This is a genomic window from Vibrio xiamenensis, from assembly GCF_900100015.1.
GTDB lineage: Bacteria > Pseudomonadota > Gammaproteobacteria > Enterobacterales > Vibrionaceae > Vibrio > Vibrio xiamenensis.
This window is the reverse complement of the sequence record NZ_FNDD01000034.1, coordinates 1-57,671: the sequence shown is the minus strand read 5'-3', so window position 1 is coordinate 57,671 and position 57,671 is coordinate 1. Positions and strand designations below refer to the sequence as shown.

The 57,671-nt window shown below is 45.8% G+C and carries 58 protein-coding genes and 1 tRNA gene (1 of these 59 running past the window's edge); 16 read left to right on the top strand and 43 right to left on the bottom strand.

The annotated features are described in order from the left end of the window. A protein-coding gene (gene trmA, locus BLS03_RS21335) for a tRNA (uridine(54)-C5)-methyltransferase TrmA (protein ID WP_093278717.1) crosses the window boundary here: on the top strand, window positions 1-721 show its 3' portion. 389 nt of this gene lie to the left of the window's left edge; the window shows 721 of its 1,110 coding nt (coding positions 390-1,110); its start codon lies beyond the left edge, outside the window; its stop codon occupies window positions 719-721. Window positions 722-891: 170 nt separating this feature from the next. Here the strand turns inward: trmA and BLS03_RS21330 are convergent, their stop codons facing one another. From BLS03_RS21330 to fabR, 12 genes are all read right to left on the bottom strand, one after another. Continuing rightward, the gene (locus BLS03_RS21330; RefSeq protein WP_093278712.1) at window positions 892-1,638 is read right to left on the bottom strand and encodes a hypothetical protein; all 747 of its coding nucleotides are present in this window, start codon (window positions 1,636-1,638) and stop codon (window positions 892-894) included. Beyond that, entirely contained in the window at window positions 1,626-3,263 is a 1,638-nt protein-coding gene (locus tag BLS03_RS21325) for an RNA-directed DNA polymerase (RefSeq protein WP_093278709.1), read from the bottom strand. Before BLS03_RS21325 ends, BLS03_RS21330 begins: the two co-directional genes overlap by 13 nt. Window positions 3,264-3,357: 94 nt before the next feature. Further along, window positions 3,358-5,898 (bottom strand): S8 family peptidase, encoded by a 2,541-nt coding sequence (locus tag BLS03_RS21320; protein WP_093278703.1) that lies wholly within the window; start codon window positions 5,896-5,898, stop codon window positions 3,358-3,360. 12 nt (window positions 5,899-5,910) lie between these two features. Beyond that, a complete protein-coding gene (locus BLS03_RS21315) occupies window positions 5,911-6,891 on the bottom strand; it encodes an AAA family ATPase (RefSeq protein ID WP_093278701.1) in 981 nt (326 codons plus the stop codon). 187 nt (window positions 6,892-7,078) lie between these two features. Then, on the bottom strand, window positions 7,079-7,645 hold the full coding sequence (locus BLS03_RS21310; protein ID WP_093278698.1) for a recombinase family protein: 567 nt from the start codon (window positions 7,643-7,645) through the stop codon (window positions 7,079-7,081). A gap of 156 nt (window positions 7,646-7,801) precedes the next feature. Continuing rightward, window positions 7,802-8,902, bottom strand: a complete 1,101-nt coding sequence (locus BLS03_RS21305) for a tyrosine-type recombinase/integrase (RefSeq protein ID WP_245696750.1) — start codon at window positions 8,900-8,902, stop codon at window positions 7,802-7,804. Then, window positions 8,889-9,380 (bottom strand): helix-turn-helix domain-containing protein, encoded by a 492-nt coding sequence (locus BLS03_RS21300; protein ID WP_245696748.1) that lies wholly within the window; start codon window positions 9,378-9,380, stop codon window positions 8,889-8,891. The genes BLS03_RS21305 and BLS03_RS21300 overlap by 14 nt, the downstream gene beginning before the upstream one ends. After that, window positions 9,370-9,555: a helix-turn-helix transcriptional regulator gene (locus BLS03_RS21295; protein ID WP_425445125.1), complete on the bottom strand. Its 186-nt coding sequence runs from the start codon at window positions 9,553-9,555 to the stop codon at window positions 9,370-9,372. Before BLS03_RS21295 ends, BLS03_RS21300 begins: the two co-directional genes overlap by 11 nt. A gap of 112 nt (window positions 9,556-9,667) precedes the next feature. Continuing rightward, on the bottom strand, window positions 9,668-10,537 hold the full coding sequence (locus BLS03_RS21290) for a hypothetical protein (protein ID WP_143015671.1): 870 nt from the start codon (window positions 10,535-10,537) through the stop codon (window positions 9,668-9,670). A 50-nt stretch (window positions 10,538-10,587) separates the two neighbouring features. After that, on the bottom strand, window positions 10,588-11,853 hold the full coding sequence (locus tag BLS03_RS21285; RefSeq protein WP_093278687.1) for a tyrosine-type recombinase/integrase: 1,266 nt from the start codon (window positions 11,851-11,853) through the stop codon (window positions 10,588-10,590). A 287-nt stretch (window positions 11,854-12,140) separates the two neighbouring features. Continuing rightward, complete coding sequence (locus tag BLS03_RS21280) at window positions 12,141-12,512, bottom strand: YijD family membrane protein (protein WP_093278684.1); 372 nt, start codon at window positions 12,510-12,512, stop codon at window positions 12,141-12,143. Then, window positions 12,512-13,150: an HTH-type transcriptional repressor FabR gene (gene fabR, locus BLS03_RS21275; protein WP_176765661.1), complete on the bottom strand. Its 639-nt coding sequence runs from the start codon at window positions 13,148-13,150 to the stop codon at window positions 12,512-12,514. Before fabR ends, BLS03_RS21280 begins: the two co-directional genes overlap by 1 nt. 286 nt (window positions 13,151-13,436) lie before the next feature. Between fabR and sthA the strand changes: the two genes are divergently transcribed. Continuing rightward, a complete protein-coding gene (gene sthA, locus BLS03_RS21270; protein ID WP_093278679.1) occupies window positions 13,437-14,837 on the top strand; it encodes a Si-specific NAD(P)(+) transhydrogenase in 1,401 nt (466 codons plus the stop codon). Between the two features lie 76 nt (window positions 14,838-14,913). Here the strand turns inward: sthA and dinF are convergent, their stop codons facing one another. From dinF to lexA, 3 genes are all read right to left on the bottom strand, one after another. After that, window positions 14,914-16,215 carry an MATE family efflux transporter DinF gene (gene dinF / locus BLS03_RS21265; protein WP_176765660.1) on the bottom strand — a complete coding sequence of 434 codons (1,302 nt, stop codon included), beginning with the start codon at window positions 16,213-16,215 and terminating at the stop codon, window positions 14,914-14,916. 75 nt (window positions 16,216-16,290) lie between these two features. Continuing rightward, window positions 16,291-17,118: a class I SAM-dependent methyltransferase gene (locus BLS03_RS21260; RefSeq protein WP_093278672.1), complete on the bottom strand. Its 828-nt coding sequence runs from the start codon at window positions 17,116-17,118 to the stop codon at window positions 16,291-16,293. A gap of 91 nt (window positions 17,119-17,209) precedes the next feature. Then, window positions 17,210-17,830, bottom strand: a complete 621-nt coding sequence (gene lexA, locus BLS03_RS21255; RefSeq protein WP_093278670.1) for a transcriptional repressor LexA — start codon at window positions 17,828-17,830, stop codon at window positions 17,210-17,212. Window positions 17,831-18,214: 384 nt separating this feature from the next. Between lexA and plsB the strand changes: the two genes are divergently transcribed. Next, window positions 18,215-20,662 (top strand): glycerol-3-phosphate 1-O-acyltransferase PlsB, encoded by a 2,448-nt coding sequence (plsB, locus tag BLS03_RS21250; RefSeq protein ID WP_093278668.1) that lies wholly within the window; start codon window positions 18,215-18,217, stop codon window positions 20,660-20,662. A gap of 90 nt (window positions 20,663-20,752) precedes the next feature. On the opposite strand, the gene ubiA is transcribed toward plsB, so the two are convergent. Both ubiA and BLS03_RS21240 read right to left on the bottom strand, forming a co-directional pair. Beyond that, entirely contained in the window at window positions 20,753-21,607 is an 855-nt protein-coding gene (ubiA, locus tag BLS03_RS21245) for a 4-hydroxybenzoate octaprenyltransferase (protein ID WP_093278666.1), read from the bottom strand. Then, entirely contained in the window at window positions 21,604-22,161 is a 558-nt protein-coding gene (locus tag BLS03_RS21240) for a chorismate lyase (protein WP_176765659.1), read from the bottom strand. Before BLS03_RS21240 ends, ubiA begins: the two co-directional genes overlap by 4 nt. Before the next feature lie 150 nt (window positions 22,162-22,311). On the opposite strand from BLS03_RS21240, the gene BLS03_RS21235 reads away from it, so the two are divergent. Next, window positions 22,312-22,719 carry a flagellar basal body-associated protein FliL gene (locus BLS03_RS21235; protein ID WP_093278731.1) on the top strand — a complete coding sequence of 136 codons (408 nt, stop codon included), beginning with the start codon at window positions 22,312-22,314 and terminating at the stop codon, window positions 22,717-22,719. A 45-nt stretch (window positions 22,720-22,764) separates the two neighbouring features. On the opposite strand, the gene glpG is transcribed toward BLS03_RS21235, so the two are convergent. The 6 genes from glpG to ftsY form a co-directional block, all read right to left on the bottom strand. Further along, window positions 22,765-23,598 carry a rhomboid family intramembrane serine protease GlpG gene (glpG, locus tag BLS03_RS21230; RefSeq protein ID WP_093278662.1) on the bottom strand — a complete coding sequence of 278 codons (834 nt, stop codon included), beginning with the start codon at window positions 23,596-23,598 and terminating at the stop codon, window positions 22,765-22,767. Window positions 23,599-23,606: 8 nt separating this feature from the next. After that, window positions 23,607-23,930 carry a thiosulfate sulfurtransferase GlpE gene (gene glpE / locus BLS03_RS21225; RefSeq protein WP_093278729.1) on the bottom strand — a complete coding sequence of 108 codons (324 nt, stop codon included), beginning with the start codon at window positions 23,928-23,930 and terminating at the stop codon, window positions 23,607-23,609. A 397-nt stretch (window positions 23,931-24,327) separates the two neighbouring features. Then, complete coding sequence (gene rpoH, locus BLS03_RS21220) at window positions 24,328-25,188, bottom strand: RNA polymerase sigma factor RpoH (RefSeq protein WP_093278660.1); 861 nt, start codon at window positions 25,186-25,188, stop codon at window positions 24,328-24,330. Window positions 25,189-25,357: 169 nt separating this feature from the next. Continuing rightward, complete coding sequence (gene ftsX, locus BLS03_RS21215; RefSeq protein ID WP_093278658.1) at window positions 25,358-26,350, bottom strand: permease-like cell division protein FtsX; 993 nt, start codon at window positions 26,348-26,350, stop codon at window positions 25,358-25,360. Further along, complete coding sequence (gene ftsE / locus BLS03_RS21210; protein WP_093278656.1) at window positions 26,340-27,014, bottom strand: cell division ATP-binding protein FtsE; 675 nt, start codon at window positions 27,012-27,014, stop codon at window positions 26,340-26,342. Before ftsE ends, ftsX begins: the two co-directional genes overlap by 11 nt. A 51-nt stretch (window positions 27,015-27,065) precedes the next feature. Continuing rightward, complete coding sequence (gene ftsY / locus BLS03_RS21205; protein WP_093278654.1) at window positions 27,066-28,274, bottom strand: signal recognition particle-docking protein FtsY; 1,209 nt, start codon at window positions 28,272-28,274, stop codon at window positions 27,066-27,068. A 293-nt stretch (window positions 28,275-28,567) separates the two neighbouring features. On the opposite strand from ftsY, the gene rsmD reads away from it, so the two are divergent. Both rsmD and BLS03_RS21195 read left to right on the top strand, forming a co-directional pair. Beyond that, window positions 28,568-29,167 (top strand): 16S rRNA (guanine(966)-N(2))-methyltransferase RsmD, encoded by a 600-nt coding sequence (rsmD, locus tag BLS03_RS21200; RefSeq protein ID WP_093278652.1) that lies wholly within the window; start codon window positions 28,568-28,570, stop codon window positions 29,165-29,167. Beyond that, window positions 29,164-29,430 carry a DUF1145 domain-containing protein gene (locus BLS03_RS21195; RefSeq protein ID WP_093278650.1) on the top strand — a complete coding sequence of 89 codons (267 nt, stop codon included), beginning with the start codon at window positions 29,164-29,166 and terminating at the stop codon, window positions 29,428-29,430. Before rsmD ends, BLS03_RS21195 begins: the two co-directional genes overlap by 4 nt. Window positions 29,431-29,479: 49 nt before the next feature. Here BLS03_RS21195 and BLS03_RS21190 read toward each other — a convergent pair whose 3' ends face one another. The 5 genes from BLS03_RS21190 to BLS03_RS21165 form a co-directional block, all read right to left on the bottom strand. Continuing rightward, window positions 29,480-30,595, bottom strand: a complete 1,116-nt coding sequence (locus tag BLS03_RS21190) for a mechanosensitive ion channel family protein (RefSeq protein WP_093278648.1) — start codon at window positions 30,593-30,595, stop codon at window positions 29,480-29,482. Window positions 30,596-30,627: 32 nt separating this feature from the next. Next, window positions 30,628-31,215 carry a YhgN family NAAT transporter gene (locus BLS03_RS21185; RefSeq protein ID WP_093278646.1) on the bottom strand — a complete coding sequence of 196 codons (588 nt, stop codon included), beginning with the start codon at window positions 31,213-31,215 and terminating at the stop codon, window positions 30,628-30,630. Between the two features lie 350 nt (window positions 31,216-31,565). After that, a complete protein-coding gene (locus tag BLS03_RS21180; protein ID WP_093278644.1) occupies window positions 31,566-31,820 on the bottom strand; it encodes a YecH family metal-binding protein in 255 nt (84 codons plus the stop codon). Between the two features lie 78 nt (window positions 31,821-31,898). Beyond that, window positions 31,899-32,522: a lysoplasmalogenase gene (locus BLS03_RS21175; protein ID WP_093278642.1), complete on the bottom strand. Its 624-nt coding sequence runs from the start codon at window positions 32,520-32,522 to the stop codon at window positions 31,899-31,901. Between the two features lie 977 nt (window positions 32,523-33,499). After that, complete coding sequence (locus BLS03_RS21165; RefSeq protein WP_093278639.1) at window positions 33,500-33,865, bottom strand: DUF4145 domain-containing protein; 366 nt, start codon at window positions 33,863-33,865, stop codon at window positions 33,500-33,502. Between the two features lie 275 nt (window positions 33,866-34,140). Here BLS03_RS21165 and BLS03_RS21160 point away from each other — a divergent pair, with 275 nt between their 5' ends. After that, on the top strand, window positions 34,141-34,461 hold the full coding sequence (locus BLS03_RS21160) for a DUF2500 domain-containing protein (RefSeq protein WP_093278728.1): 321 nt from the start codon (window positions 34,141-34,143) through the stop codon (window positions 34,459-34,461). On the opposite strand, the gene BLS03_RS21155 is transcribed toward BLS03_RS21160, so the two are convergent. From BLS03_RS21155 to BLS03_RS21125, 6 genes are all read right to left on the bottom strand, one after another. Next, entirely contained in the window at window positions 34,458-35,471 is a 1,014-nt protein-coding gene (locus tag BLS03_RS21155) for an acyltransferase (protein ID WP_093278637.1), read from the bottom strand. The two genes, BLS03_RS21160 and BLS03_RS21155, sit on opposite strands and share 4 nt — an antisense overlap. 396 nt (window positions 35,472-35,867) lie before the next feature. After that, entirely contained in the window at window positions 35,868-37,085 is a 1,218-nt protein-coding gene (arsJ, locus tag BLS03_RS21145; protein WP_093278633.1) for an organoarsenical effux MFS transporter ArsJ, read from the bottom strand. Between the two features lie 56 nt (window positions 37,086-37,141). After that, on the bottom strand, window positions 37,142-37,642 hold the full coding sequence (locus BLS03_RS21140; RefSeq protein WP_093278631.1) for a cyclin-dependent kinase inhibitor 3 family protein: 501 nt from the start codon (window positions 37,640-37,642) through the stop codon (window positions 37,142-37,144). Beyond that, complete coding sequence (locus BLS03_RS21135; protein WP_093278629.1) at window positions 37,639-38,640, bottom strand: ArsJ-associated glyceraldehyde-3-phosphate dehydrogenase; 1,002 nt, start codon at window positions 38,638-38,640, stop codon at window positions 37,639-37,641. Before BLS03_RS21135 ends, BLS03_RS21140 begins: the two co-directional genes overlap by 4 nt. A gap of 32 nt (window positions 38,641-38,672) precedes the next feature. After that, complete coding sequence (locus tag BLS03_RS21130; protein WP_093278627.1) at window positions 38,673-39,014, bottom strand: metalloregulator ArsR/SmtB family transcription factor; 342 nt, start codon at window positions 39,012-39,014, stop codon at window positions 38,673-38,675. 119 nt (window positions 39,015-39,133) lie between these two features. After that, the gene (locus tag BLS03_RS21125) at window positions 39,134-40,354 is read right to left on the bottom strand and encodes an EAL and HDOD domain-containing protein (protein ID WP_093278625.1); all 1,221 of its coding nucleotides are present in this window, start codon (window positions 40,352-40,354) and stop codon (window positions 39,134-39,136) included. 409 nt (window positions 40,355-40,763) lie between these two features. On the opposite strand from BLS03_RS21125, the gene BLS03_RS21120 reads away from it, so the two are divergent. Together BLS03_RS21120 and BLS03_RS21115 are read left to right on the top strand one after the other, a co-directional pair. After that, window positions 40,764-41,759, top strand: a complete 996-nt coding sequence (locus BLS03_RS21120; RefSeq protein WP_093278623.1) for an alpha/beta fold hydrolase — start codon at window positions 40,764-40,766, stop codon at window positions 41,757-41,759. 134 nt (window positions 41,760-41,893) lie between these two features. Continuing rightward, window positions 41,894-42,724: a Cof-type HAD-IIB family hydrolase gene (locus BLS03_RS21115; protein WP_093278621.1), complete on the top strand. Its 831-nt coding sequence runs from the start codon at window positions 41,894-41,896 to the stop codon at window positions 42,722-42,724. A gap of 44 nt (window positions 42,725-42,768) precedes the next feature. On the opposite strand, the gene BLS03_RS21110 is transcribed toward BLS03_RS21115, so the two are convergent. Continuing rightward, window positions 42,769-43,227 (bottom strand): EVE domain-containing protein, encoded by a 459-nt coding sequence (locus BLS03_RS21110; protein WP_093278619.1) that lies wholly within the window; start codon window positions 43,225-43,227, stop codon window positions 42,769-42,771. 38 nt (window positions 43,228-43,265) lie between these two features. On the opposite strand from BLS03_RS21110, the gene BLS03_RS21105 reads away from it, so the two are divergent. Both BLS03_RS21105 and BLS03_RS21100 read left to right on the top strand, forming a co-directional pair. After that, window positions 43,266-44,282, top strand: coding sequence for a COG3650 family protein (locus BLS03_RS21105; protein WP_093278617.1), 1,017 nt, complete (start codon window positions 43,266-43,268; stop codon window positions 44,280-44,282). 9 nt (window positions 44,283-44,291) lie between these two features. Then, window positions 44,292-44,885, top strand: coding sequence for a tRNA-uridine aminocarboxypropyltransferase (locus BLS03_RS21100; RefSeq protein ID WP_093278615.1), 594 nt, complete (start codon window positions 44,292-44,294; stop codon window positions 44,883-44,885). 22 nt (window positions 44,886-44,907) lie between these two features. Here the strand turns inward: BLS03_RS21100 and yigB are convergent, their stop codons facing one another. The 6 genes from yigB to lptM are packed head-to-tail and all read right to left on the bottom strand — an operon-like array spanning window position 44,908 to window position 49,500. Further along, entirely contained in the window at window positions 44,908-45,624 is a 717-nt protein-coding gene (gene yigB / locus BLS03_RS21095) for a 5-amino-6-(5-phospho-D-ribitylamino)uracil phosphatase YigB (protein ID WP_093278613.1), read from the bottom strand. Next, window positions 45,624-46,553 (bottom strand): tyrosine recombinase XerC, encoded by a 930-nt coding sequence (gene xerC, locus BLS03_RS21090; protein WP_093278611.1) that lies wholly within the window; start codon window positions 46,551-46,553, stop codon window positions 45,624-45,626. The genes yigB and xerC overlap by 1 nt, the downstream gene beginning before the upstream one ends. After that, window positions 46,525-47,226 carry a DUF484 family protein gene (locus BLS03_RS21085; protein WP_093278609.1) on the bottom strand — a complete coding sequence of 234 codons (702 nt, stop codon included), beginning with the start codon at window positions 47,224-47,226 and terminating at the stop codon, window positions 46,525-46,527. The genes xerC and BLS03_RS21085 overlap by 29 nt, the downstream gene beginning before the upstream one ends. A 29-nt stretch (window positions 47,227-47,255) precedes the next feature. Then, complete coding sequence (dapF, locus tag BLS03_RS21080; RefSeq protein ID WP_093278607.1) at window positions 47,256-48,086, bottom strand: diaminopimelate epimerase; 831 nt, start codon at window positions 48,084-48,086, stop codon at window positions 47,256-47,258. 10 nt (window positions 48,087-48,096) lie between these two features. Continuing rightward, window positions 48,097-49,350 (bottom strand): diaminopimelate decarboxylase, encoded by a 1,254-nt coding sequence (lysA, locus tag BLS03_RS21075; RefSeq protein ID WP_093278605.1) that lies wholly within the window; start codon window positions 49,348-49,350, stop codon window positions 48,097-48,099. An 18-nt stretch (window positions 49,351-49,368) separates the two neighbouring features. Next, a complete protein-coding gene (gene lptM / locus BLS03_RS26240; RefSeq protein WP_425445124.1) occupies window positions 49,369-49,500 on the bottom strand; it encodes an LPS translocon maturation chaperone LptM in 132 nt (43 codons plus the stop codon). 75 nt (window positions 49,501-49,575) lie between these two features. Here lptM and cyaY point away from each other — a divergent pair, with 75 nt between their 5' ends. Then, complete coding sequence (gene cyaY, locus BLS03_RS21065; protein WP_093278601.1) at window positions 49,576-49,890, top strand: iron donor protein CyaY; 315 nt, start codon at window positions 49,576-49,578, stop codon at window positions 49,888-49,890. A 43-nt stretch (window positions 49,891-49,933) separates the two neighbouring features. Here cyaY and BLS03_RS21060 read toward each other — a convergent pair whose 3' ends face one another. Beyond that, window positions 49,934-52,462, bottom strand: a complete 2,529-nt coding sequence (locus BLS03_RS21060) for a class I adenylate cyclase (protein WP_093278600.1) — start codon at window positions 52,460-52,462, stop codon at window positions 49,934-49,936. 348 nt (window positions 52,463-52,810) lie between these two features. Here BLS03_RS21060 and hemC point away from each other — a divergent pair, with 348 nt between their 5' ends. From hemC to BLS03_RS21040, 4 genes are read left to right on the top strand one after another with little or no spacing between them, the layout of a single operon-like run. Next, window positions 52,811-53,749, top strand: a complete 939-nt coding sequence (hemC, locus tag BLS03_RS21055; RefSeq protein WP_093278727.1) for a hydroxymethylbilane synthase — start codon at window positions 52,811-52,813, stop codon at window positions 53,747-53,749. A 6-nt stretch (window positions 53,750-53,755) separates the two neighbouring features. Continuing rightward, window positions 53,756-54,496 carry a uroporphyrinogen-III synthase gene (locus BLS03_RS21050; protein ID WP_093278598.1) on the top strand — a complete coding sequence of 247 codons (741 nt, stop codon included), beginning with the start codon at window positions 53,756-53,758 and terminating at the stop codon, window positions 54,494-54,496. A 3-nt stretch (window positions 54,497-54,499) separates the two neighbouring features. Further along, window positions 54,500-55,729 (top strand): uroporphyrinogen-III C-methyltransferase, encoded by a 1,230-nt coding sequence (locus BLS03_RS21045; protein WP_093278596.1) that lies wholly within the window; start codon window positions 54,500-54,502, stop codon window positions 55,727-55,729. Further along, complete coding sequence (locus BLS03_RS21040) at window positions 55,729-56,907, top strand: heme biosynthesis protein HemY (RefSeq protein ID WP_093278594.1); 1,179 nt, start codon at window positions 55,729-55,731, stop codon at window positions 56,905-56,907. Before BLS03_RS21045 ends, BLS03_RS21040 begins: the two co-directional genes overlap by 1 nt. Before the next feature lie 658 nt (window positions 56,908-57,565). Here BLS03_RS21040 and BLS03_RS21035 read toward each other — a convergent pair. Next, window positions 57,566-57,642: transfer RNA gene (locus BLS03_RS21035), tRNA-Asp, on the bottom strand. Window positions 57,643-57,671 lie beyond the last annotated feature (29 nt).

The window sequence follows — 57,671 nt, the reverse complement described above, 5'->3', positions numbered from 1 at the left end:
TGCCTGGATTGAACAAGCGAAAGCCCTTAAACAGCGTTTAAACGACGAAGGCTTTAATCTCAATTTGATTGGTCGCGCTCGAAAAATGAAAATTGTCCTCGACCGTGATTATGTAATTGAAAAACTCGATGTGCACGGCAGCAGTTACATTTACCAGCAAGTAGAAAACAGCTTTACGCAACCAAACGGTAAAGTGGCAGAGAAGATGTTGGAATGGGCAGTGGATTGCACTCAAGATAGTCAAGGTGACTTGTTGGAACTCTACTGCGGTAACGGCAACTTTTCTTTGGCGTTGTCGCAAAACTTTGAGCGCGTACTTGCCACTGAGTTAGCCAAACCATCGGTGGAATCGGCGCAATACAATATCGCGGCGAATAAAATTGAGAACGTGCAAATTCTGCGTTTATCTGCTGAAGAGTTTACCCAAGCAATTGAAGGCAAACGCGAGTTTCGCCGCCTAAAAGACGCTGGCGTTGACTTAAACAGTTACAACTGCAACACCATTTTTGTCGATCCGCCACGTTCTGGCATGGATATCGACACCTGTAAAATGGTGCAAGGCTACGAGCGCATTTTGTACATCTCGTGCAACCCAGAAACGCTGCTGGAAAACTTAGAAGTGCTTGCAACCACTCACCGTATTACGCGCTTTGCGCTGTTTGACCAATTCCCATATACCCACCACATGGAAGCGGGTGTATTGCTAGAGCGCACCAAATAAGGGCCAAATTAACTTTAGAGAATTAAATATTAAGGACTGGGTACGGCCTGGGGTACGGGGAAAGTTAAAACACTCTAAACTTCGGGCTAACCACAGTAAGACATAACATCTTGATGTCAAAACAGCTACTGCTTACAACTAACAGTGGAATAGGCTTCTTTTCTGGTGGTCTAACTCAATTTAGCTCTAGCTGATAGTATGGTATTTTGAAGTAGCTCAACTGTTTCAATTACGTTTCGTCCACCTGCGACTAATCGGTGTAAATCCTCGAAATTAACTTTCACATAATTGTTTTTCCGAGGATTAAAAATAACACCTGACTTCCAAGGCAAAGCCTCTGGATTAGCCAATGAATATGTGAAGTCAAGAAGCCAATAGAGCAGGATTTGACGATAATCGCCTGCTGAAAAATTCTTGCTCGTACATTTCACTTCAACCAAGCAATCATCAACACAAAAGTCGCCTTGACTAGAAGAAATCCATTCCAACCCTGCAATAGGCGGAGCAATAATGACTTCCTTCCCTTTAGCCAGTTCACGTAATCCCAATGCTAAATTATCAGCCACCAATTGAATTAGTACTTTATCTTCATTTGTAATTTGGCTAGGTATTTGTGCATCAAAAAAACGAGACTGTCTTTTTAAGGCGATATCAACATAATCCTCTTCCAGTGGCTCTTGATTTTTAAGTAAGAACTCTGCTCTAGCACAAGCTATCTCATAAAGCATTGAAGGGGTTAAACTCATTTTGCTCAGTGCGATTTCTGAAACTGCATCAATGCCTTCTAGCTCCATTCTCGTTTGATTTAGCCCTGCGACCATACCAGGGACCAAGCCAGGAAAAAGAATTTCTGAAATACCAGGAATATCTCTCGCAACTGTGCGTGGATCAGTAAATGGAAGTCTTAAAAACCGCATGAGGTTGACCACCCCTTATAAAGCTCAGAAAATGTTTTCGATTCTTCACTCTCAAAGCCTAGCGCCCAAGCATGTTCGATTTTCTTCTTCACTCGTCCCCTAAAATGATTCCCTTCATCCCCAAATTGATATGACGCCAGCCAGAACATTCGCTGCAATTCTTCATGACTAGTATCATAGCTGTTACTCGCCGATAAAAATCGAGAGCGGCTTTTCCAGTGTCGCCAACAATCCACACTAGCTCGTTTAATAGTGACGAACTCTGAACTGTTAAATCGGTCTTGAACAAAAATGGATCGTTTTGGTGTTTCTTTAAACCTGATAGCCCTCATGAAATGTAGGCAATTAGCCTCTGGTAACAATAGGTGCTCACATTTCTGTATGACATCATCCAAGCTAAAATCAATCGTTGAATGAATTGTGGTGAATCTCTCGTCAGCTCTTATCTTGGCAATTCCTCGCATAATCTTTGACCAAGAAGCTCTAAAAGCATTTAAATTGCTAGGTTTTAGCAAAGTTTGACATAACTGGGCAGCTGCGTGAGGGCTTTGGAACTCCAGTGTTCGGCTGATTTGCGCAACCAAATATGAATCGGGCTGGCTTTTAAAAGTCTCAGCTTGCAAGAGGCTAACAACATCTATTTCATTGACCGCCTTCTGAAGCTCTTCATATTCTGCGTGAGGGTCATCTGTGTATGGATCAAAATACAGATCTATTTCTTTAAGCTTACCCGCCTGCTCGTCATCAGAGCTAAGCTGGGCTGTCACGAAATTTTTATAGTGTAGAGAGCTTAAAAAAGTCGTTTTGGTACGGTTTAGAGACAATCCATAGTCCGCAAGGTACCTGGACAATGAAGATAAAGCTTTATAAGCATCTGATTGGCTACTTGCAATAAGAGTATAGTCATCAACATATCTATGCCAAACCATACCAGATGCAGTGAGTAACTCATCAATCGCATGCATCAATACTTCAGCTAAGACACGAGAACACTGTCCTCCGACAGGAAGCCCAAATGATCTTCCCGAGCTCATTTGATTTAGTATCCTGTCTAATTGGGCAGAAACTGTAGAGTGCGCTGAAAACAAATCCCCTATTAGGTTTTCCAAGCGATGGTGATAAATATGCTCATAGAAGCCCGACACATCAGTTTGAACTACCACTGATTTACTTTCGGTTAATAAAGGTTCATTAAGTGTTGCAGCTTTATAGGAGTACCATGAGTGCTCTTGCAAGAATAATCGACTACCTTCATTGGAGTGTCGATATGAATGAGCTCCGTCATATCTACGAGGGGCTAGTTTTTCAGAGATGGCAATTGCAAGGCCATTTATGTATACATTCCAAAACGGATGTATCTTAGTTGTAATTCGGAATCCACTGGTTCCGCTAGGTACAAGCAACCTTTCATGGAAGATCGACAGTGAATCGATCATCTGCCTTGCTTTATTTTTCCCCGCCTTATCGAAGGCTTGAAATAGATTATAAGCGACCTCTGCAATATCTTCATTGCAATCAGAGATAAACCTGTTATCTAAGTCAAAAGGAAGAGTGTCATTATCGCCATGAGCACCAATTTCTCTAGCTGCCTTTTTAAAGTGCTCTAAGGTTACTTCACTAGCCATCTCACTACCTTTAATATTTGTACGCACAACGGCATAAATACCAGTCAGTTAATCTGACTGGTATTACCTTATACTGGGCCTTCAGGATAAACGATTAGGTGGTCACCTCTACAGCAGTTTTTGCGGCCACCTCTGCTCCCACTAGTGTCTGAACTTCACTATATAAATCCACTTCAACTTCAGGAACTGATAGCGAAATTACCAGGGCGTACCTTGCTTTCGAACCATAGCGTTCATGGGCCTTTCGGGTTTTCCACCAGCCACTAGCAGGATACACCGCAATCTTTCCTCGAGCAGCGAGATCTGCTGCACTACCACGCCAAATATCTTTGTGAATCGAGCCCCTATGGCGTTGCTGCTTTCCTAACAACCAATTGCTGTCTTCTAATGATTCAGGCTTTTCACCTTCAGCCTTAGCATTGATTCTTCGCATGAATTGCTGATCTGACTCCCCTTGGTGCTTAACGTCAAATCTCAACTGATGACTCGCATAACTGTATTTATTTAATACATTACGGCTCGATGGATTTGGCTCAACGAAGTATGAAAGGGTGATTGTGAGCTCTACATCAGCCTCACCGATTTTTTGCAGCTCATCAACGGGCCAAGGCAAATCGTGTAATTGCATATCCTTGGTCTTGGTATCTCCAGACTTTGGTTTTGTATAAGGCTGCAGTTCATCCTGAATCACCAACGACAAAGAGTTACTTGCACTATTTAGAGCTTTCTCCAGGTCAGGAACACCAAAGCCAACTTTGCGTACCAGCTTGGCCATATCGGATTTTTTCGTATTGCCATCACTGCGTTCAGCAGAAATCAACGAATACATTTCATCCGTCCAATCGGCGGAATGAACGGTTAATGCTCTGACCGTTTCAGGCCACAGCTCAGGGTACTTAGACTTAATCTGAGCAGTAAATCTGGCAGCTAAGGCAGTAGCAGCACTGGTAGCATTTGCACATCGAAAATGTCTTTGAGAGAAGTCATGATTGGTTGTGAGCAGTTCTAAATCTTGCATTCCAGCACAACCGACTTCATCTTGACCAACATTCCCCCCTTCAAACACAACATCTGGCTTAATCGGAGTATTTTTCCTTTCCCATTCAAGGGAAGTTGTCGAATAAGGTGATAGACCACCTTTTGGTGCTAATGGTTGATAGTCGCTTGACTCTGTAATGACATCCTTCTCGGTATATGCACCAACAGTTAACACATTCCAGGCTTGAGCAGGATCATGGACATCGCTTAGATAATTAAGCTCTGGGTACACTACACTCCCAACAGGCTCCGTATTCCCTGCACAGACAGTGAACAATCGAGGAAACTCACCTTCACCAAGAAAGTCTACCGCAAGCATATCCATTGCACTTGACCACGATGACGGCCTACCTCTGTCCGTCCCTTTCCCCGATGACAATGACATCGAATATATACGTGAACGCTCAGGTTTATAGTTTTCTATTTCTGAAACCGCATTTTCGGTCACTATCCCCAGAGGCTTACCAGCATTATCACCATTGAACCTAATGGTTTTAACTGACTCTAACCGGTGGGTAACCGTTTCAATATCTGTCGAGCTTAACCTATCGGCCAAATCTCCCCACATAGCTAAGCCAGCCATACTTGTACCATGACCTATCACATCAGTAGGATCACTATCATCTGTTATCGTTCTTTGGTCTCCTAAATCGGCAAAAGAGGACAGCAATGGATGATCTACGTTCACTCCGGAGTCAATTATGCAAATATATGGGGAATTATCTGTATACGTATGATTTAGGCGATGGAGAAGCTCATCAGACCATTCTCGTTGCTCAACAGGCTCCATTGCATCAAAAAATTCAGCCGTAACTTTCGGGTAACGAATCTCTGCCACCCTAAAAAGAAGAGTTGCATTTTCTTCAAGCTTTCTTTGGCTAGCCTTTACTTGAATAACGGTATGTTCAGGAAAACGAAGCTTATGCTCAGACACTTCGATTTCAGCAATATTCGCTAATCGGGAAAAATCTGAGAGTATTTCAAGGTAGTGGTTATGGGTTTGACGGCTCTTCCTCGGTGTCGCTAACCATACTTCCCACCAAACATCCGCTTCTTTGTCTTCAGGTAGAAGACTGATATCATCAGCCCAGATAGCAGAGAAAGCAGCACGCTTGATAGATTTAATTGAATCAATAAGTTTTTGATGATCAGCCGCATCACCATTCTGCTTTGTTTTGTATCCTTCGTAATCATTCAGCTTTTTTTGGTAGAAGCTTAACTTTCCTTCCGGCACAAAAGCTGTCGCAAGAGTCGTTTGCTGTCCATCCTGCTCCACTGTTTTTACATTGTGTAGCACAATGCCTTGAGGATCATTGGCAAGGCTCTGAACGGCCATTTCAACGTCAGGAAAGCTTTCAAACTCAACCTGGATACCAACCCCCATAGTGAGCTCCGATACAGGAATGCTCTGCTTTAGGTCCGTCAACTCAGTAGCAACATTTTGAATTTCTTGACGTAACTTACTGCTGTGAGAAGCTCTGTTTTTTGCAGGGATTACTATTTTAGAACCGCCACCTCGAGTAGGAGACGTAAATTCGTGAGAGCTGCCGGAAGAATTAAAAAAGAAGTGAGGTTTATTAAATTCGTTTCGAGCCATTCAAGTTCCTTCTTACTCCATAAAGTGCTGACTGATGCTTTTTCTATCCTCAATGGCCTGCTGAAGCATTGTGGTGGTAATCGAGTTATAGTCATGAATAAGCATTTCTTTAATTGCATCATTTGCAGCTAAAGTTATCTCTGCATTACTCAAGCCTTCTGCAATTGCAGGAAGTCGCTTCCAAGAAAAATTCTTCGCTACATACGACTGTAATCGAGTGCGGAACAACTTGATGATTTCATCTTCTGAAGGGAGCTCGTACTTAATTACATCATCAAAACGGCGAAACAGTGCATGGTCTAACGCTTCAATATGGTTAGTAGCACAGACGATGACACTATTGGAGTCATCTTGCTCAATCATTTGCAAAAAGCTATTCAGGATACGCCTAGCTTCGCCAACATCGTTTCCTGAGCCACGGTGTGAGCCTAGAGCATCAAACTCATCAAAAAAGTACACCCCCCTAACTTCTCGGATAGTATCGAATATTTGGCGTAACTTAGCAGAAGACTCACCAAGATACTTGGTAATAACAGCATCAAGGCGAACCTCAAATAAAGGGAAGTTTAGTTCCCCAGCTAAAACCGACGCCGTGAACGTTTTTCCCGTACCGGGCTTTCCAGCCAATAAGAGCTTTCTACGTGGCGAAAGACCATGGTTTTTCAGTGTAGTAAGGTGCTTTTGCTCTTTCACCAACCTCTCTAGCCTACCTTTAACAGAACCAGATATGATTAAGTCAGCAAAACGCAATCTCGGGTGAGTTGTAACCAATAAACCTGATGTGTCTTTAACGCCAGTTGCTATCGACACTGGTAGGTTTTTTGCGCTGTTCTTCTTGGCCTTTTCAACTAACCCTTTGAGCTCTTGAGCAAGCTTCCCATGACCATTTCTCGCCTCATGAGCGGCAACCTGAAGCGCAACAGATAAGAACCTGTCGTCATCTTTATCGATATGTGATTGCATCAAAGCTTTAATTTGAGTCGAACTAGCCATGGGGAATTTCTAAAATTAGGTAAAATGATTACGTAGTAATCATACATTGAAATTTAAATTTCTTCTATCAATGAAAGTATTACAGCTCACATCAACGGCAGATTTTCTCCAATACACACACCAATCTTCAATATCACTTTCTAGCTTTTGACTTAACAAATTTCTGGAAAAAAGTTACTTAGGTTTTCTATTTATTCCAATGCCTTTTGACCGTTGCAATTCCAATCCCTAGTTCTTGAGCCACTTTAGCCTGAGATTTACCCATCGCTTTTTGAGCCTGCACGGCTGCCGTCGTTTTATGAGCTTTCGGTCTCCCAAGCTTTTTACCCTGTGCTTTGGCTCGCTCAATCCCCTCTCTGGTTCGTTCGCGAATCCGGTTACGCTCAAACTCAGCAAAAGCTGAAAACATTTGCAACATCAACTTACCTTCGGCACTGGACAGATCGGCCACTGGCAGATCCAGACAAACGATTTTGATACCCTGATGTGTAAGAACATTGACCGTGTTCTGCACATCGATGTTATCTCGCCCTAAGCGGTCTAGTTTGAGAACCACCAGCATATCGCCCGATTCCATCTGATGGTTAATCAGAGTTTTAAACTGCTGGCGCTTCATCGCTTCGACCGAACCAGAGACAGTTTCACTAACGACACGCGAATCAGCGACGTCATAACCTTTCTGGCGAATAGCAATAATTTGGTTCTCGGTGGTTTGCTCGGTAGTGGACACACGACAGTAAGCAAATATACGCATTGATGACTCACTTTATGTATTGGTATCAAATATAGGGGTATCATAAACAAACAGAATCATAAACTAAATACCCTAATTTGATGATACCCACAAAGTTAAATAAAAGCTGGTATCAATATACGACTGTTTTTTGATACCAGCTTTGCAACTATCAGATTAAACTCCCTGCTCTCTAGCCGCAGCTAACATTCTTTGCAAGAGAGCTGCATCAGACTCACTAGGTTCTGGTTTCGGTTTTGCTAACTTACGCAATAACTCGGCTTGCTTATAATCAGGAACATCGCCATAACTGTAAAAACTGGTCAGTACACTTTCATGCCCTAAATTTTGGCTCCATGCCTTGAACTCTTCAGGTGTTCGGCAAAGCCGCTCACCCAATCGCACCAAGGTATTTCGGAAGCTATGAGGATTGAAGTAAGGCAACCCAGCAGCTTCAAAGGCTTGAGCAAAAGCTTTGCGGATTGGGGTCGCGTTGCTCCAGTGCTCTTCAAGTAAACCAACAGCCTCAAACTGCTGATTAGCGTTATGTGCCAACTTGGTTTTAGGAAACAACGGCGAATTTTGCTTGTACCCTAGCTCCTGTACCAAATAATCAATCCATTCAGTCAAAATCTTCAATGGCAGCTCGCCAACAGGGAAAAAGTAGGTTGTAAATGTTTTGCTGAACTTTGTATTCACATCCCTTGCGTCCTGGTAAAAACTTTGTTCAACCAGATCAATATGTTTTATCTTTGCTGAAGCAACGGCTCCGTCTCTGGCTCCTGTTGAGATAACGAATGCCATTACAGCTCTATCACGCATTTCAATGGCCGTCGAGCAAGGCATACCCTCCAAGGTTTGCTTGATCTGTTCTATCGTTGCCACATTTCTTTTGCGCTTTGCATTAGCGATACGGGTATCTTTTTCAGACAAGTTGAAATACTCAATATCGCTGTAATTGATTTTTGCTCGGTACCCTTTCTGCGTAACCAAATATTGGAAGAACGACTTCAAATGACGAGTTGCTGTCAGTACGGTTGCCTTGCTTAATACCTCACCTGTTGCAATGGACTTTTTGCCAAGAAGGTCCTTCTTAAAACCAATAGCGTGCTTCGCCCTAAACTTCCTAAAGTCAAGATAACCAGTATATTCCTCAAAGCGATTAACTGACTTAAGAACACCATCAATAGTTGAGTCATCTAAGCGCTTGGCTTCCTTGAGGTATTTCGTAAATTCATAAACAATTCGTGCATTATTTGTACTATTATTTTTCATCATTAAATACCCCATCGAAAGGACAATTTAAGAGGTTTTGTCCTCTTAGGATTAAGTGTTTTTCAGCTATCGGTAATTTACCCTTGAGTTCAAGCCAAATGTCATTCACATTTCGCCACGAAACATACTTATTCATTCGACATCCGCACTCTTCACACTCGCCTGTCATGTGAGCCATTCCTGCAGGTTTAGCAATAAAAAGCACTGACTCAATACTTGGCTTCATTGGTTGCTTGCATCGAAAACAGCACATCTCATGATCTTCACAGTCGAACATAATTGCTTTGCGTTTTTGCTTTAAGTAGACCTTCAAATCTGCACCATGAATTAAAAGTGGGCGCTTTTCATCAACAATAGGTAAACCAACCTTGAGCCAGTTACGAACCGTTTTCGGATGAACTCCCAATGTGTCACTGATGTCAATAACGGTGTAGTTTCGATGGCTTTTGATGCGACTAGGATTATTCCGACTACTCATCATTACCTCCTTTCGATAGAGCTATACATTCACTAACCCAAAAATCTACATCCCTTTCCACCCAGCCAACGGCACGCCCCCCTAGTGAAATGGATTTGGGAAACAGTCCTTTCGACATGCGTAAATATATGGTGCTTCGTGATAAACCAGTTCGCTGCTTTACTTCAGGTAACCGCATGATTTTGTTGGACATAAAAAAACCTCTTGGTCCGTTATAAGATGACCAAGAGGTTATTGGAATTACACTAAGCGAAATCCCTATAGGGAAAACCAAAATCCCTATAGGGATTTTATTTTCGTCTCCGCTCTACAGCATCGGGAACTTGATCTAAGTGTCTTTTGATCGTATCAAATTTCATAGGCGTACCATTTAATTCAAGCATTTTCTCTATCGGAGACGTACTGCCTTTATCTAATGGGTCGATATCCATATGGTTACAAAATGCACCGATGATAGTTAATAAAGTACCTCTCTCCCTTGGGGACAGACTTTTTTCATCCTGTGATGAAGGAATAGGCTCATCTTCTAACGACTGAATAAAACGTGTAACTTCGCCCGTTTTAATCACTAGTTCATACTCGTGATCCCATAAAGAGCTAGCACTAACTGCTTGTTGAAGTACCCTTGGTTTTAAGCTTATATGTGCAGAATCGTCTTCATCACCTTCAACTCCATTTTTACTTTGAACAGGTGCTTGTTGATCGTGAGAAACACTAGGTTTATGCAATGCTTGCAGTTTATATATTTGGTCGCCATTCTTAACATAGAACCCTGAAATAATGGGAATTTTCACCTCTGACTCTGGGTAAAGTAGCTGTGATATCTCATATTGCTCTGCGCCAACCATCGCTAAATCATAAACGCCTTTGACCTTATACCAATCTTTAGATTCATCCTTAATCCAGTATTCCTTTGATATTTGATACCGAACACCGACTGGTACATTCACTCTCATATTTTTAGAAAAATTTTTGTGCTTAGGAGTGATTGTTTTATATCTAATATCTTCAGCTCGGATAAGTGAAACTTTTCTAACTGGAGTATCGTTTAAAAAGTTAATAGACAAGGTCAAATGCCCATCAATGGCAAAACGATACAAATCTTTAATGTCTACCTGTTCACCCAATAAAGTTGACATTGTTTTGGCTGCTTCATCCAAAGACAGCCATCTTTTTAATTTCGATAACTTACTAATCATACAAATTCAACTTACCCTAACGCAGATTGCTTTGTTACTAGAGGAACAACGTTTGTAATAGTCAATTCTTGTAGTTTATCCCCCCATGCCTGCAGCACTGTTAGTTGCTCATTAAGATAGTCATGGTGGTTATAAACCCGTAGCATACCGGGAAGCTGGTGGCCTACGGTTTTTTCAATGGCAATAATATCCAGTCCCATCTCGCTACATCGGCTAATAAAGGTTCGTCGCAAGTCATGGGGAGAAAAATGCTCCACTCCAGAAGGTAGGTTTCGCTTAATAAGAGAACGTACAGCGGATGCTTCTTGGATTTTATCTAACGTCAATTGAGGCCAAACAAGCTGCCACTTTTTAGGAACGCTCTCGCGCTGTTCTTGTAGTAGCTCAATAAGGTAATGACTTAACGGCACCTTACGGCTATCGATACTCTTCGTATGTCGATCTTCGGAACTTGCTGGCAACGTCCAAACACCATCTTCAATATCCAGCTCGCTCCAACGCATCTCAAGCACCGCACTAATCCGTTGTCCACACCCAAGGAGAAAGCGGATTAAACGAATATTAGCTCTATCGGTACGCCACTCACTCAAGCTGGATAATAATGCCTTAATCTCGGCAAAGCTGAGGTTTCTCTTTGTAACTTTGGAGCCACCACCAACGTCTTTCGCCTTTAGTTGTGGTGCAGGATGAGTGACTAGCATGTTCAATGCTAAAGCATGATTAATGACTTGATTAATGATCTTATGGCACGCACCAATTGCACCAGCCATTCGATATCCATCTTTATCTACCTTGGCATCAAACACTCTGTTCAGGTCAACAATGCCTAAATCAGCCAGCTTAATACTGCCGATATATGGTTTTATATCTCGTAAGTAGATTGTTCTCGATTGCTCACCACGCAACTGCTTAGACAGGCGTTTTTCATCAAAACTAATAAAGGCATCATCAAAAGTTTTCGCCTCATCCAGCTCTCGCCGCTCTCGTGCTAACTCAGCCTTTGGATTTTTATTGTTTTCCAGCCAGTTTCGATAACGACCAGCTTCCTTTCTGGCTTGATCCAATGTCATCCCAATTTCGGGCTTTGCCTTGACGTATCGTCCCATGGAAATTTTTTCGTGTTTCTTGCCAATTTGAAAACGAAATGTCCACGTCATTGTTCCAGTCGGGCGAACTCGAATATTAAGCCCTTCAATTATCTTATCTGGAATTAAGTACTCTTTGTCTCGTGGTTTCAGTGCTTGCAGTGTGGCGTTGCTGCTAATTCGCTTATTCATGACTAGCTACTCCCTGTCACGCCGGGTACGGCTTGGGGTACGGCAAAATGTAAGATTCAATAGTAAGACTTAAGACATTAATAGACAATAAAAAGAAAGCAACAGTATAAAAACAATAGGTTACAGCACACTAATAGATTTCATTAGACACAATAAAACTAAAGCTTTTATTTACCCACCATATGGAAGCGGGTGTGATGCTGGAAAGAAAAGCGTAGTAGACATAAAAAAACCACCGTATTAATGGTGGCTTTAAGAAAAACGAGCCAAAAGGCTCGTTTTTTGTTTTAGTCTCTGCGGCCAATGTAGCCCATTCGATAGCCTACCCATAACAGCAGTAACAACGAGACCATGATCGAGAAGAAATTCGAACCTGCCTCTGGGTATTGCGCTTTAAGAAATGCGGAGTGACCAAACGCTCCGACAAAGAAACACGCTAATCCAACCAAAGGAATGTCCTCTGAAACCGGATGACGAAGATATTCTTGATACAGTGCTTGCACTGCAAGAACCAAAGCGATCAGCGGAAAAATAGAGAAGGAAATTTCGCTCATCGTTAACCATGACAATAACGCATCACCACACATACCAGCGATCAACGCCAAAATAAGAGTCTTTCTTTCTGAACCACGTTCTACTTGGTTGTTTTCGTTCGACATTAATCTAATCCACCTTTTATACGATTACGATGACGTTCACGTTCTTTTCTATACCAGTGAGCCCCTTTCGCGATCATTCGTAACTGTATGATTAAGCGCTCCGCCAATTCATCGCGTTCACGGCGCTCTAAATCCAGCACTTCTGCACCTGAACTAAACACTAGGGTGACGGACGCTTCTGCTTGCGCATAAGCCTCTTCCCTTGTCACACCCGTGGTAATCAAATATTCACTTAATTCGGCAACAAAATGCTGAATTTCTCGTGCAACTGCAGCGCGAAATTCAGCCGATGTTCCAGAGCGCTCGCGCAGTAACAAACGAAATACGTTGGGGCTACTCTCGATGAATTCCATAAAAGTTTCAACCGACGTTCGAATTACACTGCCTTCTTTGACAATTCTCTGCCGAGCTTGACGCATCAACTGACGAAGCAATAAACCACCTTCATCAACCATGGTTAATCCCAGTTCATCCATGTCTTTAAAATGGCGATAAAACGATGTTGGCGCAATCCCCGCTTCTCGAGCGACTTCCCGTAAGCTTAAATTGGAAAAGCTGCGATCGGCGCTCAGTTGACTGAATGCCGCATCAATAAGCGAACGACGAGTTTTTTCTTTTTGTTGAGCGCGGATTCCCATGGACTTCATTTCATTGTTGTATTCGGATTTAGCACTAATATACCGCGATTCCCGACAGGAAATAAGCGTAAAACATAAAGCTTCTAATCCGACTCTCAATTAAAACCAGTTTGGCCATTTTTTCAATCGCTCACGCGCAATCCGTCTGATAATCCATCGCTTTTTTCAACTTCGCTACAAACTCCGTGATCCCCTCCACTGTCTGCCATGCCGTTCATTTACCATAATGGTATATCAGTTAAAATCTCGCTACAGCAATGTTACAACCTATAACAAGGATTAAATTATGACGCAGACCAACCATTTTGATGTCATCGTAATTGGTAGTGGTCCAGGCGGCGAAGGCGCAGCTATGGGTCTAACCAAAGCTGGTCTTAATGTCGCAGTGATAGAAAAAGAGAGCAGCATCGGTGGTGGTTGTACTCACTGGGGCACCATTCCTTCCAAAGCTCTGCGTCATGCCGTTAGCCGTATTATTGAATTTAATAGCAATCCGCTGTTTAGTAAAAATCAACCTAACGTTCACGCCACATTTTCGGACATTTTGAGTCACGCCAAATCGGTCATCGACAAGCAAACCCGCTTGCGCCAAGGCTTTTACGACCGCAATCAATGTACGCTTATATTTGGAACCGCGGTGTTCACCGACACTCATACCGTTGCAGTAACCAAATCTGACGCCACCGTTGAGCACTACACCGCTGATAAGTTTGTGATTGCGACGGGCTCTCGTCCTTATCACCCGAAAGATGTCGATTTCACTCATGATCGCGTTTACGACAGCGATTCGATTTTGAGCCTCAAACACGACCCGCGTCATATCATCATTTATGGTGCAGGTGTGATCGGTTGTGAGTATGCCTCAATCTTTCGCGGCCTTGGCGTGAAAACCGATTTGGTCAATACTCGCGACCGCCTGCTGTCATTTTTGGATAATGAAGTTTCCGATGCCCTTTCCTACCATTTCTGGAATAACGGCGTAGTCATTCGTAATGATGAAACTTACGAGAAAGTCGAAGGCACCGATGATGGCGTGATTGTGCATTTGCAATCAGGCAAGAAAATGAAAGCCGATTGCTTGCTCTACGCCAATGGACGCACCGGTAATACCGATAAGCTCAATTTAGAAGCGGTGGGCTTAGCTTCTGACTCGCGTGGACAAGTCAAAGTCAACACCAACTATCAAACCGAAGTCGATCATATTTATGCGGTCGGCGATGTGATTGGCTATCCAAGCCTTGCCAGCGCCGCGTATGACCAAGGGCGTTTTGTTGCTCAAGCGATAGCTCAAGGTCAAGCGCAAGGTTTCTTGATTGAAGACATTCCAACTGGCATTTATACCATTCCGGAAATCAGTTCAGTGGGTAAAACCGAACAAGAGCTAACTGCAGCCAAAGTGCCTTATGAAGTGGGTCGTTCTTCGTTTAAACACCTAGCTCGCGCGCAAATTGCCGGCAAAGATGTTGGTAGCCTCAAGCTGCTGTTCCATCGTGAAACCAAAGAAATTCTTGGTATTCACTGCTTTGGTGAACGCGCCGCCGAGATCATTCATATCGGCCAGGCGATCATGGAACAAAAAGGCGAAGCCAATACCATCGAATATTTCGTCAACACGACCTTTAACTATCCAACCATGGCAGAAGCGTATCGCGTTGCTGCCCTTAACGGTTTGAATCGACTGTTTTAGTCACCCGTTAAGCACAAAAATGCCGCCAATATTGGCGGCATTTTTATTTCAGCAAATTCTCGCAACAACGATCAAATTAGATAAAGCGGCCTTGATGCCACTGACGCCACATCACCCACGCCAAACTAAGACCACGCATCGCCATAAAGCTTAACATCGCCAGCCACAGTGCATGGTTGCCCCAACTCGAACAGGCGTAGTAAACAATAAAGAAACAGCTCGCTGCCACCACCATTCCATTGCGCATTTCGCGGCCTTTGGTCGCGCCAATAAACACGCCATCGAGCAGAAAGCACCACATCGAAACTAACGGCATCGCCACTAGCCAAGGCAAGTAAACTTTCGCCTGCTGCTGAACAACGGGAATATCGGTGATCAGTTTGATCAGCCACTCACCGGCAAATGCAAAAACCAGCGCCAATAACGTACAAATAACCACACCCCAAAAGCTGGTGCCTAGCATCGATACGCTGAGCTCGCTGCGATTTTTTGCCCCAATAGCTTTACCGACCAAGGCCTCCATGGCGTAAGCAAAGCCATCCATACCGTAGGAAATGATCATTAAAAAGCTCATTAGAACGGCGTTGGCAGCGACGATATCATCGCCAAAACTGGCGCCTTGAAATGTCATAAAGCTAAATGCCGCTTGCAAGCATAGCGAGCGTAAAAAGATATCGCGATTAAGCTTAATAAAACGTCCAATGTCGTTTGCCATATCGCGAATAACCGCCGCTAGAGCTGGCATAGCTTGGCGTCGCCAGGTGTTGATAACACAACATAGTGCAAACGCCATCGCGGTGTAATCGGAGATAACCGATGCCAGCGCAGCACCTTGCACTTTCCAATCCAGCCCGACAACAAACCACACATCCAGTAGGATATTGGTGAGATTGGAAATGATCACCATCCACATTGGCGCACGGCTATTTTGTGTGCCAAGCAGCCAACCAAGTAGCACAAAATTACTCAGCGCCGCTGGCGCGCTCCAAGCACGAATCGCGAAATATTGGTGACCATAAAACTTCACATCTTGGCTGGCATCGCTCCAAGAGAAAACCCTATCAGCCAGCCAAGGTTTCAGCAATAAAAACACCAGCGCAAAGCCAAGTGCCATCGCCAAACCTTGAATTAACACTAATGCAAGTTGCTTGAGGTTATCTGCACCATAGGCTTGCGCGGTTAAGCCAGTGGTCGACATGCGCAGAAATCCTAATAGCCAGAATGTCACGCTAAGCATGGTACTGCCCAAAGCCACACCGCCAAGATAATAAGCATGCTCAAGGTGACCAATGACGGCTGCATCGACCAAGCCAAGCAAAGGAACGGTAATGTTGGAAAGCACCATAGGGATCGCCAGCATAAGGACTTTCTTATGCATGGCACGATCGAGAAGGGTTGGAAGGACTTGCACAGCAACACTCAGTTGATTAAACCAATCAAGAGTGTAACTGGATCACCATCGAAGCTGAACTAAAACTGGCGTGAGCCTTTGTTTTAATGAAGGAAACCGCCTTAAGCAACGCTGCCATAAGCGCCAACGTTCACATTGGCGATCCAGCGGTGAGAAACTTTGGCTCCAACGTACCCACGGCAAATAATTCAGCAAAGCTTGATGAGGCTGAGCAAAACCATGAGCATAAGATTCAGAGCCCAATTTCTGGCCGTAGCGGTTACCACATAAATCCCCCGCCACCACAAAGCAGCCGCAGGCGTTCTCAAACTGGTGTCCGAGCGCTTGAACAAACTTCGCCACTTGCGACTGAGTGCAATCAAGCAAAGCATGCTCACACACGATGAGCAGCGGGGTATTTTGCGGAACCTCAACCTGCTCAAGCCAAGTGAGATCTTCCACACTACCGCAGACATGTTTGTAACGTTCGCTACGATGAAACAGCTTTTGCCGCCAGATAAGATGTTCGGTGACGTCGAGTTCAATCCAGTGACACCGGCCGTTATCAACACGGTAAAAACGTGTATCAAGCCCAGCGCCAACATTAATCACCCATGCATCGGGATGGCGAGCAATAAAATCACTGATTTTTTCGTCACATAAACGCGTCAAGGTGACATGCAACAGCTGTTTTTGCGCCACATCACCAGATAAACAATCGGGAGCAAGATAACAGCGCTGGCAAGCATTGGCTGCAATAGGATCGTAAACAAGCCCATTATCTAATAGGCTCTCTTGACTCCGTAACCACATAGGTTTGAGCAAATTCGCCGGGATCTGATAGTGCGCTTTATCAGCAGTAACGCGATTAGGATTTTGAGAAGTGACCATTATCATCTTCCTCCATCGAACATGAAAAGATGATAATGGTTATCGTTTGAAGAGACAAGTTATTGAGAATAGATATCAATAACTATTTTTATCACATCCAATCTGTATTACGAATAATACCGACGGCCAAGCCTTCGATTGTCAGGTGTTGACTGGTTAAGTCGACTTTAATCGGCGCAAACTCTTGGTTTTCTGCGTGAAGCAACACGGTCGAACCTTTACGTTCAAGGCGCTTAACCGTTACGTCGTCGTCGACGCGGGCCACAACTACTTGGCCGTCACGTACATCTTGAGTTTTATGTACTGCTAGAAGGTCGCCATCCATAATGCCGATGTCTTTCATACTTTCACCTTGAACGCGAAGTAAGAAGTCAGCTTGAGGCTTGAACATAGAAGCATCAACTTGATAGTGTGCTTCGACATGCTCTTGAGCCAAAATCGGTTCACCAGCCGCGACTTGACCAATCAGAGGTAAACCCTGGTCTTCATTAGCTGCGTTATCGAGGAGAATACGAATGCCACGTGAGGCACCAGGGATAATTTCGATTACTTGTTTTCTAGCCAGCGCTTTAAGGTGCTCTTCCGCCGCGTTAGCGGAACGGAAACCAAGTTCACGTGCGATCTCAGCACGAGTTGGTGGCATACCTGTATCATCGATCTTGCTTCTGATAAGGTCGAACACTTGTTGCTGGCGGGGCGTTAAAGGCTTCATAGTTTACCTGTCTTTTTATACAGTCAACTGTGAGTATATCCAGTAATCGATGAAATGCAACGCCAATTGCTTGTTTTTTAGGTATTCTTACCGCCACTCCACTTCAGGTAAGCAAGTACTTGCCTATCTCCCAGCACTTTTATTCATGCGATGGTTGATATTTGCGCACAAAGAACCTACATCCAATTCAGTAACTTAGGAATAAAAGCGGCGAAATGATGTAAATTTGCCGTGTTCCTCCATAAATAAGAAGTAAAAGGTTAGACCAGTTTCTGGTATTCTTGCTCGCTAAAAATGTCTGCTTGCAACCACAATATTACAGTGGTCAACCCTGCGTTTTAACGCATTCAAGCGTATTAACTAATTTTGAGGCTAAAAAGCTTTATGTCTTCCGGACACGCATTCTCTCGCTCGCTATTGAAACTGCCGGTTTCTTTATTAGTGAAAGGCACCACCATTCCATCTAATCCGATCGATGACCATCAGATCGACGTGACCAAGCCGATTGTGTACGCGATGCCATTTCGCTCCAATGTCGATTTGCTGGCTCTGCAGCAGCAAGTGGTTAAGCTCGGTCTTCCCGATCCACTCTCGCCACTAGAAATCGATGGCAAGCAATACCCACGCTATGTGTTCACCTCGTCGCGCCCAACCGTGATGGGCAATGACCACGACGTACCGCAAGAGTCGATCAGCCAATTTTCGGAATTATTAGAGCTACATAAGTTCAATAGCGACCTCGACATTCAAATGATGCCGGCGACCGTGCTTTGGGGACGAAAACCGGGGAAAGAATCGGAACAAAAACCCTATCTCAAACCGCTCAATGGTCCACAAAAAGCCAAAGCGGTGCTCTTCTCCGGTCGTGATTGTTTAGTGCGTCTAAGCTCATTGGTTTCTCTGCGTTATATGGCGGATGCCCATGGCACAGATCAGGCGATTGCCCATAAGCTCGCGCGCGTTGCAAGAATTCACTTTTCCAGGCAAAAACTGGCGGCATCTGGTCCGAACCTGCCAAGTCGCCAAGCGCTGTTTAACCGCTTAATCAAATCTAAAGCGATTGAAAAAGTGATCGCCGATGAAGCCCGTGCACGCAAAGTCGAGGTGAGTAAAGTCACCAAAGAAGCGCACGATATCATGGACGAAATTGCCGCGGATTTCTCGTATTCACTAGTGAAAAAAGGTGACCGCTTATTAGGCTGGCTATGGAATCGCATCTACCATGGCCTACACATTCATAATGCCACTGCGGTGCGTAAGCTCGCGCAAGACGGCCACGAAATTGTCTATGTGCCGTGTCACCGTAGCCATATGGACTACCTGCTGCTTTCATATGTGCTGTATCACGAAGGTATGGTACCGCCACATATCGCGGCCGGTATTAACCTTAACTTCTTCCCTGCTGGGCCGATTTTCCGCCGTGGTGGTGCATTCTTTATTCGCCGCAGTTTTAAAGGTAATAAGCTCTACTCGACTATCTTTCGCGAATACTTGGCTGAACTCTTTGCTAAAGGCTACTCAGTTGAGTACTTCAGTGAAGGTGGCCGTTCACGCACTGGACGTTTGTTGAGTGCTAAAACTGGGATGTTGGCGATGACGATTCAAGCCATGCTACGCGGCTTAAATCGTCCGGTCACCCTAGTGCCGGTTTACATCGGTTACGAACACGTGATGGAAGTGAGCACTTACGCGAAAGAACTCCGTGGTAAGCGCAAAGAGAAAGAAAACGCGGGTTTGGTGCTGCGCACGATTCGTAAGCTACGTAACTTTGGGCTTGGCTATGTGAACTTTGGTGAACCGATTCCGCTCAATCATTATCTCAACGAACACGCGCCAGAGTGGACACAAGACATTGACCCGATGGGTGCCAGCAAACCCCAATGGTTAACGCCGGTGGTCAACTCGCTGGCCAACAAGATGATGACTCATATTAACGATGCTGCCGCCGCCAACGCCCTGACCTTATGCGCCACTGCGCTGCTTGCATCACGTCAACGCGCTTTGTCTCGCGATAGCTTAATTAAGCAAATTGAAAGCTACCTGTCACTGCTGCGTAATGTGCGTTATTCCAACACTTATACGGTGCCGAATAAAACCGCCGAAGAGTTAGTGGATCACGCCATTTCACTGGATAAGTTTGTGGTTGAATCGGACATTATGGGCGACATCATCTCGCTTGACCGTAACCAGTCGATTCTGATGACTTACTATCGCAACAACATTATCCATCTGTTTGCGATTCCTTCGCTGATAGCGCAAATTCTGATTCGTCAGCAATCGGCAACACTTGGTGATATTCAAGCGACGGTAGCGCGCATCTTCCCGTTCCTAAAACAAGAGCTGTTCCTTGGCCTAGAGCAAGAGAACTTGGATGAGATGGTGAGTGCATACTTAGCTGAACTTGATGAGCAGGGCATCATCAGTATCGAAGGCGAACAAGTGGCGATTAACCAATCCAATACTCAAGTGCTGATGCTGTTGGGTAGAACGATTTCGGAAACCTTACAACGCTACGCCATCACCCTCAATCTGCTTGCCTCTAGCCCAGAAGTGGGTAAAGCGGATCTTGAGAAGATGAGCCAAGAAATCGCTCAGCGTCTTGGCCGCTTGCATGGTATTAACGCACCGGAATTCTTTGATAAAGGCGTGTTCTCAGCCATGTTTACGACATTGAAACAGCAAGGTTATCTCGATAGCGATGGCAATGTGAATCAAGACAAGAGCGCGCTATTGGCGCAGCAGCTGTATGGTCTGCTCTACCCCGAAGTGCGCCTCACGATTCAAGAAAGTATCTGCCGCGCGGGTGAAACCTGCGACGGATTAGAAAGTTAATCACGTTGAAACACAAAAAAGGCATCCTTATGGATGCCTTTTCTTTTCAAGCTTAATCAGGTTCACTACCAAGCTGCCTGTGCCAATAACTTACCAAAACGCCAGCAGTAAACCACCAGCAATCGCCATTCCGACGTAATTGTTATTGAGGAAGGCTTGGAAACACAAGTTGCGCTCACGGTGGCGAATTAAGTGCTGCTGAAACACAAACAGCGCCGCGGCAACAAGCAGACACCAGTAATAGCTTGCTCCCAACTGATAAAACGATCCCAGAGCCATCAGCATCACTAGCGTGACCAACTGCAAGGCGCCGATGATCATTTTATCGAAGCGACCAAATAAAATAGCCGTCGATTTGATACCGATTTTTAAATCGTCGTCGCGGTCGACCATTGCATATTGAGTATCGTAAGCCACCGTCCATAATGCGTTGATAACAAAAACAAACCATACCATCGCAGGCACTTCATTCGCCTGCGCCGCCCAAGCCATAGGAATCGACCAACTAAACGCCAAGCCTAGAAAGATCTGCGGCAGATGAGTATAACGCTTCATAAACGGGTAGATGAATGCCAGTACGATCCCGGCAAACGACAACTTGATCGTCAGCGGATTCATGGTTAACACCAGCAAAAACGAGATGCTCCCTAGCACTAAAAATAGCGCCATTGCCTCTTTGGCGGTAACCAATCCAGCAGGCAGTGGCCTCTGCTCGGTGCGCTTAACAAAGCCATCCACTTTACGATCAGCAAAGTCATTAATCACACACCCCGCCGCACGCATCAGTACAACACCGGCAACAAATACCAGTAACACTTTGAAATCAGGTAAACCTTGGGCGGCTAAAATTAACGCCCAGAGCGTTGGCCAAAGTAACAAAAGTGTGCCAATTGGCCGATCCATTCGCGCCAACTGCCAATACGCTTTTGCTTTTTCCACTATCATTGTGAAGCGTTCTCCTGTGAGTAAAACGGGGCTTCGGGCAGAAACAGTTCCGCCACCAGCATGGGTTTATGATTCATCCATAATCGTGAGCGACGGGCCATTAATAGACCGTACTCAGTGGCGACACATCCAACCTGCAGCGCATCGCGCCTAACATTATCAGCATTAAAAACCGTTAATCCGAGGGGAATGTCACCTTGCTGAGTTAAATCAACATCTTGCTCGATTAAAGATGAGTTTGGAATCAAGGTTCGACCTAACACCCAAGCGCGGTCATCACCGTGCAGTACCACTTTACGCAGTAAACAGCGTTCATCACTCAACAAAATTCGCTCATGCTCGGCCAATTCATCCTTTGGTATGAACTGATTATGGAGTAACTCCACACTGAGTTGTTGGCACTGTTTGGCTAATAAACGTGATAAAGAGCCATTTTCCAGCATCCATTTTTTGGCCATTTCAGAGGGAAAGTTAAACTTATCAGGTGATTGCCAATCAATGTTTTGCAATGCAGAAAGAAAATGAGTTATTGATTGGTTCATACTAGTATTCAATTATTGGCTTTATCACTACACTAAAGCATGATGCTTTGGTTATCCCACGATATCAAATGGTTGGTGCATTATGATGAGGGTCAGAAGCGCCATTGTAACAAGACTCAAGTGATTCGAATATCGCGAACCAACAAAAGACAAGACAGAAATATGCTGAAACGCTACATAGTCCAAATAATTATCGCATTAAGTGCGCTTATCGCACTTCCTTCCCTTGCGGCAGAAGAAGGGCAAGACAAGTTAGCGTATTTCACGCTGGAACCGGATTTAACCACCAACTTCTATACCAAAGGCAAGCAGCTCGGCTACATTCAAGTTCGAATCGACATTATGGTCGCCAGAGAAGCCGACTTACCACTGATTGAACGTCATCAGCCGTTGATCCGCGATGCTGTGGTTGAAATGTTAGGTAAACAAAGTGAAGACACCATCAAATCGCTGGCGGGTCGCGAAGACTTGCGTAAAAACTTGGTGCAGTACCTAAACAGCATTTTACTGCCTGAAACCGGTAAAACCGTCATTGCCGATTTGCTGTTTACCAAATATCTCTACCAATAAACCATCACGCAGAAAAAAGGCGGCTCGTTAAGCCGCCTTTTCTCATCAAGCGCTTTTCCAGCGCTCGGCATCAACTAGGCCAAGTACCACACCTGCGACTAAACCAACTAAGTGGGCCGTATTGGCAATCGCCATAAACGGCTGGAAAAAGCCCAGCGCTAGCCACACCAACATAAAGCCGATCAGCGTTTTAGGCATCATGACGCCAAGATTTGGCGCTCGAACACTGAGCATCCATGAGTAGCCGACTAAGCCGTAAACTACACCAGACAAACCACCAAAGTTTGCACCTTCAACCCAGTACTGACCCGCACCAGATAGCGCCGCAGAAACTAAAAAGATCTTAATGAGTGTCGCTGAACCGATTTTTTTCTCAACATCGCCGCCAAACTGCCACCACCACAGCAAGTTAAACACAATATGCATTACCGAAAAATGCAGAAACGCATGTGTTACCCAGCGCCATAGCTGCCATTTCTGCTCAGCAAAAGCAGGAAAATGCAGCGCATTGAAGATAGCATTTCCAGAGCCAAGTTGAGCCAGAGCGAAAATCACACCACACACGAGCATAACTGCGATAGTGAACGGCCCGGCTTTGGCTTTTACCATGGCTAGCAAACTGGGTGAATGATAGCGAAATGAGCTTTTACGACTGTCGGCCACACTCCATGATGCAGCCTGATAACGCGCAGCGGTTGGGTCGTTGAGAAAGTGTTTGAGCTCCGCTTCCACCTCGACCTGATGCTGCCCATCCTTAAGCCATAATGAAAACTGACCACTCCCCTCCGCCATCATCTGAATATCTATTTGGCGCGAGGCCATATAGTCGATAAAAGCTTGTGCCATTCGCGGGTTATTTAGGGCGATCAGTCTAATCATAATTCTCTCTACTGGTTGGTTTCGACAGGCAAGTTGGCACGGTGCCAGGCCTCAAAGCCGCCATCGACACTGTACACTTGCTCAAATCCTTGGTTAACAAGGTATTGAGCGGCACCTTGACTACTGATCCCGTGATAACACATCACTAAGACCGGTTGCTCGAATTCTACTTCATTCATAAAGCTCACCATGGTGTCGTTAGTGAGATGAAAGGCAGACTGTGCATGTGCTAGCGCAAAAGCTTGTGGGTCACGAATGTCCACCAAACGTGCTTCACCTTGCTCCAATAGCGCCTGAGCGGCATTAACATCAATGTGCTTGAACTGCTCCATATTTACTTTCTCTTTATCGTTGTCATTCATGTTGGCATTGTAACCTATCCCAAGGGCGACGTGTAAAGCGCCACCTTCAGGTTATCCACCACAGGTTACTTTTCCATCGTTTGTGGATAAAGCTGTGGATTACGTTGATAAAGTGGTTATGAAAAAGAAGATCCACAAGATGTAGTGTTGATCCTGATTTATATGTGTGTAAATTAAAAACTATCCCCATGACAAATAACGCCATAATCCCTTTATTCACCCCGCTTTCTGACAGCTAGCAAAGAAATTTGTCACAGAGTTATACACAGGACGCTGCACCATGTTTGATCACCATTTTTGCGCAAATATAAAAAAACCGAGATCATCAGATCTCGGTTTTTTGTCATTGGATCGAGGGGCAAATCGATTAGAATTCGCCAACCGCCAATTTCAATTTCTTCATCGCATTCTTTTCAAGCTGACGAATACGTTCTGCGGAGACACCGTATGTTTCCGCCAAATCTTGCAAGGTGGACTTCTGATCATCCAACCAACGAGAACGCACAATATGCTGACTACGGTCATCTAGGCTCGACAAAGCTAAGTTCAAGCGATTATTAGTGTGCTCTTCCCAGTTCTGCGCTTCAAGATTCTCCGCCACATCTGAGGCTTTATCTTGCAAGTACAGCATTGGTGCTGAATAAGACGGGCTTGAATCTTCATCATCACTGCTCGACATATCAAATGCGGCATCTTGTGCAGCAAGACGGGATTCCATCTCACGCACTTCTGAAGGCTCAACGCCTAACTCACGTGCAACAGTTTCGATTTCACCGTTGTTAAACCAGCCGAGACGTTTTTTCGACTTACGCAAGTTGAAGAACAATTTACGCTGCGCTTTGGTGGTCGCAATCTTAACGATACGCCAGTTGCGCAATACATATTCATGAATTTCGGCTTTGATCCAATGCACAGCAAAAGAAACCAAACGCACACCCACTTCCGGGTTGAAACGTTTTACCGCTTTCATTAGACCAATGTTGCCTTCTTGAACTAGGTCGGCCATAGGAAGACCATAACCAGAATAGCCACGAGCGACATGCACAACAAAACGCAGGTGCGATAGGATCAAGCCTTTCGCGGCCTCGATTTCGCCGTCGTAGTACAGTCTCTCCGCCAGTTCACGTTCTTCTTCAGCAGTCAGCATTGCGTAGCTGTTTACTGAGCGAATATAGCTGTCTAGGCTATCTTGTGTTACTACGGCCATTGGATACGCTTGGTTAGTCATTCAATTCCTCATCAAATTTGATATGGAGTACTTTTTATAACTGATCCATCTTGAACTCAAAATGAACAAGTTGCAAGCAAGGCAGCCATTATCCACAGCTGCCACCGCAATACAACCTACCAAAGTATACGGTAGCAGTTACGATTTTCAATAGTATGACATTGAGCCATTAAACAGGTTCAATTTCTTTTAAATGTCGCTGAGCTGAGACCTTAGCCGCCAAGCAACCGATGAAGGTGCCAAGCATTAACAGCAGCAGAGTTTCATCCCAACCAAGGCCGATGAGACGGAATTGGCTATCGTAAAGAGCGGCCAGCGACTCAACACTGCTGTTGAGCAGAACGGTAACAATCGCAGTGAAGATCCACGCTGCTAACGCGCCAAGTAACCCAAACCACATGCCGGAATACAGATAAGGACGCAAAATATACGCATCGGTCGCGCCAATCAGCTTCATGGTTTGAATCGCTTCTTTATCGGCTAAAACGTTAAATCTCAACGTATTACCGACAATCAAGAACACCGAACACAACATCAATAGCGAAAGAATCGTCACGATAGTGCTAACCAAAGTACGAATCGCATCAAGGCGCGTCATCCAATCTTCGTCCATACGCACATCTGTGATGACATTGTTCTCTCGCAGCTGACGCGCCAGAGACTGCACTGAATGTTTATCATCAGACGCGGGAGTAATAATCAGCACCGGCGGCAACGCATAGTTATCGAGCAACGAAATCGCCTGATCAAAACCAGAATATTCGCTTAGCTCAGCCAGTCCTTGCTGTGACGAGATATACTGCACCGCTTTAATCTCTTGGTTGGCTTCGAGTTCATCTTTAAGCACCATGATTTTCGCTTCTGGGGTGCGCTCTGCGATATAAGCGCTAATTTGCGAAGGTCCGGTGACATCATCCGATACCGCCGCGACGTTTTTGCCCATCAGGTACAAACATGCAGGCAGCGCGAGCGCCATCGAAATCACGGCTAAAGTCAGTAAATTACCCAGCGGACGTGACCATAAAGCTTTAAACGACGCTTTGGCTTGCTTGTAGTGCACCGTAAAAAAGCCGTCGTTCTTTTTTACTCGCGTCGATGCCGCTTGAGGCTTGGTTTTCTTTTTGGTTTTCACTTTATTGCGCGTATTAGCATTAACGGCCATAGTCTTGAACCTCACTTAAAAAACCTTGGTTCAATTCAAGATGACGATATTGCGGACGCGTGTTAACCAGCTCAATATCGTGGGTCGCCAAAATGATGCTCACACCAGCGCGATTAAATTCTTCAAACAATTTCAACACTAAATTAGACAGTTCAGGGTCAAGGTTACCAGTTGGCTCATCAGCCAGTAGTAAGGTTGGACGATTCACGACAGCGCGCGCAATACCGACACGTTGCTGTTCACCACCAGAGAGCTGGCTTGGCAAACAGCGCGCTTTATCCAAAAGCCCGGTCTTATCCAGCGCAGCACTGACACGGCGTTTAATCTCTTCTTCAGAAAAAGATTCAATCCGCATGGGCAGCGCGACGTTTTCGTAAACGCTGCGATCCATCAACAAACGATGATCTTGGAACACAATGCCGATATTACGGCGTAGAAAAGGAATGTCTTTGGTTGGGATTCGAGTGATGTCGTGATCATTAAAGCTGATTTTGCCATCGGTTGGACGCTCTATTGCGCAGATAAGTTTTAGTAATGTGCTTTTTCCCGCACCAGAATGGCCACCCAAAAATACCATTTCGCCACTGCGAAGATGAAAATCGACTTTTTGTAGAGCCTGACGTCCACCTCGGTAAGCCTTACTGACTTGCTGAAACTTTATCACCCATCAATCCTCTTCTATGAGCTGGTTTAAAGGGGCCGAAGCCCCTGTTTATTAGTCTTCTCGGCTAAATAGCGCTTCAATAAATTCTTGCGTTTCAAATGGACGCAAATCGTTGATGCCTTCACCAACACCAATAAAACGAATTGGAATCTGGAACTGGTCAGCAATGGCAAAAATCACCCCACCTTTCGCAGTACCATCGAGTTTGGTCAATGTGATACCTGTTATTGGCGCAACATCGCTAAACAGTTTGGCTTGGCTAATGGCGTTTTGTCCGGTTCCGGCATCAAGCGTCAACATAATTTCATGCGGCGCAGAATCGTCGATCTTTTTCATCACGCGAACGATTTTGCGCAGTTCTTCCATTAAATTGCTCTTGTTTTGCAAACGACCGGCAGTATCAGCGATCACCACATCAACGCCGCGCGCTTTCGCCGCTTCAATCGCATCGTAGATAACCGAAGCACTATCAGCACCAGTGTGCTGAGCGATAACCGGCACGTTATTGCGTTCGCCCCACACTTGCAGCTGCTCTACCGCTGCCGCGCGGAACGTATCGCCCGCCGCCAAAATCACTTTCTTACCTTGTGACTGGAACTGCTTGGCCAATTTACCAATCGTGGTGGTTTTACCCACACCGTTAACACCAACCATCAAAATCACATACGGCGTTTTACTGGTGTCGACTTCAAGTGGCTGTTCCACTTGTTTTAAGATGTCGGCCATCTCGTCTTTTAACAGACCGTAAAGCGCTTCACCGTCTTTTAACTCTTGATGCGACGCTTTCTCGGTTAAGTTTTCAATGATCTTCATTGTGGTGTCCATACCGACATCCGCAATGAGCAGCTGCTCTTCTAACTCTTCAAACAGGTCATCATTGATTTTTTTGCCTTTGAACAAACCAAAGAAACCGGCACCAATATTGGCTTTGGTACGCGCAAGGCTGCGCTTCAAACGGGCGAAAAAGCTTTCGGTCGGTTTCTCTTGCTCTTGCACTCGCGACGCTTGTGGCAACTCTTCTGCTTCTGCTTCTGCTTCTGCTTCTGCTTCTGCTTCTGCTTCTGCTAGAACAGTTTCGTCGGCTGGCTGTGGTTCTGCGAGCGATGATTGCTGTGTTGTTTCTTCTGCTGGCTCAGGCTGCGCTTCATCACCAACAACTTCTGATTGTAATTCTTCTTGCTCTTCGGCAGCGGACTTGGCTTGCTCTTCCTCGCCAAAACCAAGCCAGGAAAGTAAACCGCGCTTCTTTTTTTCCGTCATCAGGGAATATCCTAGATCTACTGAATTAATGCTTTCTGGCTCTTTTCCAAGGGATTATCCCTGTTCGTGAAAAGAGGAATGACAAAGTCATGAAAAGTTTTTTGTAAAGTGGGCTCGGTTATTTGCTCGTCTGCCATATGTATTCGTCGAATAACATGCGAAAGATGCATCCCCAAGCCGTTAGCGTTACACTCTGTCACCAATCCATATCTGAACTGTCCTCAGGGAACACAGACTGTGTTATCACCTGGGCAACGGATTATAGTATCACTTAATTTGCGGTCAAAAAATCTATGGTAAGACGTCCACAGCAAAAAGCCTCACAAAAACGTGCTTCAAGTGGCTTTATTCGCATTATTAGCGGCTTATGGCGCGGAAGAAAACTTCCGGTTCACGATGCCGAAGGGCTACGCCCCACCACAGATAGAGTCAAAGAGACGCTGTTTAACTGGCTTGCTCAAGATATACCAGGCGCCAAGTGTTTGGATGTTTTTGCCGGCTCTGGCGGTTTAGGCTTTGAAGCTGCATCACGCCAAGCGCAAAAAGTCACACTTTTAGAGCTCAACCCGGCGGCATTTAAAGTGCTGGAAAAAAATAGCCAAGCGCTCAATGCGACCAATCTAGAAGTGCTCCACACTGACGCTCTGCAGTTTTTGCAAAAACCGGGCAGCCAATACGATGTGGTCTTTATCGACCCGCCATTTCGCAAAGGCTTGCTTCCAGATACGTTAACCTTACTTGAGCAACATGGCTGGTTGGCAGACAACGCGCTGATTTATATTGAAACAGAAAAGGAATTGACTTTAGAGGCGATTCCGCAAAACTGGCACCTTCATCGAGAGAAGAATGCTGGCCAAGTCAGCTATCGTTTATATGCAAGGACAAGTTCATGAAAGGGTTGTTAATCCTCGCTAAAGCCGCCATCGCATTTGTGTGGCTGGTGCTGATCATTAACATTGTGATGCCGTTTCCCGGAAAAGCCGCAATTGCGCTGTACATCATGACCGCATTTTTATTTATTATGCACGGTTTACAAGCTCTGATTTTTATTGGCGCGTTCGGTGACAAAATCACCATGAGCCGCTGGGAAAAATGGTCGATTTTAGTGTTTGGCATTTTTGCGCTGCTGGATATTCGCCGCAAACACATGAGCTAATTCTAAAATCAGCCAGCGAACTCAAAAAGCCGCATTCAATGCGGCTTTTTTATGCCTCGCGATTGGCGCTCGGGCCAAGCGTTTCCATTGGATCAGCTTGCTCGCCATCGCGACTAAGCTCAGCGCGCGTTTTGGGCAGACAATGTGGATAGTTGTGCTGCACAAAGCGAATCATCTCTTCACGGACGTAACAGCGCAGATCCCACGCAACTGGCGAGTTTTTTGCTGTCATCAGCAAACGAATCGTCATGGTATGGTCACTGCAATCACTGACTTGAAAGGCTTTTGCTTCACCATCCCACATGTCAGTTTGTTCAAGGATATGGTCGAAATGGCGGCGCAGCGGTTCAAGCGGCATGGTGTAATCGGTGTAGAGAAATACTGAGCCCAAAATCTGCGCGGTAGAACGAGTCCAGTTCTGAAACGAGTTCTCGGTGAAATAAGTGATTGGTAGAATCAATCTGCGCATATCCCAAATGCGCACTACCACGTAAGTAAGATTGATCTCTTCAATCCAGCCCCACTCACCTTCCACCACCACCGCATCGTCGATTTTGATTGGCTGAGTAAACGCTATCTGAATACCTGCAAATAAATTCGACAAGGTTTTTTGCAACGCAAAACCGATGATAATACCAGCAACCCCGGCACCGGTGAGAATGGTGGTGCCATATTGGCGAACGCTATCGAAGCTCAGCAAAATCATCGCCGAGGCGATCACCACAATCACGACAATGGCGATTTTTTTCACGTACATGATTTGGGTGCGCGCTTTACGGGCTTTGAGGTTATCCGCCATCGAAATATCATAGCGTTTGAACAGCACGTCCTCGACCACATGGGTGAGGCGAATCACAATCAGCGATATCGATACCACAATCAAAATCTGCAGAATTTGCCGAATCAGGGCAATTTTGTCGGCCGAAAGTACCAACCAGCCCGCGCAGGCGTGAAGAATGATACAGGGGATAAACAGTAGAATACTGCCTTTAAGGTGCTTTTGCAGGGATTCAAACAGGAAACGATCGCCACGTCGGGCATTGAATTTCAACACGCCAGACAGGACAAAACGAAACATCATGCCGACAAAAAACGCTATCGCAATTAAGGATAGCGTCGCAATCAACGGATAAGTTGCGAAGTAATATTCAGGGTGTAGTTTCATTCTTACAGCCTACACCACTGAATAAAAAACGATCAACCCGCCATATAGCTTTTCACCCCGTCAAGGAACATCTGGGTGGAGATCATCACCAATAACAAGCCCATTAAACGCTCAATTGCCTTCAGGCCACGTTCGCCCAAAATACGATGGAAAAAGCCGTAGAACATCAAAATAACGAAGGTGCCAAACCAGGCTAATAACACCGATGCTGAAAGCTCTAACATGCGGTCAGGGTATTGGTTCGATAGCAGTAGCAGCGCAGCAATCACCGAAGGTCCGGCGATCATCGGGATGGCTAGAGGCACGATAAACGGCTCTTCACCCGCCGCCAATCCTGTGATGCTTCCTGCGCTTGGAAATATCATTTTTATCGCAATGATAAACAGGATCACGCCACCCGAAATACTTAACGTTTCAGGTTGCACATGTAAGAAATTAAGGATGCTTTGTCCAGCATATAAGAACATCAGCAAAATCGCTAATGCACATAGAAGTTCGCGGATTAAGACTTTACGACGCCGCTTGGGATCTAAATGCTTTAAGATCGATAAAACAATCGGCAAATTGCCAAGCGGGTCCATGATCAAAAACAACATGGTCGCGGCAGAAAAGATTTCCATAGCTAAAAAGGCCTCCACAGGCAATCACTTTACAGGTTGTCACAGTAGATATTCCTTATCTCGCCTAAATGATGACGGTTATAAACCAAACCGATTGAGACGCCGCCGTGTTCCTTATCGCGGGGGATACACAAGACCATAGAATAGAACACGATTCAACTAATGAGTGATAGGTGGATTCAAAAATATTTAAATAACTGATAAGAAGGGATTTTTAAATGGCTCAAATGACATGTTAGGAAATGACTAAAGCACCAACAGAGCCAGACAACTGCGAAACTTTCACGTCGCGAACACATCACCAACGCTCAACTTCGCACCAGCTCAATGGCGACTAGGCAGGAAACGGCTTAGTGCTCATGGTCATGGTCATGGTCACACACTTTCGCTTGGTTCATGGTCCATTTGTTTTCGACTTCAATAATCTTCTGATTTTCTTTAAAAAAATCAAACAAGCTATCAAAGTCAAAGCCTTGCAGTTTGCAGGTTCGAAAACGGGCATCAAGACCATATTGCTCAGTGATGAATTGGCGTAATTCGAGTTCCGCCATGGGTGTGGCCTTAAGCAAGTTAAGAATTTTGTGGGCGTGAATTTGTTCAGACATACGTTCCTCGCTGCGTTTGCTGATATGGGTGAATCGAGCTACTCAGCATACGCCACTCTCAGCGTAGAAACTTTGATGCTAGATAAGCACTGATGCCGTAATAAGAGAATGCGCCAACAAATAACTGCCTGAGATCCAATATCGTCCGCCACGGAATGAGCGCTTGTGATCGTAAATTGCAAGCAGAGCCGCCGACAACGCTAATACTATGGTGCCCGCCATACCGAGCGCATTGGCGCAAGTCGGTGTGAGTAACCACACTTGCCCAGCTGCCCAGTTAAGCTGCAACAGCATCATGCCCATAATTGCGACAGGGAAAATTAAACGGTCGATCAAAGGGAGGAACAGGAAGAACGCCACAATACCACCAGCCAGTAACATAGAGGGCACCCACCACACAATATCGCCAGACAACAGCAGCCAGAACGACTTGCTATAGCTGAGCTGGGCGAGAAGAAAAGCCACAAATGTGAGGCGCAGATGACGTTTAAACAAATACAGGGTGTCGGCAACCATCGAGATAATCAGACCAACAGCAATCCATACGCCAGACGTCATTTGTGACTCTGGACGATGAACTAACATAACGATCAGCAAAATTAAGCTCAACGCGTGAAATACAGCAGCCTGAATTTTTTGATTACGCTCATTAGCCGAAATGCTAATAAAACCAGAAAGCGCGACGGACAGCCAGCTCCACATGCAAACACCTCTTGTTATTTCCGCCGCCAGTTTAGGCGCACCGAATGATAAGTCCAGCAGACGACATGAAAACTTCGATCTTGATTAGGGTTATTTATCCTATAAAACACTTCTCGCGCAAGGGTTATAGAGACTTTTAATCTAAATCAATGCCTTTTTATTTCGCTGTTTGTGTAGAGCCCGAAAATCCAAAGCCACGTAGCTCTCTGCATGAAAACACCAACAAAATGCAATATCAAAAAACAAAGCAACCGTTTGCTTTTTAATATTAAAAGTCAAAATTAGATATTTAAAACATATAAAATCAATAATTTACTTAAATTTATCCACATAAAACCGGACTTCCATGTCGATGATAAATAAACACTCTGGTAGCACCCTTGATGAAGAAAAAAAACCTTCAGCGCTTATACGACCAGCCATACGACGTAAAAAATCTTTTATCGTCACCAATAAAATTGAAAATAAGCAGAAAAACTGACACCAACCACCATTGACCCCCATAAAAACAACAAACTTCTTTTGTATACTTTTTAAAACAAAATAAATTAAAATAAATTCAATAACTTAAAACAATATCGAGCATAATAAAACCATTAAGAACAATATATAAACACTGCAAATGTCCATGTTTAAACACCTAAAAATAGGCTGTTTTGCCAATTTAAAGTAAGACTTTTAAGTCGTTCAAAAATAATGCTTGATCAAAGACCAATAAACCTGATAGTCTAAAAAGCATGAAGTTGAACATCACCAATATAGGAGCAGTGTTATGATTACATCTTCACAAAAACAAGGACTTGTAATGATCGCAGTAGTAGTCGGTTTGATGACACTGCCGTTGATGTACTAGTCAAAAAAACAATAAATAAAAAGGGACGCACTGCGTCCCTTTTTATTTATTACTTTTGTGCCCCCAGCGCTCAATACTTCAAGCCAACGCGAAGCTCATTCAGCTGTAACTCGCCTTCATCGTATTAGAAATGTTCCGCTAACATGTCCCAATGGACGTAGTAAAAAGCCAATGCTGCGAGTGTACTCAACACCATTAAAGACACGGCAACGCGCCAAATAAATCGTCCACTTCTCGGCGTAAGCTCTTTTTCACATTCATCGCAAGCCTGTATAAAGGCGCGGCGATCATCGAGCTTGTAATTATCTTCATGTACGGTTTTGTTGCGGATTGTCGCAATGAAACGTAGCTTAGCGATCACATCGTGAGGTAGGCGCTCTTCGCAACTGGTGATGAGCTGGTGAAGCCCTCGACCTTGGGCGTGATATTGAACTCTGAGTAAGTTTTCAAGTTTACGCGTCCTCAATACCACTTTTTCAATATCAGACATAGCTTTCCTCCATCCCATTGTTAGTCTAGGGGCTGTTGGTGGATTCCTCTATATCTACCCCGATTTAATTCCGACTGACAAGTCAATTTATGCAAATTAATCAACCACTAAGATAGAGGTCACACTCTCTGCATCAACAAACAAGTGACATGACTCGAAGTTTGACGCTTGAACCAGATATCACTCGCAAAGCACTGGACAGCTAACGGAATAAACTGAGGAAAAACATACAATAGCGACTCACTAAGGAGGTTGCTATGTCACTGTCTACTACCATGCCATTATCGATTTATTTGGCGATCGCGATGCTAATCGCCTTGGCTGCATGGGCCTGTAGCCGTCTATATCAGCAACATCAACAAGGGCGTAACGCGGTCGAAAAAACCGCTGACATTACGATACTGGATAAGCAAGCCATCGATTCGACATGCCAAAATGAACAGCAGGAATATTGGATTTGGGTTAAGAAAGGTCAGTTTGGGCCCAAACGTGAATTCCAAGTCGGTATTCACTATTTTCAGGCCCTAAACCCAGGCGATAGAGGCGTTTTGACTTATCGCGGCGATAAATTCGTACATTTTGCTTTAAAGCGTTAAGGCAACAACCAACTTGTTTTGGTACTGCGGCTCACCAGCCAGCTGACACACAGTGCTCCAGCGCCACTTAAAACCACCCACAATGGGATTACCCATACCGGATGTCCCTGATACCAACCATAAGCTTTCATTGGCCAGAGGAAAATCGGATGCAGTAGGTAGATACCTAAACTGTGTTTGCTGATAAAGCTGATAATGCGCTGGGTACGCTCAGAAAAAACATTACCAACATGTTTACAGCACATAAAGATCATGCTGGCGGCCAGCACCACGTTAATGGTTTTGTAAGAGAGCCAACGTCCAACGGTATAATGATCGGCTTCTATGCTGTTCATCACCACCATAAATACGGTCCACACCAGCGCTGCAGAACCTAACAAAATGAAAGTGGTAATGATCCAACCTTTAAGCGGCACCTTTTTATACAAAAGATAGCCAAGCGTTAAGTAGCCCGTATACAGCCACAATTCGTGGCTCCATGGCCCGTCAATACGAAATAGGTAACAGGCAGTTGTCACCAACCACACGGCCGTGAATGCGACAATCGCCGAAGTGTCGAGGCGCTGAACCATTAACTGCAAAAACGGCACCACGAAATAGAGAGGAATAAAGTAGTAGAAGAAACCGAGGTGGTAATAGGTCGCATGCTCAGGGCTATGCTTTAGCACCTCTTTACTCACTTCTGGGTCATAGCCCTGCGCTGTCCAGCCCGACAAATAAGCATAAAACAGCGACCACACTAAGAACGGGATCAACACTTTCCCAAGCCTGCGCCGAACATAGTAAGAGGCGTTGAATGGCCTGTCATCACTGAGCATCAACGCGCCCGAGATCAGAATAAACACTGGCACCGCCCAGCGCGTGACACTGTTGACGCTCACCGCAGTCACCCAGTGGTCGAATGGAATAACGCCCAAGCCATCTCGATAAGGTGCGAGAACGTGAATGGCAATCACCGCAACGGCCGCCACGCAGCGTAACAAGTCAAAAAACAGCACCCTTTCTCTCATATCACCTTATCCTTGTTGCAAATTCTCGGCGACTATAGCACGCACCAAAAACCCCTCTGTTAATTTTTAACAAGTTGTTTTACAAGCTATCGTCAGCGACAAAGGAAGAAAAGATCTTGAGTCCAGTTTGCGCTCATTTAAATGATAGTGCACTCAACTTCTCTCAATTGAGACACCGTCCGGAATCCAATTCGGTCTAGAATAAGGCTCCCTTCTCTGTGAGATGGGTTCGCCTTAATGTCCAGCAAGTCTGTGTTGATACGAAGGTTTTTCCCTTTTCGCTTTCGTGACTGAAGAGACTTTTGCTGACCAATTTGTTGCTCCATTTTCCTTACTTTTAGGAGCAATAAAAAGGCTGACTGCATTGCAGTCAGCCTATCTTTTTTACCCTTTGGATTAAGCCTCAGCTTGAGTGAGTTTGGGCAATTTCAGCGAAATCAGTGTGGTCGCAAGCAGCAACGCCACCGAAATCCATAAGCACCCCACCAGCCCATAAAGCTGAAAAATCCATCCTGAAAGCAAAGTCCCGATCAAGCGCCCCATCGCATTGGCCATATAATAAAAGCCGACATCCAATGACACACCGTCATCTTTGGCATAGCTGACAATCAGATAAGAGTGCAGTGATGAGTTCACCGCGAAGATGGCGCCAAACAGCATCAATCCGGCCACAATCACCAGTTGCGGTTGCCATTGCATTTGAACCGCATAGGCAATCGCGCCGCACACCAAGGTCAGTAAGCCAGCCCAGTAGAACGCTGCATGACCATCGGGAGTTCGTCCACTCGCCTTACCGGTAATCTTGGGCGCAAAACCTTGCACTACGCCATAAGCGATGATCCAGCACGCTAGAAAACCGCCAACCCAAAGATAATCCCAACCAAAAACACTGCCGAGATAAATCGGTAGTGCCACCACAAACCAGACATCACGCGCGCCGAACAAACACATACGTGCCGCCGACAGAATATTGATCGGCGGGGATTTGGAAAACAATTGTGAAAACTTTGGCTTAGATTTGGCTTTACCGATATCGCCATCAAGGCTAATCAGACTGCCAACAAACACGCAGCTCAATACCAGCGCCATCACCAGCATTGCGGCTTGAAAGCCAATCCACGACAGCAATAAACCGCCGATAAAGAAGCCGAGCCCTTTCAACGCATTTTTTGAACCTGTCAGCACCGCAACCCAGTGATAGAGGCGTCCTTGTTCACCACTTGGCACTAAGGTTTTAATTGCACTCTTAGCGCTCATCTTGTTGAGATCTTTGGCGATTCCCGATAACGCCTGCGCCGCCATCACCCAAGGTATGGTGAGCCATACATTCGGCAATGCCAGCATCAGCAGCGCCACGACTTGCATCGCCAAGCCAATATTCATGGTGCGATTGAGGCCAAGCCGCGCCCCGAGCCAACCGCCAATTAAATTGGTCACAACGCCAAAAAACTCGTAAAACAAGAACAGCGAAGCAACTTCCAGCGCGCTGTAACCAAGCTGGTGAAAATACAGCACCACCAGCATTCGCAGCGCACCATCGGTGATGGTGAAGTTCCAATAATTGAACGTCACCAACATATATTGCTTCACACTATGGCTTAGATTTGCCAGCATGTTTGACTCCCTCAACATGGTCTTAAGGCATTTGGATCATGGGTGCCCAAAAGCCCTTAACCCTGGTTGGCAACCTTTTGGATGTACTCAAGCTGTACTGGCTTGGTAAACGCACCGGGTCTTAACGCTTGTACTTCGGTGATGATGTTATCCAGTGACCAACCGAGCTCAAGCAGTAGGTGCGCAGCGAGCAATCCTGTGCGACCAGAGCCCCCCATACAGTGCAGCGCGACGTTTTGCTCGTTTTGTAGTGCTTGCTTTAATTGAGAGTTGAATGTCTGCCAAGTTGCCAAAAAAGCCTCATCCGGCGCGCAATCATCTTCAATGGGTGCATGAAACCAAGTAATACCGTGCTGCTTTGCCACTGCGCCGAGATCGGCAACGCCTTTCTCGTCCATTTCACAATCGCTGATTGCAGTCACTATCGTGCTTACGCCCTGCTTCGCCAGTTGCGTCATTGAAGCTTCAAGCGAGGCTTGTTTGGTACCTGGGCACGGCATTAATACCAAAGCGCCTGATTCTAAAGGTAATGTCCATGTTGGATGTAATTCGCTCATGCTAATCCCACCTTCTTCACTAGCTCTGCTGTGCGCGTGGCATAACCCATTTCGTTATCATACCAAGCATAAATTTTAACCATACGCGTTCCCACCACCATGGTTGATAGCGCGTCAACGATGGTTGAACGCTGGTCGCCGCGATAATCAATTGATACCAACGGACGCTCTTCAAAGCCAAGAATGCCTTTTAGTTCGCCTTGTGAAGCCTGCTTTAAAAGTTCATTGACTTCTTGCGCAGTGGTATCGCGTTTGACGTCAAAAATGATGTCGGTTAACGAAGCGTTAGCCAGTGGAACACGTACCGCATGGCCGTTAATTTTGCCTGCTAGCTCAGGGAAAATTTCGACAATCGCGGTCGCAGAGCCGGTTGTGGTTGGAATCAAGCTCATTCCGCATGCACGAGCACGACGCAAATCTTTATGTGGCGCATCCAAGATCGTTTGAGTATTGGTCAAATCATGAATGGTGGTAAACGAAGATTGCTCGATGCCCAATTTTTCGTGAATGACTTTAACCACTGGGGCGATACAGTTGGTGGTGCAGGATGCCGCAGTTACGATGCGATGCACGGCTGGGTCAAAAATTTCATCGTTCACCCCAACCACGATATTGGCGATACCCGGCTCTTTAACCGGCGCAGAAACCACCACACGTTTCACGCCTTGCTCAAGGTATTGATTAAGGAAACTGGTTTTACGGTGCACGCCAGTCGCTTCAATTACCACGTCGCAATCTGACCAATCCACCGCACTGATATCTTTTTGTTGAGTAGTATGAATTGCATGGCCGTTGATAACAATGTGCTCGCCTTGCGCCGTCACGCCATGATGCCAGCGCCCCTGCACGGAATCGAATTCCAACAGATGCGCCAAAGTGTTGGCATCACCAGCAACATCATTGATGCGTACAAATTCAATTTCCGGCCAATCAAACGCAGCACGCATAGCTAAACGTCCGATTCGACCAAACCCATTAATACCGACTTTAATCGCCATAAGTTTCCCTCAATATGTAAAAGTGGCAGAAATCATTGGCAGCACACGGGACGCTCGGCCATCGCATGCAGCCTTTCACTATCTTGTTGATATTCTTTAGTTAAGCAGTTTGACGCTACCAAGTTGTCGATCAGTAATTGCATCCATCCCGGCAGAGATTCAGCGAGACGATAAAATACCCACTGACCTTGACGAACATCGACCAGCACACCACTTGCGCGTAACTGAGCCAAGTGGCGCGATATCTTCGGCTGACTTTGCTCAAGGGCATGGGTCAGCTCTCCAACCGACAAGCATTGCTCTTTGACAATCAACAGCAAGCAGCGAACGCGCGTTTCGTCTGAAAGTAATTTGAAGAACTGATGGGGCAACATAAAAACATACTCATATATGGATATGCGTATATCATAGCGAAGTAAAACCGCATGGCAATCGGCAAACACGAAATGTCACAAAAGTTTAATAACAGGGATGGAAAGGAATGGAGCGCCATCTAACGGCGAAAGTTGTGGCTCCAATGTTGTGCTTCGGTGAGTTTTTTCAACACAATGTGGGTGGGTAATTTGAGTGATTGACAACCGCGGCTCACGCCTTGCCAATCACCGCGTTCAAAACACTCTTCGATCGATAATAAAGTACCAAGCGGCCCTTCTCGCGCCAATAACGCCGATTTAATTGTTTCGGTGAGTGGCAATTGACCGACCAACTGCTCCAACGACAGATCAAGCAGAGCATCAAGAATAGAAAACAGGCCAATGAGAAACGCTTGGTCGTGAAACTCACGAAATGGATTATCACGAGCCATCAGTAAGCAAAACTGGGCGCGCTGCAGCGATAAATCAAACAGTGCAGGCGGCTTAGTCGATGAGATATACGACGCAATCGCCAGTGACACAAAAGTCTTGAGTTTGTCTTGGCCTAAATAGACCAAAGCCTGACGAAAAGAAGAGATCGACACTTCAAGCCGATCTGACATCGCATTAACGAACTTAATCAACTGGTAGGAAACCGCGACATCTTTAGAAACGATGCTTTCTACTTTTTCGAAATCGACCACAGGTTTGCACACTTCTTGAAACAGCTCCATCACCACCATTTGCTCAGGGCTGAAATAGCGTTGCTTCACCAGTAGTGGCTTGCTAAAGAAAAAACCCTGAAAGAAGCTAAAACCTGCCGAGCGGGCGCGAACATATTCTTGCTCGGTTTCGATTTTCTCGGCCAGATATTTGCGCTTGCAACCTTGCCTAAGTCGGCGAGTCACAAATTCACAAGCGGCATCTAACCCCACTTGCTGAATATCAATCTTGATGATCTGCACCAAAGGCAGAAAACGCTCCCACTGCGGTGTATAAACAAAATCATCCAACGCCACGTGGTAGCCACGGTGATGTAATTCTTGCAGCGCCGCAAACAGCTCATCATTTGGCGGGCAACTTTCCAGCACTTCAACCACTATTTCTTTACGCGGCAAACTGAGCGGTAATCGGTTGAGTAGACTTTGGTATGGAAAATTAATAAAGCAGCGCGAACCGCGCATGGCTGGGTTGGTTCCAAGAGAGAGAAAATTTTCGACGATCAAACGGTATGTTGCACGGTTTGGGTCAATGTCGGCAGGGTAAGCGTTGTTCTCACCATTTCGAAATAGGATTTCGTAACCTAACGTTTGGCGCCGGGCGTTAAAAATAGGCTGCCGCGCCACATAGGTATCGTGCATACCTACACAAACCTCGTTTGTTGTGCGACATTGTTACACCGCTCAATACCCATAAAGTGTATATAAAACCGTCACTTGATGGAAAAGCGGTGGAGAAAGATCACAACTGTGTATTTATATAGAGTAATAAGGCGGCAGCTAATAAACAGGATTAAACCATAAGCGCTGCAATCGTGTTCAAAGGTTGATACCAGCATGCTGCTGCCAACCAAGCGGATAAACTAAAGAGTTAATTTTCAACTTGGTTGTGACCATATCGCATAACAAAAGTTCCTACGATTATCGCCAGTGACAAACAAAACGGCTGGTCGATCACGCCCTGCTATATGGTGTGGATTTTTGCTCGACTCTTGTCCATCAAACCCACATACTCTAGGCTGATGTTTTTTGTTACCCAATTAGTTTGTCTATGTCTGAACACCAATCACCATCTTTGCCTGCCTATACTCAAGAGGCACAATTTGCTGACGCCAGCTCCACGCACATTGCGCAGTTTTGGCAGCAACGCAGTGAAGGGATCGCCAAGTCATTCGATAGTACTAAACTCTATTGGGTCAAATTTACTCATCCACAGCACACCAAAGCATTGGTGATTGTGAACGGTCGAATTGAAAGTGCTTGGAAATACCAAGAGCTGTTTCACGATCTGTTTCAGCAAGGTTACGACATCTACTCTTATGACCATCGCGGCCAAGGGCTTTCCGGACGCTTAACCGACGATCCGCAAATCGGTCACATCAATGAATTTAACGATTATGTGCTCGATATGGAGCACATGGTTGAGCTGTTTGATCTGGATAAATACCCCACTCGCCACCTCGTGGCGCATTCGATGGGCGGCACCATTGCGACGCGTTATATCGAAACCCACCCGCAGCACCCGTTTACTGCCATGGCATTAAGTGCGCCGATGTTTGGTATTCACTTGCCTTGGTACCTCAGACCTGTGGCAGCTTTGATAAGCCAACTGTTGACCGCATTTAATCCTAAACCCGTCTATGCACCTGGACATCAAGCGTATTACCCCAAGCCATTCGAGGCTAATCCGCTCAGTCAGTGCCTGCCTCGTTATCAATGGTTTCGCCAGCTATATGAGAACAAACCCGAGCTAAAACTTGGCGGTCCAAGTACGCGCTGGGTGTGGCAATCACTGATGGCGGCCAAGCAGTCCATTCAACTGACTCGACAGATCAAAATCCCGCTGCTACTGATGCAAGCAGGCGAGGAAGCGATTGTGTCTAACGCCGCACAAATCAAATTTATTAAGAAGCTCGCGCGTACCAATCATAAATGTGGTTTTACCATCATTCATGGTGCACGCCATGAATTGTTGTTTGAACAAGACCAATACCGCAATCAAGCGCTGGATACCCTGCTGAGCTTTTTTAACCAACATTCGCAGTAAGATCTCAGTTGGGAAAATAGGAAATCACGATTGGCCTTTTTTACCCTCTTTTTCCTCATTCAATTGCAGTAAACTGAGCGCCAACCCAGATTTTGTTTTTTTGGGCTAAGACGCTCACTCACACAGAGGATGATATGACAGAAGTACGCAACCAGGGCCCTTTCCGTATTGTGGCCTCTGACCTTGATGGCACCCTACTCGCCCCTAACCACCAGCTAAGTGACTTCACCAAACAGACTCTTAAGCAGCTTCATCAGCAAGGCTATACCTTTATTTTTGCGACTGGACGCCACCATGTCGATGTCGCAGGCATTCGCGAACTCGCCGGTATTCCCGCTTATATGATCACTTCTAACGGCGCGCGCGTACACGACCAAAACGACAATTTGATGTACAGCAAAAACGTTCCAGAGCAGTTAGTTCAGCCGGTAATTGATGTCATTCATCAGCAAAACCCAGATATTTTCATTCACATGTACCGCAACGAAAACTGGTTGATTAACCGTGAAGATCAGGTACTGCGTGCATTTCATAATGAATCTGGTTTTAGCTACAAACTGTTTGAGCCAAACGCGGCACCCGTTGCGGGCATTGCCAAAGTGTTTTTCACTCATCCTGACAAAGATCACGAGTGTTTGGCGCGTTTTGAGCAGCAACTTAACCAACAATTTGGCGATCAGCTTAATGTGTCATTCTCAACACCATGGTGTTTGGAAGTGATGGCAGCCGATGTATCAAAAGGCGAAGCGCTCAACGCGGTGGCGAAATCGCTTGGTTTAGAGCTTGAGAACTGCATTGCGTTTGGCGATGGTATGAATGACAAAGAGATGCTAGAAATGGCAGGTAAAGGACTGATTATGGGCACCGCGCATGATCGCTTGATTCAAGCCTTGCCAGAGAATGAAGTGATTGGCAGTCACGCTGACGACGCCGTCGCGCACTATTTGGTTGACCACCTTCTGTAATTAACCGTCAAAGATCACCAAAGGCAGCTTAGGCTGCCTTTTGCTTATTGGTTGTCTTTATTCACAATCGCCTGCCACTCTTGCTCGCTGACTGGCATGATGGATAACCGATTACCTCGCCGCACCAGTGGCATTGACTCGAGTTCGGGCATGGCTTTCATTTCACCCAAGGTAATGATGCGACTCATGGTCGATACGTATTCGATATCCACCATCACCCAACGTGGATTTTCTGGCGTCGACTTGGCATCGTAGTAATCACTTTCGATATCAAATGCAAAATGATCGGGATACGCTTCTTTGACCACACGCGCAATGCCTGCCACTCCAACATGTTTGCATGATGAGTGGTAGATAAGCACGAGATCGCCTATTTTCACCTCATCTCGCAACATATTGCGCGCTTGATAGTTACGTACGCCTTCCCAGCACGCCGTACCACGCACGCGCAGTGTATGAATAGAAAACTCATCGGGTTCGGTTTTAAATAACCAATATGCCATAATACTCGCCATCTAATTCTGGAGTGGAAAGATATAACATGAAGGCACTAAGAAACCCAGCCACATTACTGGTCAGTTTTCTCCTGGTGGCATGCAGCACCACACCGACCAACCCACCAGCAAATCAATCTTTAGTCTCGCTTGATGACAGTGCCGTGCAAGCGCCCACTTTTGTGATGCGTGGCCAAGTGGTGTTAGGTCGAGAGTCGCAATCATTTATGCCCTGTGACAGCCAGCATCAGTATTGGCTCGATGTTTCAGACGATAAGCTGCGCCAGCTAAAACCGCTTATCACCGCGCCCTATGAACCGCTCTACACCGAATTAGTCGGTCACTTAGCAACACCAAGCCACACCGGGCTGGATGCCGATTTTACCGCGCGTTTTGTGGTGGATCATTTCAACTTTGTCAGCGCCGATAATCCTGAACTGTGCAGCCAACCAGCGAAATCAACTCGTGTTGTTGGCCAAGAGCCGTTCTGGTCACTCAAATTTGCCAAACAGCGAGTCACTCTGACCCAAGCCAATCAAAAGCCACAATTGATAACCAGAGAATCCACTCGCATCAGTCAAGATCAACGCTTTTATAAGCTTGATGACGGCTTTTTGCAGTTAGATAAACAAAGCTGCTCCGATGGTATGAGCGACAATCTCTACGGTTGGAGCGCCGAATTCAAACATAACGGTAAAACCTTGCATGGCTGCGCGGCAACCTCGAACTTTGACGCAACTCGCGCTTGGAGTTCCACCTATCAGGCACAGGCGACCGACAGTACTCACTTTACGGTAACTCTGACGCTCAATTCCGATCATTCGGCGACCACCACTTATGGTTACCAGAATGGTGACGCCGATACGGTTGAAAAAGGCTACTGGCAACAACTCAATGACCGTCAAGTTCAAGTCGTGATGACGCACCACCAGCGCCAATATCTACTCTCTGAACGCATCTTTACCCTCGACGCTGATAAGCTCATCGCGGATAAAGAAAAAGTCGGAACCGTGGTGTATGAGATAACCGACGGCGGTTTAACGCTGTTTAAAGCGCAGCAATAAGGATTAGTCGTGGCTTGCTCGATTTGCCAACTTAACCACAACTGCGTGTGCCAGCAGTTGCCCGATTTAAGCCACCTTCCGCTCCAACTGGCGCTGCTGCTGCATGAAAAAGAGTGGCAGCGCGAAACCAACACCGGACGCTGGCTCTCGCAAAGCCTGGCTAATTGTTCACAACATACCTGGCAGCGTTTAGATATCGACGCAGCGTTAGCCGAAAAAATGCATCGCCCCGATCTCAAACCATTTGTGCTGTTTCCCAGCGAGCAGAGTATGAGCGTGCATCAGGCACAGCTAAGCGCTGAACGAGACAATAAAACGCCGCTGTTGATCATTTTGGATGGTACTTGGCAGGAAGCGCAGAAGATGCAGCGTAAAAGCGCGTGGCTAAAAGCGTTGCCGCAAGTGCATTTGAATGTCACACAAGAATCAGACTACACTCTAAGGCGCAATCAGCAACCTGGGCATTTGTGCACTCTAGAAGTAGGGGCAGGATTGCTCGACGAGTTAGGCTACGCCGACTCAGGAACACAGCTTAGGGAGTTTTTACGCCACTATTTAGCCGTGTTTCAGGCTGACAAAAGCGGCCACCAATTCAGTCAATAATCGTGTCAAATCGATAATCACCTTAAACCAATGCCAGCAACTCATCCAAGCGTGCGATTTCGACATCGGGCAACACTCGCGCTTTATGGGCACTATGTAGCGTCAGGTCTTGATCGTTAAACCAACACGCCATCAAACCATTGTTTTTCGCGCCGAGAACATCGGTGCGCAAATGATCGCCAACATGCAAGATGTGCTGCGAAGCAATACCTAAATGCTGCTGCGCTTTGACAAATAAATCGGCTTCTGGTTTGGAGCGGCCATCTGGGCCAGCTTTTAGCACCACTTGAAAATACTCACTTAAGCCAATTCTATCTGGATCGACATTACCATTAGTAATGCCTACCAGCGGTAACTGCTTGGCAAGCTTCGCCATCACCACATGAGTTTGCTCTGGAACGCTAAAGTCACTGCGCATCTGCAGCACTCTCTCAATAGCTTGCTCGGCGACATCATTAGCCTTTTGCTCTCGATAACCTAACTGGATTAAACCTTGGCGAATTTGTTCAAAACGCCATTTGGTCACGTCGTGTTTAAGTTCTGGACGTTGAGTCACAAGCTCAACTTTAAGCTGCTGCCACCAGCTGGCTGATCGCGTTGCGGTGGCCGAATGTTCACTATGCAGCCACGCCGCAATATCACGTTCAAGTCGGCGAATCACCGGACGGTTGTCATACAAAGTATCGTCAAGATCAAACGTCATAGCCTGAATCGTATTTAGCTGGCGGTAAAACTGCATTAGTCGCTCCGTTTCTTTTTGGCTCTCGGGTGGGCTTGATCATACGCAGTGGCAAGATGTTGGAAGTCCAAATGGGTATAGATCTGCGTGGTGGAAATGTTTTCGTGCCCGAGCAACTCTTGCACCGCACGCAGGTTGTTGCTCGACTCCAGCATGTGGGTTGCAAATGAGTGGCGCAATTTGTGCGGGCTAATATGGCTAGCGACCGATTGCTTTTGCCCCCACTCGGCCATACGTTTTTGTACATTACGATGGGAAATGCGCACACCAAGCTTAGAGACAAACAGCGCTTTTTCGTCGGCATTGGCAAGTTCACCGCGCACTTTCAACCAATTGGTCACCCATTGCTTGGCTTGTCCGGCAAACGGTACTTTGCGCTCTTTATCACCCTTACCTACAACGCGAATCTCACCAGCAGATAAACTGATGTCGCGCACGTTGATACTGACCATTTCAGCCAGACGTAACCCTGCGCCATAAAGCAGTTCCATCATCGCGCGGTCACGAATCGAAAGCGGATCGTCATCGGTGACTTCAAGTAGTTGCCCAACTTCATCCACATCCAGATTTTTCGGCAGTGGGCGTTTTTTACGCGGTGCAGAAACCCCTTTGGCTGGGTTGGCCGTCATCTCTCCGCGCAGAATCAAAAAATCAAAAAAGCTGCGCAGCGATGAAAGACGAGTGGCAATGCTGCTCGGTTTCATACCTTCGCGCATGCCTTTACTGGCCAGTTGACGAACCCAAGAAGCATCCACTTGCGACCACTCTTTCAGCCCCAACGTCATCAACTGCAGCGCCATGGTTTCAAGTTGCTGCTTGTAGTTACGCTGGGTATGCAAGCTCAGCCCTTTTTCCGCTCTAAGGTATTCATAGAAACGTTCTAAAGGGCGACGTAAGCTGCTAGAGAGAGCGGGAAGAGAGTCGTTCATCGGCATCTTGCCAAGGCAGTGTAACAATCAGGTGCGACAGCACTAGTGCTAAGTGACGCAAAAACAGCGTATCCATGTGCGGCTGGAAATGACCGCCATCATCACTAGAAAACGCCAGCAGCCCCAAGGTTTTGCCTTTGTATAGGGGTAGCACAACGTAGGAGCCCATTTCCGGCGCTGAACTTGTCTCACCGAAAAGCGCATGACGATCGGCTTTACGCAAGCGACCTAAATAAGCGCTTTTGCCGTTAAGGTGATTGGTCGAAAAACGCTGATACGCTTCTTGGCTAAGAAGATAGTTATCATCTGGCGTATCCAGCAAACGCACGTAAGCGCTAAGATTTAAGTCTTTCGCCATCGCTTTGATCGCCGCAAATGCGGGAACCAGAGCCTCACACTTTAGGACTTGCTCTTGCAATGACATAAACTCGTGAAAAGTTTTATCGTTATTGGCAGCTAAAGACATCAACCCTGTGATGTCTTCTTCAAGCTCTTCGATCCGGCGACGTTGACGATTCATCTGTACCAAAGCAAGTGGCACCGCCCCTTGCTCTTGATGTGGCAACGACAAGCGATCAACTAACTCGCGACGATTGAGAAAAAAATCCGGGTGTTCCGCTAAATATTGGGCAACGATTTCCGCGGTTAGCGCGTCTGCTTCAATCTGCGACACTACATATTCCTATTGTGGTTATTTTATAATTAGCAGTTCAATTGACCATCAAAGACATGGGTTGCAGGTCCGGTCATCATCAGTGGTTTGCCTGGTCCTTTCCATTCAATCACCAGACTTCCTCCCGGCAGATGAACCTCTACTTTTTCATCGAGCAAGCCTTGCGAGATACCAATGGCCACAGCCGCACAAGCGCCGCTGCCACAGGCTTGAGTTTCTCCTGCGCCGCGTTCATAAACGCGCAGCTTAATTTCGCCTCGATTCACCACTTGCATAAAGCCCGCGTTGACGCGCTCAGGAAAGCGCTCATGTGATTCAAGAAGTGGCCCCAGGGTTTCGACCTCGGCAGTGGTCACATCATCAACCACAGTCACGACATGCGGATTACCCATGCTGACCGCACCGCAAAACAGCGTTTTGTCTTCTACACGCATGATGTAGGTTTTCTCAGCTTGTTTGGCGCGAAATGGAATCTTACTTGGCTCAAACTCAGGTTTACCCATGTTGACGGTAATCTGGTCATCCTCTTCGATATTGAGGATCATTTTGCCTTTCTTGGTACTGACCGCAATAGTGTATTTGTTGGTTAAGCCCTTCATTCTCACAAACCGGGCAAAACAACGAGCGCCATTACCGCACTGCTCCACTTCACTGCCATCGGCATTAAAAATGCGGTAATGGAAGTCGGTTTCAGGATCGTAAGGCGCTTCAACAATCAACAGCTGATCAAAGCCCACTCCGGTATGACGATCCGCCAAACGGCGGATCAAATCCGGTGAGAAAAAAATGTTCTGAGTAATGCAGTCAACGACCATAAAATCATTACCCAAACCATGCATTTTTGAAAAATGGAAATGCATAATATGCTGATTACTCCGGCAAAATATTTTCAAGTTCCCACAAACTTGGGAGTTCTTCACGACGACGAACTAAATGGCTTTGTTCACCATCCACCATGACTTCCGCCACGCGCGGACGAGTGTTGTAGTTTGATGACATCACAAAACCATAAGCACCAGCTGAGCGCACCGCAAGCAAGTCTCCTTCTTCCAAGCACAGATCACGATCTTTACCAAGGAAGTCACCGGTTTCACAAATAGGCCCCACTAAATCGTAGGTTTTCGCTTCACCCTGACGCGGAGCCACAGGAATGATCTCTTGCCATGCTTGGTAAAGCGCAGGACGCATTAAGTCATTCATCGCCGCATCAATAATGGCAAAGTTTTTATGCTCGGTATGTTTCAGGAACTCAACACGAGTTAATAGCACGCCCGCGTTGGCAGCAATGGCTCGACCCGGTTCAAACACCAACTCTAGGTCTTGATGGTTGTCTAAACGTGCCAATAGCGCTTTTGCGTATTCTGATGGCTGTGGTGGTAATTCATTACGATAAATCACACCAAGACCACCACCGACATCCAAGTGACGAATGTGCACGCCTTGTGCTTTAAGATCATCAATTAGCTTTAACAAACGATCGGTGGCATCGATAAATGGTGCGATATCGGTAAGCTGAGAACCAATGTGGCAATCAATACCATGGATCTCTAAATTAGAAAGGCTTTGCGCGAACTTATACACTTCTGGCGCACGTTCAAAAGCGATACCAAATTTGTTATCACGTAGGCCGGTTGAAATATAAGGGTGAGTATGGGCGTCAACATCAGGGTTAATGCGCAAAGAGATTGGCGCTTTAACGCCCATATCACCTGCAACTTTATTCAAGCGAACCAGCTCAGGTTCCGATTCAACATTGAAACATTTGATTCCCAATTCAAGCGCGCGGCGCATTTCCGCAGGCGTTTTACCCACGCCAGAAAAGACCACTTTCGCAGGGTCGCCACCTGCGGCAATCACTCGCTCCAGCTCACCGCCAGAAACGATGTCAAAGCCAGAACCAATGCGAGCTAACGCGTTAAGCACACCCAAGTTAGAGTTCGCTTTCACGGCATAACACACTAAATGAGGATGATCGCCGACCGATTTATCAAACGCGTGCCAATGACGCTCAAGCGTGGCACGTGAGTAAACGTAGAGAGGAGAGCCGTATTGCTCTGCTAAGCTGGTCAATGTGACGCCTTCAGCCCAAAGCTGACCATCGTCCTGATAGTTAAAGTAATCCAAAGTACGTTTCCTTAATGACTAATCGGTATTTGTGCTGTTCGTTGTTTCATTCTGTTGAGTATCTGCAGGCATGTAAAGCGGCCCTGTTTGACCACAGCCGGATAAACCCACCACAGAGAAGATAAATAGCGCTAATAAAGTCTTTTTCATTGGCCAATTCGTGATTATTCTTTCAATGCCCCCTATAATCGCACCACACTCAGGAAAAGCAATAGGACAGATAAGATGAACGAGACTGAATTTCATCAACTTGCCGATACACAAATGGAATTTATCGAAGAGATGATTGATGACTCTGGTGCTGACATCGATTATGAGGTGACAGGCAATGTGATGACTCTGGATTTTGAAGACCGTAGCCAAGTGATCATTAACCGCCAAGAGCCAATGAAAGAAATTTGGTTAGCGTCAAAATCTGGTGGCTTTCACTTTCAATATGTCGACCAACGCTGGATATGTTCCAAAACCGGGTTGGAGTTAATCGAGATGGTTAAGCAAGAGTGTGAGAAACACGCGAACGAAACCATTGATTGGGCATAAAAAAAGAGCACTGAATGTGCTCTTTTTTTATTGAATATTAAGTCTAAGCATTGGCCGCGCGGTTAAGCTTGTCATAAGAGGTAGCATCACTGCGATATGGCACCACATAGTCATCCCCTTCTTGCGGATGAATAATTTGATAATACTGCGGCAAGTTGAAGTTAATAAAGCTGTCTACCACGCCATCTTCACCACGCATCGATGTATAGAAACTGTTGACGCTGGCGATCATCTCATCTTTCTCACCACTGAATTGGTGGTAAACCTCAACCTGATTACTCTCATCGAGAACGTAGATGTTAAATCCGTGCTCAGAGTCTTCAAAGAAGAACTGAATCAAGCCTTCACTTGCAAAACCATCCACCACATCAGGCAGAGAGAAGTCTTGCTCTTTATCGAGCATCAGCAGCGGCGAACCTTTCAGCTTGTTGCTCGAGATACTGCGATAGAAATCGACAGAATTTTCCAGCTTTTGAACCGACACACCGCGTCGTTCAAAGAACAAGCCAAACATTTGTTGCCCCATGCGCATCGCTTTAAAGCGACGACGCTTAGTTTGCTCAACCGGTTTGAGGCGCAGTTCGATACATTCAGCCAGCAGTTGATACACCATATTACGCATTACACCACGCAGGTTTTTGCTGTAACAGAACACATCCACCGATTCCGGTGGTAGAGCATCTTGGTGCATTTTACCCAGCACGGTTTTCAGCGCATCGAGCATTGCGGTCTCGCCTCTAAAGTGCAGAGTACGCACTTCATGCCAAGAGTTTCGATATACTAAATCGACACTGCCTACCAGACATTTCTGCTCAGGGCCAAAGCTAAAGATGTCGATATTTTTCAAATCGACCTTGTGGGTTTTGTTGCCTAAGTCTGCCGTTGGGTCATTTTCGAAGTTGATAAACATCGCCAACTGGCTGATTTCACAAGGACTTGCAAGAGCCTGCATGGATGGACGACGCTTACGTAGCGAGAAGGTATTACGTAAGTCACTCACCATCTGATAGAACTTATCGATATCAAGATGGGCATCTCGCACCACTGAGTGCAGGTGAGTCGATTCGGTAATTAGGCCATTAAAAAACGCCCACGCGACCAGTTTGCTGAGGTATTCGTTATGCTCAAGCAGAGGCTGACCAATCAAACGGCGTGCTTCTAGTGGCTGTTTATAAAGATACCAGCCCGGTGGATTGCTACGTCCAGGCAAGACTTGAATAAAACTCAGGTCTGGTTCGTGTAAATCGGGAGAAATCTGCGGATTAAGCAGCGTGACTTTACCCGGCAGAACTTCGAATGCAGCGTACAGTTTACGCGCCAGAATGCTGATGTCCTGCGGACTGATCGCCGAGGTAATATCGTTACGGCGCGCAAATTGAATCAGGTTACGGTAGCTCAGCATCAACGCATCAAGCAACGAATGATGGACAATTTTAACTTGTTCAACTTTCCAGTTACGACGGTTATCGAGCTCTTTAAGTAGCGTACTGTCCCAGTTCCAGGTTTTTACCATCTCGGCAAGCGCAGCGCGTCGCCAAGCGACCGAGCCAACACCAGGTTGACGCGACAACTTTTCATGGGTTTTGAGGTAGAAGCAGCGACGAACAAGATCAAGACGAGTGTGATCGCCAATACGCTCAAGATAACGCGTTACTTTTTCAAGCATTAAGTAATAGGTATCCATGCCGTAGAGATCAGGCTCATGGGCAAAGAAACGACGTTTAGTGTCGATACTTAACAGTTGAGTATGCGGATATTCCCAAGAATAGGCTTCAAGCAAAATCGCTTTCAGTACTGATTTGTATGGTGAGTCGATACTTTTATATAGCTGCCATAAATTGGCGCCGAAGTATTCTTCAGCAGGAATTCGATTCAACTTACCAAAATCAATCCATTCACTACAATCGATGTGACCATCACGGCTCATATGGCCGATATATTCGTCGTAACACTCTTCCATTTCAGGTGGCACTATTTGCCACAACAAGCGTTTACCCGCAAGACGTACCGCAGAGCGATAAAATTCATCAAGCAGCAGTAAGTGCTGAGACGAACCACAGTTATCACCCGTCATCTCTTCAGAATGGTTGGTGCGAAAACGCTCCTCATCCATTAAGAAAAAATTGGCTTCAACCCCTTGGCTTTGGGCCCAATCGGTGATCAATAAACACTTATTTGTCAAAAGGCTACGTTCTTCCGCCTGCATTTCAGGGGAAACACATACCCAAATATCAAGATCACTAGAGGTACTTTGACCGATCGATGAGGTACTACCCATCGTATAAAGGCCTAAGATATGAGCACTTCGGCTAGTGGTTAACGGTTTACCGATAACCAATTCAGTATCATCAACAAATTGCTGCTGCACCGCATTGGGTTCAAAACCGCATATGCCGTGAGGAACAAATTCATCGTAATAACCGGGGATAACAGGATGGTTGTAATGAAGCAACGCAGGAATCAAATGGAATACACGTTGACTCTGCAAATCCATCAACGCCAGCGCGCGGTCAATACGCTGCTGGTTGAGATTATCAAGTCTCTGGATGATTGTCTTAGTGTAAGCCTGCAAGGTGAAGTCCTTGATTCAATCTTGTCTCTGCGTTCTGACATCAATGTCTGACACGCGCCTCAAAACGTGATCAATCTAACACTTTTATTTTGATTGGTAAAGATTTGAACGATCCGAATCAAAAATACGCGCCAAATAATTATTCTCTTTGATTTGCGGCATAGTTTGGTACGTAACCATCGATTCTAATAATAGACCATATTCTAAACGAGAACTTAATCACACTATTTCGAATCTTAGCCCGTATTCCTTCATCATTCATTCATCTCCACGATCTACCAGTAATACTTTCCCTTCGAGAATGTTAGGATTAATCTAATGTTTTCAGTGATAGACAGTATTAACAAGATGACCAAAGCAACACCCATTCGAATCGCAACACGTAAAAGCCCTCTCGCTTTATGGCAAGCCCACTATGTTAAAGACGCATTGCAAAGCGCGCACCCGGGTCTTGAAGTCGAACTCGTCACTATGGTGACTAAAGGTGATGTCATTCTCGATACACCATTGGCAAAAGTCGGTGGTAAAGGGCTGTTTGTCAAAGAATTAGAAGTGGCGATGCTCGAAGGTCGCGCCGATCTTGCCGTTCACTCAATGAAAGATGTTCCGGTCGATTTTCCTCAAGGTTTAGGCCTAGTCACCATTTGTGAACGTGAAGACCCACGCGATGCATTTGTTTCTAACCACTACACCAGTATCGATGCTCTGCCTCAAGGAGCAACCGTTGGTACATGCAGTTTACGCCGTCAAAGCCAACTGCAAGCATATCGCCCTGACCTTGTTATCAAAGAGCTACGAGGTAATGTCGGCACTCGGCTCGGAAAACTAGACGCTGGGGAATACGATGCCATCATTCTCGCAGCCGCAGGCTTGAAGCGTTTAGAGCTTGAACAACGTATCGCCAGCTTTATTGAACCGGAACAGTCACTTCCCGCCGTTGGACAAGGCGCGGTGGGTATTGAATGTCGTTTAGATGATGAACGTCTTATCGAGCTGCTTAAGCCTCTAGCACACCAAGACACCGCCGATCGCGTAATATGCGAGCGTGCGATGAACATTACTCTGCAAGGTGGTTGTCAGGTTCCAATCGGTAGCTACGCGGTATTAGAGGGTGACGATCTTTGGTTACGCGCTTTAGTGGGCGAACCTGATGGCTCTCATATCGTGCGCGGTGAAATACGTGGCCCGCGTAGCAACGCAGAATCTATGGGGGTCCAATTAGCGCAGCAGCTTCTCGATGATGGCGCCAAAGCGATATTGGACAAACTCTACCAAGATCACGAGTAATCACTTATGGCCGTGTTGGTAACTCGCCCTGAGAAACAAGGTCAAGCCTTATGCCAACAATTGATGGAAGCTGGTATCACTTGCTTCCATCACTCTTTACTCGACTTTCAACCCGGTTCGCAACTTCCCCAACTGGCAAATGAGCTTTCACGTTTCGATATTATCGTCGCAATCAGTCAGCAAGCCGTCGCATTCACCCAAGATTATCTATCTCAGCATCATATAAGCTGGCCGAAAAGCAGTGACTATCTTGCCATAGGTCATAAAACCGCATCAGAATTGAGCAGAGTCAGCGGACAAAAAGTAAACTATCCGCAAAATAGTGATAGTGAACATTTTCTTAAGCTCGCGCCTCTACAAGATATCAATAAAAAACAAATCGTTATTTTACGCGGAAATGGTGGACGTGAACTCATTTTTGACACACTCCTCGAGCGAGGTGCGATAGTAGAATACAGAGAAGTGTATCAACGGCAATATCGCGAATTTGATGCTGCTCTATTGATACCTCGATGGCAAAACAACCGAGTCGATACCGTGATTATTACCAGTAGCGGCCAATTAGGTTTTTTTGTCTCGAATATAGCCGCCGTTGATCCAACATGGCTTTACTCACTCAAGCTGATTGTGCCTAGCGCGCGAATCGCAGAGGAAGCGACAGCGATGGGCTTTCACTTTGTCACCAATACAGGCAGTGCAGCAAATCCCGATTTATTGGCTACTCTCCAGCCAAATATAGGACGATAATCCATGACAGATAAAAACAACAACGACTCAGAACAAACAAAGAAGCCGACTAATACTCCGGTAGTTGTCGAGCCTTCTGATACCAAAGCGTCAGTGAACGACAAAAAGGGCCAACCTGAAGCGGCCAAAGAAAAACAACAAGGCTCAAGCGATAACAAAAACTCCACCACAGCTAAAACAGCGACGAATCATCATGCACCAGCGCCAAAAGCCAAAGGTGGCAAAATGGCCGCGCTAGCCTTGCTGATTTCGATTGTGTTTGCAGGCGGCGTAACCTATTACGGCATGCAGAAAGATGCTCAATACCAAGCGCGTATTGCGGCGCTAGAATCACAGTTATCGCTGATTAAAAACGACGTCAATACTAAAGTCGATGATGCTAAGCAACAAGCGATCAGTAAAGCAACCGAAGTCACTAACCGAGTAGAAACCGTATTAGAGCAGCAGCAAAAAAGCATCAAGAGCCTACAAATTGCAGTTGCTGACGTAAAAGGCCGCCGACCAAATGATTGGTTACTTGCTGAAGCAGATTACTTGGTAAAACTCGCAGGACGTAAGCTATTTCTGGAACATGACGCGTTTAGCGCCACAAAGTTGATGCAAAGTGCGGATGTGCGTATCGCTGCGCTTAATGACCCATCTCTAGTGCCGTTAAGACAAGCGATGGCTAATGACATCACCAAATTGAAAAATGTTCCACTTATCGACCGCGATGGTTTAGTGCTGCGTTTAGTATCGCTACAGCAGCAAGTAGACGCACTGCCGCTCGCTAATGCTATTTTACCTGACGCCCCTCAGGTCAATGATGAAAAAGTCAGTGAAGAAATTTCAGACTGGCAAACCAACTTGATGACATCGCTGAAAGACTTCTCGGAAAACTTTATTACTTTCCGTACTCGCGATGGCAACGTGATTCCTTTGCTATCTCCAAAGCAAGATTTCTACCTACGTGAGAACCTAAAAGCTCAGCTTCAAACCGCAATTAAAGGCGTGTATGACGAGCAACAAGACATTTACAACATCGCACTTAAAACCGCTAAACAGTGGTCAACGAACTATCTCAATCAAGATGACACCAAAGTCGCGGAGTTTAATAAGACACTGTCATTACTGCAAAAAGCCAAGATCAGTGTTGAGTACCCAGTTAAACTCGAAACACAAAAACAGTTAAGTGATGTAATTAATGAGCGTTTACGCCGCGAAGTCACAACGCTGACTACGGAGGAAAAATAATGTTTCGTCTTATTTTTCTATTCGTCGTATTGGGCGCTGGCTTATTTGTCGGCACACAATATGCGGGTCAACAAGGCTATGTACTGATTTCGATTGCGGATAAAACCATCGAAATGAGTGTCACCACCTTAGTGATCTTTGTCATCGCCGCTCTTGCGATCTTATTTGGCTTAGAATACGTATTGAAAAAAGCCGCCCACGCCAGTTCAAGAACCTGGAATTGGTTTGGTGTCCGAAAGCAGCGCCGCTCTCGTCGTCTTACCAATGAAGGTATTATCAAGCTAATGGAAGGCGACTATAAGCAGGCTGAGAAAAAAGTCACCAGTTGGTCAAAACATCATGATATGCCTTTACTGTGTTACTTAGTTGCGTCGGAAGCAGCAGCAAGCCAAGGAAAAACCGATCAGCGTGATCATTACTTGGCTCTTGCGGCAGAGCAGCAAGACTCACATCTTGTGGTTGAGTTAACTCGCGCACGTCAGTACATTCGCCAAAGAGAATTCGACCGAGCGCTGAATACTTTAGATGCGCTCAGCGGTGATTATCCAACTAACCATATGCTGCTTTCGTCACTAAAAACGGTATATATAGAGTTAGAACGTTGGGAAGCGCTGATTAGCCTACTGCCAAGACTGTTAAAAGAGAAATGCATTAACGAAGCGCAATATGAAGCATTAACGATTCAAGCGCAGTGCGGTGCCCTTAAACAAGTCGCAGCCAAGCGTGGTGCGGAGGGCGTGATTGAGCATTGGGATCATCTCAGCAAAAAGCTTAAAACCGACCAGACATTAACTGCCTGTTTTGCCGAACAGTTGATTGCCCGTCAGGCCGATAATGAAGCCTTCACGCTAATTAAAGAGACGCTTAAGAAACACCCAAATCATACCGAGCTATACAGCCTTATTGCCAAACTCAATTTGGCTGATGGCCATCCGGCGGTCACTTTCCTCTCTGATGCGTTAAAGCGTGATGGTCAAAATGCCGAAGCCCACAGTGCATTAGCACAACTTTATATGCACGATAAAAAATGGCCACAAGCACAGCAGCACTTAGAACACGCATTGAAGATTCGCTCTAGCGTGTCTGATTACGCTTTGCTTGCCGATGCGCTCGGTAAACAAAACATGACCAAAGCAGCACATGAAGTCTCGCAAAAAGCGCTCACATTAGTTCGCTAATTGTTGAAGTATTACCTGAGTAAAAGTCGGCTTTCATGCCGACTTTTTATGTCCGCAATTCTAGCTAAGATATTCAAGCATCAAGATAACTAGCGCAAGCGATGGTATCGAGAAGTAGGATTTAATGTCTAATAAGAGTTGTCTAGTGAAGTAGTAGCGACTCACAGCATTTCGAGCGAGAACAGGCACCTAATCAAAGGCTTAGTATAAGTAGCGGAGCAGTTGGACAGGCATTCCAGCGGGACTCTACTAATACTTTGTTTTGGCGCGTTACCTTCGGCGTGACAGGCCGCTTTTCTTTCAAGGTAAATAAGCTAGCCCATAGAATTACTGCTTCTGCATTGCTAACCCTTCAACACACGTAAAAAACTCCAGTCTTTCAGTGGGGACACCTAGTCTGAGGCTTAGTATAAGTGGCGGAGCGGTTGGACTGGCAATCCAGCGGAACTCGAACCCTCGAATGCCTACGGCAGCGTGGCAGGCCGCTTTTCTTTCAAGGTCAATAAGCTAACCTACTGAACTATCGCTCAGCATGCTTCGCTTGCTCCAGACATAAAAAAGCCCCAGTCTTTCGACTGAGGCTTAGTATAAGTGGCGGAATGGCCGGGCTTGCGTTCAAGCGGGACTCATTCGACCGAAGGTCGAACCTTCAAATAAGTGGCGGAGCGGACGGGACTCGAACCCGCGACCCCCGGCGTGACAGGCCGGTATTCTAACCAACTGAACTACCGCTCCACTAAATTGGGTCTCTAAATAAAGTCTTA

Bases quoted from the DNA above. Each gene is read 5' to 3' on its own strand.
- BLS03_RS21330 (WP_093278712.1), bottom strand. From the start codon at position 1,638: ATGCGGTTTTTAAGACTTCCATTTACTGATCCACGCACAGTTGCGAGA.
- BLS03_RS21325 (WP_093278709.1), bottom strand. From the start codon at position 3,263: ATGGCTAGTGAAGTAACCTTAGAGCACTTTAAAAAGGCAGCTAGAGAA.
- BLS03_RS21320 (WP_093278703.1), bottom strand. From the start codon at position 5,898: ATGGCTCGAAACGAATTTAATAAACCTCACTTCTTTTTTAATTCTTCC.
- BLS03_RS21315 (WP_093278701.1), bottom strand. From the start codon at position 6,891: ATGGCTAGTTCGACTCAAATTAAAGCTTTGATGCAATCACATATCGAT.
- BLS03_RS21310 (WP_093278698.1), bottom strand. From the start codon at position 7,645: ATGCGTATATTTGCTTACTGTCGTGTGTCCACTACCGAGCAAACCACC.
- BLS03_RS21305 (WP_245696750.1), bottom strand. From the start codon at position 8,902: ATGATGAAAAATAATAGTACAAATAATGCACGAATTGTTTATGAATTT.
- BLS03_RS21300 (WP_245696748.1), bottom strand. From the start codon at position 9,380: ATGATGAGTAGTCGGAATAATCCTAGTCGCATCAAAAGCCATCGAAAC.
- BLS03_RS21295 (WP_425445125.1), bottom strand. From the start codon at position 9,555: ATGCGGTTACCTGAAGTAAAGCAGCGAACTGGTTTATCACGAAGCACC.
- BLS03_RS21285 (WP_093278687.1), bottom strand. From the start codon at position 11,853: ATGAATAAGCGAATTAGCAGCAACGCCACACTGCAAGCACTGAAACCA.
- BLS03_RS21280 (WP_093278684.1), bottom strand. From the start codon at position 12,512: ATGTCGAACGAAAACAACCAAGTAGAACGTGGTTCAGAAAGAAAGACT.
- fabR (WP_176765661.1), bottom strand. From the start codon at position 13,150: ATGGGAATCCGCGCTCAACAAAAAGAAAAAACTCGTCGTTCGCTTATT.
- sthA (WP_093278679.1), top strand. From the start codon at position 13,437: ATGACGCAGACCAACCATTTTGATGTCATCGTAATTGGTAGTGGTCCA.
- dinF (WP_176765660.1), bottom strand. From the start codon at position 16,215: ATGCATAAGAAAGTCCTTATGCTGGCGATCCCTATGGTGCTTTCCAAC.
- BLS03_RS21260 (WP_093278672.1), bottom strand. From the start codon at position 17,118: ATGGTCACTTCTCAAAATCCTAATCGCGTTACTGCTGATAAAGCGCAC.
- lexA (WP_093278670.1), bottom strand. From the start codon at position 17,830: ATGAAGCCTTTAACGCCCCGCCAGCAACAAGTGTTCGACCTTATCAGA.
- plsB (WP_093278668.1), top strand. From the start codon at position 18,215: ATGTCTTCCGGACACGCATTCTCTCGCTCGCTATTGAAACTGCCGGTT.
- ubiA (WP_093278666.1), bottom strand. From the start codon at position 21,607: ATGATAGTGGAAAAAGCAAAAGCGTATTGGCAGTTGGCGCGAATGGAT.
- BLS03_RS21235 (WP_093278731.1), top strand. From the start codon at position 22,312: ATGCTGAAACGCTACATAGTCCAAATAATTATCGCATTAAGTGCGCTT.
- glpG (WP_093278662.1), bottom strand. From the start codon at position 23,598: ATGATTAGACTGATCGCCCTAAATAACCCGCGAATGGCACAAGCTTTT.
- glpE (WP_093278729.1), bottom strand. From the start codon at position 23,930: ATGGAGCAGTTCAAGCACATTGATGTTAATGCCGCTCAGGCGCTATTG.
- rpoH (WP_093278660.1), bottom strand. From the start codon at position 25,188: ATGACTAACCAAGCGTATCCAATGGCCGTAGTAACACAAGATAGCCTA.
- ftsX (WP_093278658.1), bottom strand. From the start codon at position 26,350: ATGGCCGTTAATGCTAATACGCGCAATAAAGTGAAAACCAAAAAGAAA.
- ftsY (WP_093278654.1), bottom strand. From the start codon at position 28,274: ATGACGGAAAAAAAGAAGCGCGGTTTACTTTCCTGGCTTGGTTTTGGC.
- rsmD (WP_093278652.1), top strand. From the start codon at position 28,568: ATGGTAAGACGTCCACAGCAAAAAGCCTCACAAAAACGTGCTTCAAGT.
- BLS03_RS21195 (WP_093278650.1), top strand. From the start codon at position 29,164: ATGAAAGGGTTGTTAATCCTCGCTAAAGCCGCCATCGCATTTGTGTGG.
- BLS03_RS21190 (WP_093278648.1), bottom strand. From the start codon at position 30,595: ATGAAACTACACCCTGAATATTACTTCGCAACTTATCCGTTGATTGCG.
- BLS03_RS21185 (WP_093278646.1), bottom strand. From the start codon at position 31,215: ATGGAAATCTTTTCTGCCGCGACCATGTTGTTTTTGATCATGGACCCG.
- BLS03_RS21180 (WP_093278644.1), bottom strand. From the start codon at position 31,820: ATGTCTGAACAAATTCACGCCCACAAAATTCTTAACTTGCTTAAGGCC.
- BLS03_RS21175 (WP_093278642.1), bottom strand. From the start codon at position 32,522: ATGTGGAGCTGGCTGTCCGTCGCGCTTTCTGGTTTTATTAGCATTTCG.
- BLS03_RS21165 (WP_093278639.1), bottom strand. From the start codon at position 33,865: ATGTCTGATATTGAAAAAGTGGTATTGAGGACGCGTAAACTTGAAAAC.
- BLS03_RS21160 (WP_093278728.1), top strand. From the start codon at position 34,141: ATGCCATTATCGATTTATTTGGCGATCGCGATGCTAATCGCCTTGGCT.
- BLS03_RS21155 (WP_093278637.1), bottom strand. From the start codon at position 35,471: ATGAGAGAAAGGGTGCTGTTTTTTGACTTGTTACGCTGCGTGGCGGCC.
- arsJ (WP_093278633.1), bottom strand. From the start codon at position 37,085: ATGCTGGCAAATCTAAGCCATAGTGTGAAGCAATATATGTTGGTGACG.
- BLS03_RS21140 (WP_093278631.1), bottom strand. From the start codon at position 37,642: ATGAGCGAATTACATCCAACATGGACATTACCTTTAGAATCAGGCGCT.
- BLS03_RS21135 (WP_093278629.1), bottom strand. From the start codon at position 38,640: ATGGCGATTAAAGTCGGTATTAATGGGTTTGGTCGAATCGGACGTTTA.
- BLS03_RS21130 (WP_093278627.1), bottom strand. From the start codon at position 39,014: ATGTTGCCCCATCAGTTCTTCAAATTACTTTCAGACGAAACGCGCGTT.
- BLS03_RS21125 (WP_093278625.1), bottom strand. From the start codon at position 40,354: ATGCACGATACCTATGTGGCGCGGCAGCCTATTTTTAACGCCCGGCGC.
- BLS03_RS21120 (WP_093278623.1), top strand. From the start codon at position 40,764: ATGTCTGAACACCAATCACCATCTTTGCCTGCCTATACTCAAGAGGCA.
- BLS03_RS21115 (WP_093278621.1), top strand. From the start codon at position 41,894: ATGACAGAAGTACGCAACCAGGGCCCTTTCCGTATTGTGGCCTCTGAC.
- BLS03_RS21110 (WP_093278619.1), bottom strand. From the start codon at position 43,227: ATGGCATATTGGTTATTTAAAACCGAACCCGATGAGTTTTCTATTCAT.
- BLS03_RS21105 (WP_093278617.1), top strand. From the start codon at position 43,266: ATGAAGGCACTAAGAAACCCAGCCACATTACTGGTCAGTTTTCTCCTG.
- yigB (WP_093278613.1), bottom strand. From the start codon at position 45,624: ATGCAGTTTTACCGCCAGCTAAATACGATTCAGGCTATGACGTTTGAT.
- xerC (WP_093278611.1), bottom strand. From the start codon at position 46,553: ATGAACGACTCTCTTCCCGCTCTCTCTAGCAGCTTACGTCGCCCTTTA.
- dapF (WP_093278607.1), bottom strand. From the start codon at position 48,086: ATGCATTTCCATTTTTCAAAAATGCATGGTTTGGGTAATGATTTTATG.
- lptM (WP_425445124.1), bottom strand. From the start codon at position 49,500: ATGAAAAAGACTTTATTAGCGCTATTTATCTTCTCTGTGGTGGGTTTA.
- cyaY (WP_093278601.1), top strand. From the start codon at position 49,576: ATGAACGAGACTGAATTTCATCAACTTGCCGATACACAAATGGAATTT.
- hemC (WP_093278727.1), top strand. From the start codon at position 52,811: ATGACCAAAGCAACACCCATTCGAATCGCAACACGTAAAAGCCCTCTC.
- BLS03_RS21050 (WP_093278598.1), top strand. From the start codon at position 53,756: ATGGCCGTGTTGGTAACTCGCCCTGAGAAACAAGGTCAAGCCTTATGC.
- BLS03_RS21045 (WP_093278596.1), top strand. From the start codon at position 54,500: ATGACAGATAAAAACAACAACGACTCAGAACAAACAAAGAAGCCGACT.
- BLS03_RS21040 (WP_093278594.1), top strand. From the start codon at position 55,729: ATGTTTCGTCTTATTTTTCTATTCGTCGTATTGGGCGCTGGCTTATTT.